56 protein-coding genes (2 of these 56 running past the window's edge) are annotated in these 56,086 nt (G+C 70.0%); 41 read left to right on the plus strand and 15 right to left on the minus strand.

What is annotated here, in order from left to right; translation table 11 throughout:
* The 5 genes in view from MTS1_RS09790 to MTS1_RS09810 are tightly spaced (each overlapping or abutting the next) and all read left to right on the plus strand, a layout consistent with a single transcriptional unit that may run on beyond the window.
* On the plus strand, window positions 1–844 hold the 3' portion of the coding sequence (locus MTS1_RS09790) for an ADP-ribosylglycohydrolase family protein (protein ID WP_023953490.1). 527 nt of this gene lie to the left of the window's left edge; only the last 844 of its 1,371 coding nucleotides appear in the window; its start codon lies off the left edge, out of view; its stop codon occupies window positions 842–844.
* A complete protein-coding gene (locus tag MTS1_RS09795; protein WP_023953492.1) occupies window positions 841–1,773 on the plus strand; it encodes a ribokinase in 933 nt (310 codons plus the stop codon). Before MTS1_RS09790 ends, MTS1_RS09795 begins: the two co-directional genes overlap by 4 nt.
* Window positions 1,770–3,734: an SUMF1/EgtB/PvdO family nonheme iron enzyme gene (locus tag MTS1_RS09800; RefSeq protein WP_023953494.1), complete on the plus strand. Its 1,965-nt coding sequence runs from the start codon at window positions 1,770–1,772 to the stop codon at window positions 3,732–3,734. The genes MTS1_RS09795 and MTS1_RS09800 overlap by 4 nt, the downstream gene beginning before the upstream one ends.
* Window positions 3,731–4,918: a CaiB/BaiF CoA-transferase family protein gene (locus tag MTS1_RS09805; RefSeq protein ID WP_023953496.1), complete on the plus strand. Its 1,188-nt coding sequence runs from the start codon at window positions 3,731–3,733 to the stop codon at window positions 4,916–4,918. The genes MTS1_RS09800 and MTS1_RS09805 overlap by 4 nt, the downstream gene beginning before the upstream one ends.
* Complete coding sequence (locus MTS1_RS09810; RefSeq protein WP_023953497.1) at window positions 4,915–5,757, plus strand: CoA ester lyase; 843 nt, start codon at window positions 4,915–4,917, stop codon at window positions 5,755–5,757. The genes MTS1_RS09805 and MTS1_RS09810 overlap by 4 nt, the downstream gene beginning before the upstream one ends.
* A 107-nt stretch (window positions 5,758–5,864) precedes the next feature.
* Here MTS1_RS09810 and MTS1_RS09815 read toward each other — a convergent pair whose 3' ends face one another.
* Window positions 5,865–6,857 carry a LacI family DNA-binding transcriptional regulator gene (locus MTS1_RS09815; protein WP_023953499.1) on the minus strand — a complete coding sequence of 331 codons (993 nt, stop codon included), beginning with the start codon at window positions 6,855–6,857 and terminating at the stop codon, window positions 5,865–5,867.
* A gap of 133 nt (window positions 6,858–6,990) precedes the next feature.
* Here MTS1_RS09815 and MTS1_RS09820 point away from each other — a divergent pair, with 133 nt between their 5' ends.
* The 13 genes from MTS1_RS09820 to MTS1_RS09880 all read left to right on the plus strand — a co-directional run bounded on the left by MTS1_RS09820 (window position 6,991) and on the right by MTS1_RS09880 (window position 20,150).
* Window positions 6,991–8,874, plus strand: a complete 1,884-nt coding sequence (locus MTS1_RS09820) for a glycoside hydrolase family 2 protein (protein WP_081731772.1) — start codon at window positions 6,991–6,993, stop codon at window positions 8,872–8,874.
* A 70-nt stretch (window positions 8,875–8,944) separates the two neighbouring features.
* Window positions 8,945–10,255: an ABC transporter substrate-binding protein gene (locus MTS1_RS09825; RefSeq protein WP_023953503.1), complete on the plus strand. Its 1,311-nt coding sequence runs from the start codon at window positions 8,945–8,947 to the stop codon at window positions 10,253–10,255.
* A gap of 61 nt (window positions 10,256–10,316) precedes the next feature.
* Window positions 10,317–11,255 (plus strand): carbohydrate ABC transporter permease, encoded by a 939-nt coding sequence (locus tag MTS1_RS09830; protein ID WP_023953505.1) that lies wholly within the window; start codon window positions 10,317–10,319, stop codon window positions 11,253–11,255.
* Entirely contained in the window at window positions 11,252–12,175 is a 924-nt protein-coding gene (locus tag MTS1_RS09835; protein WP_023953506.1) for a carbohydrate ABC transporter permease, read from the plus strand. Before MTS1_RS09830 ends, MTS1_RS09835 begins: the two co-directional genes overlap by 4 nt.
* Entirely contained in the window at window positions 12,172–12,795 is a 624-nt protein-coding gene (locus tag MTS1_RS09840; protein WP_023953507.1) for a hypothetical protein, read from the plus strand. Before MTS1_RS09835 ends, MTS1_RS09840 begins: the two co-directional genes overlap by 4 nt.
* Window positions 12,796–12,822: 27 nt before the next feature.
* A complete protein-coding gene (locus MTS1_RS09845) occupies window positions 12,823–13,617 on the plus strand; it encodes an SDR family NAD(P)-dependent oxidoreductase (RefSeq protein ID WP_023953508.1) in 795 nt (264 codons plus the stop codon).
* A complete protein-coding gene (locus tag MTS1_RS09850; RefSeq protein WP_023953509.1) occupies window positions 13,614–14,351 on the plus strand; it encodes an SDR family oxidoreductase in 738 nt (245 codons plus the stop codon). The genes MTS1_RS09845 and MTS1_RS09850 overlap by 4 nt, the downstream gene beginning before the upstream one ends.
* A gap of 192 nt (window positions 14,352–14,543) precedes the next feature.
* A complete protein-coding gene (locus tag MTS1_RS09855) occupies window positions 14,544–15,110 on the plus strand; it encodes a helix-turn-helix domain-containing protein (protein WP_023953510.1) in 567 nt (188 codons plus the stop codon).
* Window positions 15,111–15,271: 161 nt separating this feature from the next.
* A complete protein-coding gene (locus tag MTS1_RS09860) occupies window positions 15,272–16,363 on the plus strand; it encodes an ABC transporter substrate-binding protein (RefSeq protein WP_052007664.1) in 1,092 nt (363 codons plus the stop codon).
* Window positions 16,360–17,697: an amidohydrolase family protein gene (locus MTS1_RS09865; protein WP_023953513.1), complete on the plus strand. Its 1,338-nt coding sequence runs from the start codon at window positions 16,360–16,362 to the stop codon at window positions 17,695–17,697. Before MTS1_RS09860 ends, MTS1_RS09865 begins: the two co-directional genes overlap by 4 nt.
* The gene (locus tag MTS1_RS09870; protein WP_023953515.1) at window positions 17,694–18,452 is read left to right on the plus strand and encodes an ABC transporter ATP-binding protein; all 759 of its coding nucleotides are present in this window, start codon (window positions 17,694–17,696) and stop codon (window positions 18,450–18,452) included. Before MTS1_RS09865 ends, MTS1_RS09870 begins: the two co-directional genes overlap by 4 nt.
* Complete coding sequence (locus MTS1_RS09875; RefSeq protein ID WP_023953517.1) at window positions 18,449–19,270, plus strand: ABC transporter permease; 822 nt, start codon at window positions 18,449–18,451, stop codon at window positions 19,268–19,270. Before MTS1_RS09870 ends, MTS1_RS09875 begins: the two co-directional genes overlap by 4 nt.
* A 22-nt stretch (window positions 19,271–19,292) precedes the next feature.
* Window positions 19,293–20,150: a DUF1028 domain-containing protein gene (locus MTS1_RS09880; protein ID WP_023953519.1), complete on the plus strand. Its 858-nt coding sequence runs from the start codon at window positions 19,293–19,295 to the stop codon at window positions 20,148–20,150.
* Here MTS1_RS09880 and MTS1_RS09885 read toward each other — a convergent pair.
* The gene (locus tag MTS1_RS09885; RefSeq protein ID WP_023953521.1) at window positions 20,084–20,836 is read right to left on the minus strand and encodes an IclR family transcriptional regulator; all 753 of its coding nucleotides are present in this window, start codon (window positions 20,834–20,836) and stop codon (window positions 20,084–20,086) included. The two genes, MTS1_RS09880 and MTS1_RS09885, sit on opposite strands and share 67 nt — an antisense overlap.
* A gap of 244 nt (window positions 20,837–21,080) precedes the next feature.
* Between MTS1_RS09885 and MTS1_RS09890 the strand changes: the two genes are divergently transcribed.
* The 11 genes from MTS1_RS09890 to MTS1_RS09940 are packed head-to-tail and all read left to right on the plus strand — an operon-like array spanning window position 21,081 to window position 32,338.
* On the plus strand, window positions 21,081–22,331 hold the full coding sequence (locus tag MTS1_RS09890; RefSeq protein WP_023953523.1) for an ABC transporter substrate-binding protein: 1,251 nt from the start codon (window positions 21,081–21,083) through the stop codon (window positions 22,329–22,331).
* A gap of 18 nt (window positions 22,332–22,349) precedes the next feature.
* Window positions 22,350–23,360 carry a branched-chain amino acid ABC transporter permease gene (locus tag MTS1_RS09895; RefSeq protein WP_023953524.1) on the plus strand — a complete coding sequence of 337 codons (1,011 nt, stop codon included), beginning with the start codon at window positions 22,350–22,352 and terminating at the stop codon, window positions 23,358–23,360.
* On the plus strand, window positions 23,357–24,436 hold the full coding sequence (locus MTS1_RS09900; protein ID WP_023953526.1) for a branched-chain amino acid ABC transporter permease: 1,080 nt from the start codon (window positions 23,357–23,359) through the stop codon (window positions 24,434–24,436). The genes MTS1_RS09895 and MTS1_RS09900 overlap by 4 nt, the downstream gene beginning before the upstream one ends.
* A complete protein-coding gene (locus MTS1_RS09905) occupies window positions 24,433–25,167 on the plus strand; it encodes an ABC transporter ATP-binding protein (RefSeq protein WP_023953528.1) in 735 nt (244 codons plus the stop codon). The genes MTS1_RS09900 and MTS1_RS09905 overlap by 4 nt, the downstream gene beginning before the upstream one ends.
* Window positions 25,157–25,858, plus strand: coding sequence for an ABC transporter ATP-binding protein (locus tag MTS1_RS09910; protein WP_023953530.1), 702 nt, complete (start codon window positions 25,157–25,159; stop codon window positions 25,856–25,858). The genes MTS1_RS09905 and MTS1_RS09910 overlap by 11 nt, the downstream gene beginning before the upstream one ends.
* Before the next feature lie 2 nt (window positions 25,859–25,860).
* Window positions 25,861–27,231 carry an MmgE/PrpD family protein gene (locus tag MTS1_RS09915; protein ID WP_023953532.1) on the plus strand — a complete coding sequence of 457 codons (1,371 nt, stop codon included), beginning with the start codon at window positions 25,861–25,863 and terminating at the stop codon, window positions 27,229–27,231.
* Window positions 27,228–27,917 carry a cysteine hydrolase family protein gene (locus MTS1_RS09920; protein WP_023953534.1) on the plus strand — a complete coding sequence of 230 codons (690 nt, stop codon included), beginning with the start codon at window positions 27,228–27,230 and terminating at the stop codon, window positions 27,915–27,917. The genes MTS1_RS09915 and MTS1_RS09920 overlap by 4 nt, the downstream gene beginning before the upstream one ends.
* Window positions 27,914–28,867 carry a polysaccharide deacetylase family protein gene (locus MTS1_RS09925; RefSeq protein WP_023953536.1) on the plus strand — a complete coding sequence of 318 codons (954 nt, stop codon included), beginning with the start codon at window positions 27,914–27,916 and terminating at the stop codon, window positions 28,865–28,867. The genes MTS1_RS09920 and MTS1_RS09925 overlap by 4 nt, the downstream gene beginning before the upstream one ends.
* The gene (locus tag MTS1_RS16625; protein ID WP_023953537.1) at window positions 28,864–29,787 is read left to right on the plus strand and encodes a xylanase/chitin deacetylase; all 924 of its coding nucleotides are present in this window, start codon (window positions 28,864–28,866) and stop codon (window positions 29,785–29,787) included. The genes MTS1_RS09925 and MTS1_RS16625 overlap by 4 nt, the downstream gene beginning before the upstream one ends.
* Window positions 29,784–31,217 carry an MFS transporter gene (locus MTS1_RS09935; RefSeq protein WP_023953538.1) on the plus strand — a complete coding sequence of 478 codons (1,434 nt, stop codon included), beginning with the start codon at window positions 29,784–29,786 and terminating at the stop codon, window positions 31,215–31,217. Before MTS1_RS16625 ends, MTS1_RS09935 begins: the two co-directional genes overlap by 4 nt.
* Window positions 31,214–32,338: a putative NADH:flavin oxidoreductase gene (locus MTS1_RS09940; RefSeq protein WP_023953539.1), complete on the plus strand. Its 1,125-nt coding sequence runs from the start codon at window positions 31,214–31,216 to the stop codon at window positions 32,336–32,338. The genes MTS1_RS09935 and MTS1_RS09940 overlap by 4 nt, the downstream gene beginning before the upstream one ends.
* Before the next feature lie 119 nt (window positions 32,339–32,457).
* Here MTS1_RS09940 and MTS1_RS09945 read toward each other — a convergent pair whose 3' ends face one another.
* Both MTS1_RS09945 and MTS1_RS09950 read right to left on the minus strand, forming a co-directional pair.
* Window positions 32,458–33,681: a hypothetical protein gene (locus tag MTS1_RS09945; RefSeq protein WP_023953540.1), complete on the minus strand. Its 1,224-nt coding sequence runs from the start codon at window positions 33,679–33,681 to the stop codon at window positions 32,458–32,460.
* Window positions 33,678–34,664: a hypothetical protein gene (locus tag MTS1_RS09950; protein ID WP_023953541.1), complete on the minus strand. Its 987-nt coding sequence runs from the start codon at window positions 34,662–34,664 to the stop codon at window positions 33,678–33,680. Before MTS1_RS09950 ends, MTS1_RS09945 begins: the two co-directional genes overlap by 4 nt.
* A 175-nt stretch (window positions 34,665–34,839) precedes the next feature.
* On the opposite strand from MTS1_RS09950, the gene rpsF reads away from it, so the two are divergent.
* Genes rpsF through rplI form a run of 4 tightly spaced genes read left to right on the plus strand, consistent with a single transcriptional unit; the run spans window position 34,840 to window position 36,510 of the window.
* Entirely contained in the window at window positions 34,840–35,196 is a 357-nt protein-coding gene (rpsF, locus tag MTS1_RS09955; RefSeq protein WP_036305492.1) for a 30S ribosomal protein S6, read from the plus strand.
* Between the two features lie 5 nt (window positions 35,197–35,201).
* Window positions 35,202–35,732, plus strand: a complete 531-nt coding sequence (locus MTS1_RS09960) for a single-stranded DNA-binding protein (RefSeq protein WP_023953543.1) — start codon at window positions 35,202–35,204, stop codon at window positions 35,730–35,732.
* Window positions 35,733–35,791: 59 nt separating this feature from the next.
* A complete protein-coding gene (gene rpsR, locus MTS1_RS09965) occupies window positions 35,792–36,046 on the plus strand; it encodes a 30S ribosomal protein S18 (protein WP_023953545.1) in 255 nt (84 codons plus the stop codon).
* Between the two features lie 11 nt (window positions 36,047–36,057).
* Window positions 36,058–36,510, plus strand: a complete 453-nt coding sequence (rplI, locus tag MTS1_RS09970; protein WP_023953547.1) for a 50S ribosomal protein L9 — start codon at window positions 36,058–36,060, stop codon at window positions 36,508–36,510.
* A gap of 261 nt (window positions 36,511–36,771) precedes the next feature.
* Here rplI and MTS1_RS09975 read toward each other — a convergent pair whose 3' ends face one another.
* A complete protein-coding gene (locus MTS1_RS09975; protein WP_023953549.1) occupies window positions 36,772–38,538 on the minus strand; it encodes a chaplin family protein in 1,767 nt (588 codons plus the stop codon).
* 80 nt (window positions 38,539–38,618) lie between these two features.
* Window positions 38,619–39,737: a hypothetical protein gene (locus MTS1_RS09980; protein WP_023953551.1), complete on the minus strand. Its 1,119-nt coding sequence runs from the start codon at window positions 39,735–39,737 to the stop codon at window positions 38,619–38,621.
* Window positions 39,738–40,200: 463 nt separating this feature from the next.
* Here MTS1_RS09980 and dnaB point away from each other — a divergent pair, with 463 nt between their 5' ends.
* The 4 genes from dnaB to MTS1_RS10000 all read left to right on the plus strand — a co-directional run bounded on the left by dnaB (window position 40,201) and on the right by MTS1_RS10000 (window position 43,278).
* On the plus strand, window positions 40,201–41,571 hold the full coding sequence (dnaB, locus tag MTS1_RS09985; RefSeq protein WP_036304736.1) for a replicative DNA helicase: 1,371 nt from the start codon (window positions 40,201–40,203) through the stop codon (window positions 41,569–41,571).
* Between the two features lie 73 nt (window positions 41,572–41,644).
* Window positions 41,645–41,992 (plus strand): hypothetical protein, encoded by a 348-nt coding sequence (locus MTS1_RS09990; protein ID WP_023953553.1) that lies wholly within the window; start codon window positions 41,645–41,647, stop codon window positions 41,990–41,992.
* The gene (locus tag MTS1_RS09995; protein ID WP_233494917.1) at window positions 41,989–42,891 is read left to right on the plus strand and encodes an ATP-grasp fold amidoligase family protein; all 903 of its coding nucleotides are present in this window, start codon (window positions 41,989–41,991) and stop codon (window positions 42,889–42,891) included. Before MTS1_RS09990 ends, MTS1_RS09995 begins: the two co-directional genes overlap by 4 nt.
* A gap of 93 nt (window positions 42,892–42,984) precedes the next feature.
* Window positions 42,985–43,278, plus strand: a complete 294-nt coding sequence (locus tag MTS1_RS10000) for a hypothetical protein (protein ID WP_023953555.1) — start codon at window positions 42,985–42,987, stop codon at window positions 43,276–43,278.
* Between the two features lies 1 nt (window position 43,279).
* Here the strand turns inward: MTS1_RS10000 and MTS1_RS10005 are convergent, their stop codons facing one another.
* Complete coding sequence (locus MTS1_RS10005; protein ID WP_023953556.1) at window positions 43,280–44,383, minus strand: epoxide hydrolase family protein; 1,104 nt, start codon at window positions 44,381–44,383, stop codon at window positions 43,280–43,282.
* Between the two features lie 88 nt (window positions 44,384–44,471).
* Between MTS1_RS10005 and MTS1_RS10010 the strand changes: the two genes are divergently transcribed.
* Entirely contained in the window at window positions 44,472–45,806 is a 1,335-nt protein-coding gene (locus MTS1_RS10010) for an APC family permease (protein ID WP_036304737.1), read from the plus strand.
* Between the two features lie 82 nt (window positions 45,807–45,888).
* Window positions 45,889–46,080, plus strand: coding sequence for a hypothetical protein (locus MTS1_RS10015; protein WP_023953558.1), 192 nt, complete (start codon window positions 45,889–45,891; stop codon window positions 46,078–46,080).
* A 47-nt stretch (window positions 46,081–46,127) separates the two neighbouring features.
* On the opposite strand, the gene MTS1_RS10020 is transcribed toward MTS1_RS10015, so the two are convergent.
* The 7 genes from MTS1_RS10020 to MTS1_RS10050 all read right to left on the minus strand — a co-directional run bounded on the left by MTS1_RS10020 (window position 46,128) and on the right by MTS1_RS10050 (window position 54,079).
* A complete protein-coding gene (locus MTS1_RS10020; RefSeq protein ID WP_023953559.1) occupies window positions 46,128–46,838 on the minus strand; it encodes an ABC transporter ATP-binding protein in 711 nt (236 codons plus the stop codon).
* 35 nt (window positions 46,839–46,873) lie between these two features.
* The gene (locus MTS1_RS10025; RefSeq protein WP_023953560.1) at window positions 46,874–48,364 is read right to left on the minus strand and encodes an ABC transporter permease; all 1,491 of its coding nucleotides are present in this window, start codon (window positions 48,362–48,364) and stop codon (window positions 46,874–46,876) included.
* A gap of 129 nt (window positions 48,365–48,493) precedes the next feature.
* Window positions 48,494–49,906, minus strand: a complete 1,413-nt coding sequence (locus MTS1_RS10030) for an NAD(P)/FAD-dependent oxidoreductase (protein WP_023953561.1) — start codon at window positions 49,904–49,906, stop codon at window positions 48,494–48,496.
* Window positions 49,903–50,751 carry a UbiA family prenyltransferase gene (locus tag MTS1_RS10035; RefSeq protein WP_023953562.1) on the minus strand — a complete coding sequence of 283 codons (849 nt, stop codon included), beginning with the start codon at window positions 50,749–50,751 and terminating at the stop codon, window positions 49,903–49,905. Before MTS1_RS10035 ends, MTS1_RS10030 begins: the two co-directional genes overlap by 4 nt.
* 66 nt (window positions 50,752–50,817) lie before the next feature.
* On the minus strand, window positions 50,818–51,747 hold the full coding sequence (locus MTS1_RS10040; protein WP_023953563.1) for a hypothetical protein: 930 nt from the start codon (window positions 51,745–51,747) through the stop codon (window positions 50,818–50,820).
* A gap of 26 nt (window positions 51,748–51,773) precedes the next feature.
* Window positions 51,774–52,526: an SDR family NAD(P)-dependent oxidoreductase gene (locus MTS1_RS10045; RefSeq protein ID WP_023953564.1), complete on the minus strand. Its 753-nt coding sequence runs from the start codon at window positions 52,524–52,526 to the stop codon at window positions 51,774–51,776.
* Window positions 52,523–54,079 (minus strand): cryptochrome/photolyase family protein, encoded by a 1,557-nt coding sequence (locus MTS1_RS10050; RefSeq protein ID WP_023953565.1) that lies wholly within the window; start codon window positions 54,077–54,079, stop codon window positions 52,523–52,525. The genes MTS1_RS10045 and MTS1_RS10050 overlap by 4 nt, the downstream gene beginning before the upstream one ends.
* 171 nt (window positions 54,080–54,250) lie before the next feature.
* Between MTS1_RS10050 and MTS1_RS10055 the strand changes: the two genes are divergently transcribed.
* Entirely contained in the window at window positions 54,251–54,790 is a 540-nt protein-coding gene (locus tag MTS1_RS10055) for a hypothetical protein (RefSeq protein WP_052007666.1), read from the plus strand.
* Between the two features lie 64 nt (window positions 54,791–54,854).
* On the opposite strand, the gene MTS1_RS10060 is transcribed toward MTS1_RS10055, so the two are convergent.
* On the minus strand, window positions 54,855–55,811 hold the full coding sequence (locus tag MTS1_RS10060; RefSeq protein WP_023953568.1) for a RimK family alpha-L-glutamate ligase: 957 nt from the start codon (window positions 55,809–55,811) through the stop codon (window positions 54,855–54,857).
* A 140-nt stretch (window positions 55,812–55,951) separates the two neighbouring features.
* On the opposite strand from MTS1_RS10060, the gene MTS1_RS10065 reads away from it, so the two are divergent.
* Window positions 55,952–56,086: the beginning of an LLM class flavin-dependent oxidoreductase gene (locus MTS1_RS10065; RefSeq protein ID WP_023953569.1), read on the plus strand. Its footprint extends 894 nt past the window's final position; 135 of the gene's 1,029 nt are visible here — the first part of the coding sequence; it begins with the start codon at window positions 55,952–55,954; the stop codon falls past the right edge of the window.

Consider the following 56,086-nt stretch of genomic DNA (forward strand, 5'->3'; position numbering starts at 1 on the left):
CATCGCCGGGATGCCCGAGGACGATGACCTGAACTTCCCGCTCCTCGCCCTCGACCTGCTCGAGCGGCACGGCTCCGCGCTGACGACCGATGATGTCGCCGAGGCCTGGCTCGCGGCCCTGCCGGCGGGGCGGGTGTTCACCGCCGAACGCGCTGCGTACCGCAACATCCTCGACGCCCGGCCGGTGCCCGAGACCGCGACCCACCGCAACCCGTTCCGCGAGTGGATCGGCGCCCTCATCCGCGCCGACGTGCACGGGTGGGCGCACCCCGGCGATGTCCGGGCCGCGGCCCACTCGGCGTGGATCGATGCGCGGCTCAGCCACACCCGCAACGGCCTGTACGGCGCCATGTGGGCGGCCGCTCTCTGCGCGGCATCCCTCGTCGCCGACTCGACGGATGCCGTGCTGGATGCCGCCGACACCGTCGTGCCGCCCGCCTCCCGCCTGGCCGCGGCCGTGCGGTTCGGGCGCGAGACCGGCCGAGCGCTCGCCACGGGCGAGCTCACGACGGCGGGTGCGCTCGACGCCCTGCATGGCGAGTTCGCCGGGATGCACTGGGTGCACACGCTGAACAACGCCGCGCTCACCGCCTGTGCGCTGCAGGCCCACGATCGCGACTTCGGTGCCGCCGTCGCGCTCGCCGTCGCCGGCGGCTGGGACACCGACTCGGTCGGCGCCACGGTCGGCTCGGTAGTCGGCGGCCTCGTCGGTGCCGATGGCATCGGGCCCGCGTGGACGGCGCCCCTGAACGACAGCATCGCGACCTCGATGCCCGGCGGGCCGCAGCGATCGATCCGCGAGCTCGCCGAGCGGACGGTCGCGCTCGCGGAGGGAACCTCGTGAGCGTCGTCGTCGTCGGCAGCATCAACCAGGACGTCGTCGCCCGCGTCGCCCGCATCCCCGCTCCCGGCGAGACGCTGCTCGCTTCGTCGCTCGTCCGGACCGGCGGGGGGAAGGGGGCCAATCAGGCCGTCGCCGCCCGGCGCGCCGGGGGCGCGGAGGTCGCCTTCGTGGGGGCGGTGGGAACGGATGCCGTGGGCGAGGCGCTGCGCACAGCGCTCGAGGCCGACGGCATCGACGTCTCGGGAGTGGTGCAGGTCGACGAGGTGACCGGAACAGCGCTCATCTCGGTGGATGCGTCGGGTGAGAACGCGATCGTCGTCGCCGCCGGCGCCAACGCCGCACGCGATTCCCTGAGCGACGCGCAACGCGCCGTCGTCGCCTCGGCCTCGGTTCTGCTCACGCAGCTCGAGATTCCGGTGGCTCTGGTACGCGACGCCGCAGCGACCCGGGGCGAGGGAGCCTGGCACGTGCTGAACGCGGCGCCGTCCGCACCCTTCGCCGCCCGCCGCGACGAACTGCTCGCGGCGACCGACGTGCTGGTCGTGAACGAGCACGAGGCCCTCGAGGCGGCGGGCGTCGGAGACCTCGACGTGGCCATCGCCGACCTCGCCCGCACGGTGCGCGGACTCGTCGTCACGCTCGGTTCTCGCGGCTGCCTGGTCGTCTGCGGTGACGAGCGCACCGAGGTGCCGGCCCATGTCGTGACGCCGGTCGACACGACGGGCGCCGGGGACACCTTCTGCGGTGTGCTGGCCGCCGCGCTCGCCGCCTGCGGACGCCGCCCCGACACCGTCGATCTCGGTCTGCTCGCGGATGCCGCGCGCGCCGGTGCTGCGGCATCCGCCCTTGCCGTCACGCGCCCCGGTGCGCAGGACGCGGTGCCCACAGCCGACGAGGTCGCCGCCTTCCGGAAGGAGAACCGACCGTGAGCGGCGGATTCGATCCCCTGGTCCCGCGCGAGATCGACCGCCCGACGCCGGTGCCGCTCGATGCCGACGTGCGCTCGGGCGACGCCGCGGTCGTGCTCGACGACGCGAAGATCTTCGTCGCGCCGACGGATCCGGCCGACCTCGGTGCATGGCGTGCCCAGCTGACGACGTGGCGCGAAGGCGCTCGCGAACGGCACGGCGTGCCGACCCGCTACGAACAGCCCGAGTCCGCGTGGGCGAGCCGGTGCTTCACGGTCGCCCAGGTCTGGCTCTGGGACGAGCTGTTCTTCGACTTCGACGAGCAGCGCTTCACGCCGGAACGCTTCATCGCCGACGCGCAGCGCCGGTTCGGCGGTCTCGACGGGATCGTGCTGTGGCACGCCTACCCCGTCATCGGCATCGACGACCGCAACCAGTGGGACTTCTACGCCGTGCCGGGGCTCGTCGAAGCCGCCGAGGCGCTGCGCGCCGCCGGTGTGGCCGTGTTCGTCGACTACAACCCGTGGGACGTCGGCACGCGGCGCTCGGGAGGCGACGCCGCGGAGCTCGCCGCGACGGTGCGGCGCCTCGGCGCAGACGGCGTCTTCCTCGACACGCTGCGGAAGGCCGACCCCGATCTCGTCGCGGCCCTGGATGCTGCGCGCCCGGGCATCGGCTTGGAGGGCGAGTCGAAGCTCGCGACCGAGCGCATCGCCGACCACACCCTGTCGTGGGCGCAGTGGTTCGCCGACTCGGAGGTGCCCGGCGTGCTGCGCGCCCGGTGGTTCGAGCGCCGACACATGCAGCACCACATCCGCCGGTGGCACCGCGACCACGCAGAAGAGCTGCGCTCGGCATGGCTCAACGGCGTCGGCGTGATGGTGTGGGAGGTCGTCTTCGGCGTCTGGGTCGGCTGGAACGACCGCGACGCCGCGACCCTTCGGCGGATGCTGCCCGTGCAGCGCGGCATGCACCGCTGGCTGGTCGAGGGGGAGTGGACGCCTCTTGCCGTGCACGACGCGCCGGTATTCGGGTCGGCGTTCGAGCTCGACGGGGTGACGCTGCTGTGCCTCGTCAACACGTCGGGCGCCGACGTCGAGTTCGAGCTCGAGTCGGGGGGCCGGTGGGTGCCGCTGCACGAGCCCGGCGATCGGGTCTCATCGGTGACGGTGCCGGCCGGTGGCGTCGCCGCCGCGGTGCGATTGGCTGAGGATGCCGCGGACACGGCGGACGCCGACGTGCCGCCGGTCGTCGCGGAGGTGAAGGCCGCGCTGCACGATGAGCCGCCGGTGGCGGACGGGTCGTTCCCGCACCGCCGAGCTCGGCGCCTCACCGCTCCGGCGTGGGCCGGGCCGGTGCGCGACACCGGCGCGCGGGATGAGGTCCAGACGGTGACCGTGACGCCCGGAACGCACCTGCTCACGGTGCGGTTCCGTGCGCGCGAGACCGGGATGTACGAGGGCGCACCCTACGTCGACGAGTGGAAGCCGCTGCCGCCCCGCCTGCACGATCAGCGGACGCTCGAACGCTTCGTCGAGGTGCGGCATCCCGTGCGCGTCGGGGCGGCTGAGGTGACCGAGGCCGAGTACGCGCGGTTCCTCGACGCGATCGGCGAAGACGCGGATGCCCGTGACCCCGAGCGTCCGGCGACGCGGGTGACCTTCGCGCGGGCCCGGGAGTACGCCGCATGGGTCGGCGGACGTCTCCCCACCGAGGACGAGTGGCAGCTCGCGGCATCCGATCCGTCGTTCCGGCGGCGCACGCCGGAGGTGTGGAACTGGACGGAGTCGGAGCACTCCGACGGCCGCACCCGCTTCGTCATGCTCAAGGGCGGCAGCGCCCACCGCAGCGAGGGCTCGGACTGGTACTTCGACGGCGGCGTGCAGACGCCGGAGTTCTCGGCCAAGCTTCTCCTGCCGGGACTCGGCCAGGACGCGTCGCCCTCGATCGGATTCCGCGTCTGCTGGGAGGACCGCTCGTGACCCCGCTCAACGGACTGCGCGTCATCGACGCCTCGACCCTCTTCGCCGGCCCGATGGCGGCGATGCACCTCGGCGACATGGGAGCCGAGGTCGTCAAGGTCGAGCATCCGACCAAGCCCGACCCGGCACGTGGTCACGGTCCGAGCAAGGACGGCCAGAACCTGTGGTGGAAGACGCTCGGCCGCAACAAACGGACCGTCGCGATCGACCTGCACACCGCCGACGGGCGCGAGGCGTTCCTGCGCCTGGCCCGCACCGCGGACGTCGTGGTCGAGAACTTCCGCCCCGGAACCCTCGAACGCTGGGGACTCGGGTACAACGAGCTGTCTGCCGAGAACCCCGGCCTCGTACTCGCCCGCGTCACCGGATTCGGGCAGATCGGGCCGTACCGCAGTCGCCCCGGATTCGGCACGCTCGCCGAGGCGATGAGCGGGTTCGCCGCCGCAACGGGCGAGCCTGACGGGCCGCCTACCCTTCCTCCGTTCGGCCTCGCCGACGGCATCGCTTCACTCGCGACCGCCTACGCGATCATGACCGCGCTGCACGCCCGCGACCGCGACGGCCGCGGGCAGGAGGTGGATGTCGCGATCATCGAGCCGATCCTCGCGATGCTCGGCCCGCAGATCACGCGCTGGGATCAGCTCGCGACCGTGCAGCCCCGCACCGGCAATCGATCGGCGAACAACGCGCCGCGCAACACGTATCGCACGGCCGACGGTTCGTGGGTCGCCGTGTCGACGAGCGCGCAGTCGATCGCCGAGCGGGTCATGACCCTCGTCGGCCGCCCCGACCTCGCCGCCGAGCCGTGGTTCGCGAGCGGGTCGAGCCGGGCGCAGCACGCCGACGAGCTCGACGAGGCCGTCGGCAGCTGGATCGCCCAGCGCACGCGCGACGAGGTGATCGAGGCGTTCGAAGCGGCGCAGGCCGCGGTCGCCCCGGTCTACGAGCCGTCCGACATCGTCTCCGATCCGCAGTTCCAGGCGCTCGGCACGGTGCACCGCATCCACGACCCCGATCTCGGTGAGATGGCCATGCAGGGGCCGCTGTTCCGCTTGTCGCGCGACGAGTCGACGATCGCGTTCACCGGTCGGGCTCACGGCGCCGACACCGCCGAGGTGCTCGCCTCGCTCGGCTACACCGACGACGACATCGCCCGCATGCGTGCCGAGGGATCGGTCGCATGACCCGCCCGATCGTGGTCGCGCTGTATGCGCCCGCCGACCGCCCCGAGCGCTTCGAGAAGGCGCTGGATGCGGGAGCGGATGCCGTCATCGTCGACCTCGAGGACGCCGTCGCGCCCTCGCGCAAGGTGCGGGCGCGGGCGTCGCTCGCCGAGTTCGCCGAGGCGTGGGCGTCGCTCGGGGCTGCCGCGCCGGCGGTGCAGGTCAGGGTGAACGCTCGGGGCGCACGGACGCACGACGAGGACGTCGCTGCTGTCGCGGATCTGCCCGCGGCGTTCGGCATCCGCCTTCCGAAGACGCAGTCGGCGGATGACGTCGCGGCGGTCCGAGCCGCCGCACCCGGGCGCGAGATCCATGCCCTGCTCGAGTCGGCGCTCGCGATCGAGCGGGCGTTCGAGATCGCGCAGGCCGGGGTCGCGTCGGTCGCGGTGGGCGAGGCCGACCTGCGCGCGGAGATCGGCGTGCCCGCCGGGCGTGAGGGGGAGCCCGGGCTCGCGTGGTCGCGCGCGCGGGTCGTGAACGCCGTGGCGGCGGCCGGTCTGCCGCTGCCGCTCATGGCGGTGTGGGCGGACGTCGCCGACCTCGAGGGCCTGGAGGCGAGCTGCCGGGTCGGTCGTGCGCTCGGCTACGCGGGGCGGACGGCCATCCATCCGCGGCACATCGAGGTGATCCGGCGGGTCTTCACCCCCGACGCCGACGAGGTGGAGCGCGCGCGGCGCATCGTCGAGCGGGTGCGCACGGCGGCCGCCGACGGGACGGGCGCGTTCGTGCTCGACGACGGCACCTTCATCGACATCGCGATGGTCAAGGCTGCGCAACGCATCCTCGCCGCCGCGCCCTGACCCTCGCTGCATCCGCCGGGCCCCCTGCATCCTTCGCATGCGAGGTCCCGGTTGGGCCGGTTACCGAGCCGGGATTCCCGGCCGAAGTGGGACCTCGGAGGGCGGGGTCAGCGGGTGATCACGCGGTACGGCACTTGATGGTGCACGCCGGCCTGCGTGGTCGCGTCGCTCAGGATGTCGAGGATCGACGCCGCCGCCTGCTCGACACCGTGGTCGACGGTCGAGAACGCGGGGATGTGGAAGCGCCCCTCTTCGATGTCGTCGAAGCCCATGACCTGCACGCGGTCCGGCACGGAGACGCCGTGGGTGCCGAGGGTGTACAGCGCGCCGAGGGCGAGGCTGTCGCTGAAGCAGAACAACGCATCGACATCGGTTCCGCTCGCGAGAAGGCGTGCGACTGCCGTCGACCCTTCGGCGCGGTTGAACTGATCGACCGAGGCGTACAGCGCCGGGTCGTCGGCGATGCCCGCTGCGGCCAGCGCTCGCCGGTACCCCTCGAATCGGAGTCGAGAGGTGGCAGTGGGCCCGGCTTCCTGCACGCCTACCGCGGCGATGCGACGTCGCCCCTGCTCGATGAGCTGCGTGGTGGCTGCTGCCGCCGCCGAGACGTTGTCGATGCCGACGTGATGCACCGAAGGGTTCACGAGCTCTTCGGCCTGCTCTCCGATCAGCACGAGCGGAGGAACGCTCGGCCGGTCGCGCACATCGTCGGCGGTCAGGGCGAGCGGACTCATCACGATCCCGTCGAGCGCGGGGAAGCCCTCGCCGGCCATCATCGCCAGCTCCGCGGCACGGGCGCCGCCCGTCTGCGCGATGAGAACCGTCAATGACCGGGTCTGCGCGGTGGTGACGAACTGCGACGCGAACTCGGCGAAGTAGGGCTCTCGCAGATCGGGGAGGACGAGCGCGATCAGTCCGCTGCGCCCGTTCCGCAGTTGCCGTGCGGCGAGGTTCGGTCGGTATCCGAGCTCGTCGATCGCAGCGAGGATGCGCCGTCGCATCTCGTCGCCGACCCATCCCGTTCCGTTCACGACGTTGGAGACGGACTTCGCGCTCACGCCGACACGAGCGGCGACGTCGGCGAGTGTGACGCGGGTCATGCAGGCTCCTGTCGAGCAGTTCCGAGGGTCGCTGTTGACTCTAGTTCAGCGTGGAACTATCGTGTAGTTCAACGTGGAACGGAAAGCGGTTTCCATCCCGTCTGCGGGCGGGTCAGCGACAACGCCGGCATCGATGCCGGCAGAGGGAGTCAATGCAGTGGAGCAGGATGCCGGTCGAGAGCCCGACACGGTGCGTGCGAGCACGCTCGAACCGGCGCGGCCGCGTCCGCAGCTCGTGCGCGACTCGTTCCTCCTGCTCGACGGGGAGTGGGGGTTCGCTCACGACGATGACGACCGAGGCGTCGCCGAGCGGTGGTTCGACGGCCGTGACCTGGCCGGCAGCATCCTCGTGCCTTTCCCGCCCGAGTCGCCGGCCTCGGGCGTCGGCGAGACGGGGTTCCATCCGATCGTCTGGTACCGCCGGACGCTGACCGACGCCGACCTCGCCGCCGCCGGACACCGGTCGGAGCAGCGTGCGATCGTGCGCTTCGGTGCCGTCGACTATCGGGCCACCGTCTGGGTGGACGGGCAGATGGTCGGCAGCCACGAGGGCGGCCACACCCCCTTCGCCGTCGACATCACCGACGCGCTCGACGGTGACGCTCGCGAGCATGTCATCGTCGTGCGCGCCGAGGACGACCCGCACGACCTCGCGCAGCCTCGAGGGAAGCAGGACTGGGAGGAACAGCCCCACTCGATCTGGTACCACCGCACGACGGGGATCTGGCAGTCGGTGTGGCTCGAGTCCGTCGCGCCGCAGCACATCACCGCGCTCAACTGGACCAACGACCTCACCGACGGCACGGTGACCCTCGAGCTCCGACTGAGCCGGCCTGCCTGTGCGAGCGCGAGCGTCCGCATCGCGCACGAAGGTCGGGAGCTCGCCGCCGCGACCATGCGGACGAGCGGCACGAGGGCGACGTTGACGATCGCCCTGGACGGACAGCGAAACGGTCAGAACTACGAACGCCTGCTCTGGAGCCCAGACCGGCCCACCCTGCTCGACGCCTGGATCGAACTGACGGATGACGGTGGCCGAACGGATGCCGTCGCGAGCTACCTCGGTCTGCGCAGCGTCTCCTGGAGCGACGGCGCGCTGCTGCTCAACGACCGCCCGGTGACGCTGCGGTCGGTTCTCAGTCAGGGGTACTGGCCCGAGTCTCACCTCGCGGCCCCCTCGCCCGACGCACTGCGACGCGAGGCCGAGTTGATCGCCGAGCTCGGCTTCAACTCGGTGCGCGTGCACCAGAAGGTCGAGGACGATCGTTTCCTGTACTGGGCGGACCGGCTCGGACTCCTGGTGTGGGGCGAGATGGCCGCGACGTACACGTTCGACGAGCGAGCCGTGCAGCGGACGACCGCGGAGTGGACGGAAGCCGTGCTCCGCGACCGGGCGCACCCCAGCATCATCACGTGGGTGCCGCTCAACGAGAGCTGGGGCGTGCAGCACATCGCCTCGCGCTCGGATCAGCGGGCTTTCGCCGAAGCGCTGTTCCACCTGACGAAGGCGCTCGACCCCACCAGGCCCGTCATCTCCAACGACGGGTGGGAGCTCGGTACCTCCGACCTGTGGACCCTGCACGACTACGAGGCGGACGGCGGCATCCTCGCCCGCCGCTACGACGTCGACGCGGTCGAGCTGCGCAAGCTCGTCTCGGGCATCGGCCCGGCCGGTCGCCGCGTGCGTCTGCCCGGAACGGCCGACAGCGGACAGCCGGTCATGCTGACCGAGTTCGGCGGGGTGAAGTGGGCGGCTGATGCGAGCCCGGATGATTCCTGGGGCTACTCCGAAGCGCGCGGCGCCGAGGAGTACGGCCGGATGGTCGCGGCGATCCTCCGCGCGGTGCAGTCGGGCACGCGAGGCTTCACCGGCCGACCCGACGGGCTCGCCGGCTGGTGCTGGACGCAGCTCACCGACACCATGCAGGAGCGGAACGGCCTGCTCACCGAAGCCCGGAAACCCAAGCTGCCCGTCGAGACGATCCGCTCACTCGTCCAGGGAACCGACACCGACTGACCTCGGCCGGCTCTCGACCGGCCACCGCCATCGACACCCCGGGCCCATGCCCGCTCAATGAGGAGGAACCATGATCAAGAGACTGCCCGCATCGCTCGCCTTCGTCGGAGCCGCAGCACTTCTGCTCGCCGGCTGCGGCACGGGAAGCGGCTCGAACGCCGCCCCCGAGGAGATCACCTTCGACGACCAGACCGCAGCGAAGATCAGCTTCTCGTGGTGGGGGAACGAAGACCGTGCCGCCCGTTTCGAAGAGGTCGTGGCGCTCTTCAACGAGCAGTACCCGAACGTCGAGGTGGTGCGCAACTTCAACGCCTGGGGCGACTACTGGACTGCGCGCAACACCGAGGCGGCGGGAAAGTCGCTTCCCGACGTGGTGATGATGGATGCCGGCTACCTCGGCGAATACGCCAGCAAGGGTCTGCTCGCCGATCTCTCGCCCTACCGCGACTCACTGCTCCCGCTCGACGGCGTCAACGATCAGGTGCTGGGATCGGGAACGGTCGACGACGAACTCGTCGGCGTCCCGCTGGGCACGAACGCCTGGTCGATGATGTACAACAAGGACATCCTCGACTCGTTCGGCATCGACTATCCGACCGACGACATGACCTGGGACGAGTTCAACGACTTCGTCCTCGAGGTCAACGCGGCGGGAGCGTCATCCGAACCCCGGATCTACGGGGCGGAGGACTACACGGGCGGCCTCCCGAACTTCATCTACCACCTCATGCAGGACGGCAACCCGGTCTTCGAGGAGAACGGTGCGCCCGCGTTCGACGAGAACGATGTGATCGAGTACCTCGACTCTGCCGCCGACCTCCGCGACGACGGCGACTTCTACCCCGTCGAGCGCAGCGTCGCCCTCTCGCCCAGCGGGGGCTTCCTCGCCGGTGAGACGGCGATCTGGTTCAACTTCTCGACGACGGTGCTGCAGGGCATGACGGATGCCGGCACCGAGAACATCGGCATGGTGCAGCCGCCGCTCGAGAAGGGCCAGGACGAGCATGTGCTCGCGCCCAAGCCGAGCATGCTGCTGAGCGTGGCGAAGAACTCCGACCAGCAGCAGGCCGCTGCTGCCTTCGTGAACTTCCTCACCACCTCGCCCGAGGTCGCGACGATCTTCGGTACGTCGCTCGGCACACCGCCCACGGAGGCTGGACGTGATGCGATCGATCAGACCGCAGCCGACACCGTCAACCTCGACTACCTCGCATCCATCGACGATGAGCTGACGGCGAGCTACCCGATCCTCCCCGCGGGCTACGGCACCATCGAGGCCAAGTGGGGAGAGCTGCACGAGCAGCTGAGGTACGGCGACCTGACCACGAAGCAGTTCGCGCAGGAGCTGTTCTCGGAGATCTCGTTGGTGCTCGGCTCCTGACCGCTCCGCACGACCCTGCCGTACGGCCGAGACGCCGGTTCGCAGGAGAAAGGAACAAGCCATGACTGCTGCAGCCGTCGTCCCGGTTCGTGCGGGCTCGACCGTGCGGGCTCGACGCGAGACGCGTGCCGGCTATCTCTTCCTGAGCCCGTGGCTCATCGGGTTCTTCGCCCTGACCGCGGGGCCGATGGTCGCCTCGCTCGTGCTGTCGTTCACCGACTACAACCTGTTCAACGATCCCGAGTTCATCGGCGTGGACAACTACACGCGCATGTTCTCCGACCCGAACTTCCTGCAGGCGGTCAAGGTCACCGGGATCTACGTGCTGGTCGGTACGCCGCTGAAGCTCGTTGCCGCGCTCGGTGTGGCGCTGCTGCTGAACGCACCACGCCGGGGCCAGGGGTTCTACCGGTCGGCGTTCTACCTGCCCTCGCTGATCGGCGGCAGCGTCTCGATCGCGATCGTGTGGAAGGCGATGTTCATCGACGACGGCATCGTCGCGCAGATCGGCTCGTTCTTCGGCGGGCCACCCGCCTCGGAGGGCGGATGGGTGGGCGACCCGGCGCGCACGCTGCCGCTGCTCATCCTGCTGACGGTGTGGCAGTTCGGCGCGCCGATGGTGATCTTCCTCGCGGGGTTGAAGCAGGTGCCGCCCGAGCTGTACGAGGCGGCCTCCGTCGACGGCGCCGGACCGGTGCGCCGGTTCCTCTCGATCACGATCCCGATGCTGTCGCCCGTGCTCTTCTTCAATCTGCTCCTCGAGACGATCCACGCCTTCCAGGTGTTCAACTCGGCCTACATCATCTCCAACGGCAGCGGTGGGCCGGCCGGATCGACGCTCTTCTACACGCTCTACCTCTACCTGCGGGGATTCCGAGATTTCCAGATGGGCTACGCCTCGGCGATGGCCTGGGTGCTCGTGATCGCCGTCGGGCTGGTCACGCTCATGCTGTTCCGCACATCGCGGGCGTGGGTTCACTATGCGGGGGACGAACGATGACGAACACGATCACCCAGACCGAGCTCATCACGACCGACTCGTCGTCGCGGCGACGCGGCCGCGAGCACGCGGGAGGGCGGGGTTGGCGCACGCGGGGGAGCGCAGCGGTCTTCCACGTGCTCGCGATCGCCGTGCTCGTCGTCATCCTCTATCCGGCGGCGTGGATGGTGATGTCGTCGTTCAAGCCGGGCAACGAGATCATCGGCTCGGTGAGTCTCGTGCCGGAGAGCTTCTCCCTCGAGAACTACGCGACCGCCTTCGCCGGCATCGGGGGAGTCTCGTTCTGGACGTTCGTCGTGAACTCCCTCATCCTCGCGGTCGCCTCGGTCGTCGGGGTCGTGCTCTCGTGCTCGGTCACGGCGTACGCGTTCGCCCGCATCCGTTTCCGCGGCAGCAAGGTCTTCTTCCTGTGCATGATCGCGACGATGCTCCTGCCGTTCCACGTCGTGATCATTCCGCAGTACATCGTGTTCAATCAGCTCGACATGATCAACACCTACTGGCCGCTGCTGCTGGGGAAGTTCCTCGCGGCCGACGCCTTCTTCGTGTTCCTCATGATCCAGTTCATCCGGGGTCTGCCGCGCGATCTCGACGAGGCCGCGCGCATCGACGGCGCCGGCCATGCGCGCACCTTCACCGCCGTCATCCTGCCCCTCATGCGACCCGCGCTCGTCACGAGCTCGATCTTCGCGTTCATCTGGTCGTGGAACGACTTCTTCGGGCCGCTCCTGTACCTCAAGGATCCGGGCATGTACACGATGCCGCTGGCTCTGCGCCTTTACGTCGACCAGACCTCGACCAGCGACTACGGCGCACAGATGGCTATGGCGATCCTCGCCCTGGTGCCCGTGGTGCTGTTCTTCCTCGCCTTCCAGCGGTACCTGGTGGCGGGCGTCGCGACGGAGGGGCTCAAGGGATGACCTCCGCGCGCAAGACAGACGGATCGCCCGAGAGCCGCGCGGTCTTCGGCTGCTCGGGCGTCGCCGGGTTCGGCGAGATGTTCGTGGTCGGCATCGGGGTGACGCTCCTGTCGCTGCCGCTCGTGACCCTGGCTCCGGCCTTCGGCGCAGGGGTGCAGCACTTCCGCGCACACCTCGACGACGAGCCCGACTCGATCCGACTCTTCGCTCTGCGCGGCCTCCAGGCAGTGCGTTCGGGCTGGTGGTTCGGTGCGGCCTGCGCCGTGGTCATCGCGCTCCTCGCCCTGAACGCGGTCGGGGCGGCACAGGGGGCGCTTCCCGGCGGGACGGTCTTCGCGATCATCAGCGGCGGACTGGCGGTCGTGGTCGCCGTCGCGATGCTGCGAACCGCGGCGCTCTGGACGCCGGGCGCGCGGTGGATCGACCTCTGGCGGGAGGGGCGCGGCATCGTCGTCGACGACCCGATCGGAACATCGCTGGTGCTGGTGGGCCTCGGGGTGAGCGCGACCGTCGTATGGATGCTGCCGCCCCTCATCGTGATCGCGCCCGGGCTCGTCGTCGTGTCGCTCGTCGGTGCCGAACGCCGCCGCGCTGCGACATCATCGAGGAGAGCCGCGTAGGCGCGGCCCCGATCGGAGGAGAGCACGATGCAGTGGGATCTCGACGGCAAGGTCGTCGTCGTCACCGGAGCGGGTCGCGGCATCGGCCGCGCCATCGCCGAGACATTCATGCGTGAGCGCGCCGTCGTCGTCGCGACGGACATCGCCGAAGATGCGGTGGCCTGGGCCGACGACGCACGCCGCGACGCGGAACTCGACGGTGCCTCGCTGGCGTGCGACGTGCGGTCGTCCGCTTCGGTGCGGCAGGCCGTGGATGCTGCGCTGAGCCGGTTCGGACGCGTCGACGTGCTGGTGAACAACGCCGGCATCCTGGGTGACGGGCTCATCGAGGACGCCGATGCCGAGACCTGGAACCGCGTCTTCGACGTCAACGTCACCGGCACGTTCCGCACCTGCCATGCGGTCATCCCCGCGATGAAGCGGCAGGGCGGGGGCCGCATCGTCAACGCGGCCTCGTTCGCGGCCATCATCCCCAGTGTCGGCGGTGCGGCCTATGCGGCATCTAAGGCCGCTGTCGTCCAGTTCACCAGAACACTCGCGGGAGAACTGGGCCCCTGGGGGATCACTGCCAACGCGTACGCTCCGGGCATGATCCCCACCGACATGAACGGCTTCGCCGACAAGCCGCACGACGAGCAGCGTCGCCTGCTCGACACGCTCACGCTGCGGCGCTGGGGTGACCCGCGCGAGGTGGCGGACGCCGTCTGCTTCCTCGCGAGCGATGCCTCGCGCTACGTCACGGGCACGCTGCTCGATGTGAGCGGCGGCAAGTTCGCGACCCAGTTCCCCCAGCGCGCGTACGAGATGGCGGCCCGGGCATGACCTCCACCATCGCCTCCCAGCGACGCGTCGCATGGATCACCGGAGCCGGCAGCGGGATGGGCCGCGCCGCCGCGCTGGCCCTGGCCCCCGACCGGCGCCTCGCGCTCAGCGGACGGCGCCACGACATGCTCGCCCAGACGGCGCGCGAGGTCGCGGATGCGGGCAGCGAGGCGATCGTGCTGCCGTTCGACGCCCGGGACACGGGCGCGGTGAGTGCGGCGCGTGACGAGATCCGTCATCGGTGGGGCCGCATCGACGAGCTCGTCCTCGCCGCCGGCCTCAACTCGCCGCGGCGGACGTGGGAGAACCAGTCGGTCAGCGAGGTCGAACAGGTCATCGACACGAACCTCCACGGCGTCATCCACGTGATCGACGCAGCGCTCCCGGACCTCCGGGCATCCGGTTCGGCCGTCGTCGTCGTGGTGTCGTCGATCGCAGCCTGGCGTTTTTCGCCCGTCGCGGGTGTCGCCTACAGCGCCAGCAAGCGCGCGCTCGCCGCTGTCTGCGAGACCTTGAACGCGCAGGAGGCTGCCGCCGGCATCCGCGCGTGCCACCTGTGCCCGGGCGACGTCGACACGGAGTTCCTGAGCCTGCGCCCCGAAGTGCCGGATGCCGACGCCCGCGAGCGGATGTTGACTCCCGACGACATCGGGCGAACGGTGCGCTTCATCATCGATGCGCCCCCGCACGTGCGTATCGACGAGTTGGTGATCAGCCCGGTCGCGCGGCCCTGAAGGCGCGAGGGTGCACGTCTGCACGGTGTCGGGGGCTCTGGACTGTGCGGATGCGCACCCTCACTGCTGTATGTGGCGTCCCGGAACTCGGTTACACACACGAAACACATCAGCAATTTCCGACGCGCTCGCCCGGTATACGCTCTGCTTACTGACACCGATCAGTGTGATTACCGAAACCCAGGGAGAGCGATGGACGACGCGAACCTCGGCCCCCGCGTTCGAGAACTGCGCACCCTGCGCAAGATGTCGACGCGCGAGCTCGCACGACGCGCATCGATCAGCGCCGGCTACGTGAGCCAGATCGAGAACGGCCAGGCCAACACGAGCCTGGACGTCGTCCGCCGGATCGCCGGGGCGTTCAGCATCCCGTGGACCGAGCTCTTCAGCGCTCAGCCCACCCTCGGCACGATGCTCCGCAAGGAGGAGCGTCCCATGCTGGCCGCGGGCAACGACGTGCGGCACTTCCGCATCACGCAGCCCCCGCTCGGCAACGTCGAGGTGCTCGTGTCGGAGTACGAGCCCGGCCACGGTGAGGGAAGCGACAGCTACACGCACGGCGATTCGCAGGAGGTGTGCGTCATCCTCCGCGGCGACTTCCGGTTCCGGCTCGGCGATCAGGAGTTCGAGCTCACCGCCGGCGACAGCATCGACTACCGCACCTCCACGCCGCACAGCATCGTCAACATCGGCGATGCGGTGGGCGAGGCCCTCTGGGTCGTGACGCCACCCTCGGAGAATCCGCCCCGGACGGACTGACCCCGTCCCTCAGCTCCCGGTGCCGTCCTGCTCCCGACGGACGGCACCGGTGTTCGGCCATGCCGAAAACGCCTGCGCGCAGGCATCGCACCACTGTCCCTGAGCTCCACCCACATCGCCGGATCGACCCGATCCGCGAACCACCCGCGCTAGGAGACACCATGAAGTTCACCCGTACCGCTGCGGTCACCGTGACCGCCGCCCTCGCTCTCACCATCGCCGGCTGCGCCGGTGAAGACGCCGGATCCGCCGACGGCACGACCACCGTCGAGTTCGGCATCCCCACGAACATGGGCGCGAACAACTCGCCGATGGCCGTCGCCCAGGCGATGGGGTATTTCGAGGACGAGGGGCTGAAGGTCGACATCGTCGTGACGGGCGATTCCACCTCGATCGTCCAGGGCATCGACTCCGGCTCGCTCGACATCGGGAGCACCCCGCCCGAGCCGATCTGGCAGGCGATGACGAAGGGCAGCCAGCTGCAGCTGGTCTACAACTACATCCGCAAGCAGACCGGATCGCTCGCCGTCCTCGACGACAGCCCCATCACCTCGCTCGGCGACTTCGAGGGTGCCGTCATCGGCCAGAGCAGCCTGGGCACGTCGAACATGCTGCTGTCCGAGGGCATCCTCGCGTCGGCCGACCTCACGCCCGACGCTGACTACAGCCACCTCGCGGTCGGAACCGGCGCCGCCGCGCTGCAGGCGCTCACGACCGGTCAGGTCGATGCGCTGTCGCTGTGGGACACCGAGTACGCCGCGTTCGAGGCTCAAGGAACGCCGCTGCGCTACTTCACCACCGACAAAGCCGCATCGCTCTTCTCGACGACCTATTTCACGAGCAGCGACTACGCGGCCGACAACGCCGAGACGATCGAGGCCTTCGGCCGGGCGATGGCGAAGGCCACCCTCTTCACCGCGACGAACCCCGAGGCCGCCCTGCGGATCATGTACGAGGAGTACCCCGACACGCTCGTCGCCGGCAACTCGATCGACGACCAGTTGGCGATCGACCTCGTCGCGCTCAACCGCCGCCTCGAGCTGCTCACCGCCGACGACCCGCAGGACACCGCGTCGTGGGGTGCGTACAGCGAGTCGGCTCTCGCCGCGTGGGGCACCTTCGCGCTCGACTCGGGAATCATCGACTCCGAGGTCGACACGGTCGCGGCCGCCCCGAACACCTTCGTCGAGGCGTACAACGACTTCGACGCGGATGCCGTCGTCGCCGAGGCTCAGAACTGGAGCGCCGAATGAGCTCCCTCACCTACACCGACGGCGTCCCGGCGATCGACCACCACTCCCACGCCGGCTACGTCCGGCCCGGCGAGGAGCTCGAAGGCATCGATGCGCTCGAACGCGAGAACGCGGCCGGCCATGTCGAGGCCAACCTCCCCGTGGGCGTGTTCGACGAGTTCGTCGCCGCCCGTGGACGAGGCGACCGCGACGAGCTCGCCCGGCTCGACGCGGCCCACGGCATCGAGAAGCTCTTCGACGAGAGCATCCGGTTCCAGTCGACGAGCGTGCACGGCGTATCACTCGTCGAGGGCAGTCGCGCGCTCTACGGCGACCTGGGTCACGACGAGATCGTGCGGATGAGCCGCGACCGCAGACGTGCCGACTTCGCGGGTCTGTACGGCGAGGCGCTCGACATCTCCGGCACGGCGGCGGTGCTGACCGACCTGCCGTGGATCGACGCGGACGCCTGGACGCCCGAGCGCTACAAGCCGATCGGCCGCATCGACCCCTACCTCTACCCGTTCGGTCACCCCGCCTTCCGCCGCCGCGGCTCCGACACGCCCCGCTTCCGGCGCGTGTTCGCCACGGTGCTCGAGGGTCTGCTGAAGACCGCCGGCCTCGACGCCCCGCCGGCGACGCTGGGCGAGTACGTCGCGTTCGTACGGGACTCGATCATCCGCCGTCAGGAGTCGGGCTTCGTCGGCCTCAAGATCGCGTCGGCCTACGTGCGCGCGCTCGACTTCCGGCGACGCTCGCGCGACGAGGCCGAGGCGGCCTACGCCGCACTCCGGTCCGACCCGGCGTCGCTGGAGACCCCCGCGTACACCGCGCTCGCCGATCACCTCGTGTTCGCGATCGCCGAGCTCGCGGTGGAGCGCGAGCTGCCGGTGCAGATCCACACCGGCATGGGCCACGCCGAGCCCGGCCTGCTGCTCAGCGGCGCCGATCCGCGCAACCTCGAGCCCCTGCTGTCGGATCCGGCGCTGAACCGGCTGCGCATCATCCTCATCCACGGCGGCTACCCGTACACGTCGCTGCTCCCGGCGCTCAGTCAGGCGCACGGCAACGTCTTCCTCGACTACTCGTGGATGCCGTACCTCCACCACCACGCCCTCGAACGGATGCTGCAGGAGTGGCTCGAGCTGCTTCCCGCCGACCGCGTGATGTTCGGCACCGACACGGGGCAGCCCGAGTTCCACGTCGCCTCGACGGCCCGCGGCCGGCTCGCGCTCGACCGCGCGCTCACTGCCGGGGTCGCCGACCGCCTGTGGACGACATCTCAGGCCGAGTGGCTCGCCGCGCGCGTGCTCAACGAGAACCTCTGCCGCGTCTACGGACTGGAGAAGCCATGAGCCTGATCGAGATCTCCGACCTCTCGAAGACCTATCAGACCCGCACGGGCGACGTCACGGCGCTCTCGCACGTCGACCTCGGGATCGCGGAGGGCGAGTTCGTCTCGGTTCTGGGGCCGAGCGGATGCGGCAAGACGACCCTGCTGCGCATCCTCGCGGGTCTCGAGGGTCACACCGCCGGCACGGCCACGATCGCCGATGTGCCGATCGGCGCCCCGCGGGGCGAGGCCGGCATGGTGTTCCAGAAGGCGACCCTGCTGCCGTGGCTGAACATCCTCGACAACGTCCTGCTGCCCCTCAGCCTGCGCCGGCGGGTGACCGGCGCCGATCGCGCCCACGCGCGGACGCTGCTGACGATGGTGGGTCTCGAGGACTTCACCACCAAGCACCCGCACGAGCTGTCGGGCGGGATGCAGCAGCGCGCGGCGATCTGCCGGGCGCTGGTGCACGATCCCGCCGTGCTGCTGATGGACGAGCCCTTCGGGGCGTTGGACGCGATGACCCGCGACGCCCTGAACGTCGAGGTCAACCGCATCTGGCGCGAGACCGGCACCACCGCCGTCCTCATCACGCACAGCATCAGCGAAGCAGTCTTCCTCGCCGAGCGCGTGGTCGTCATGACCCCGCGCCCCGGACGCATCGCCGAGATCATCGACATCCCGTTCGGAAAGACGCGCACCCCCGAGCTCCTCGGCGATCCCGAGTTCGCGGCCCTCACCGCCCACATCCGTCGTCACTTCGAGGTGAACGCATGAGCACTTCCGTCCGGACCCGCCCCGTCACGACCCGGCTCGTCACGCGACGCGTCGTGAACACGCCCGCCAAGCGGGTCATCGCCTCACTGGCTCTGCTGGGCCTGCTGCTGCTGGGCTGGCAGTTCGTCCCCGGCTGGACGAACACCCCCGTCTACGTCGTGCCGCCGCTCAGCGATGTGCTGAAGGCGCTGTTCGACCCGAACGCGTTCCCGCGCTACCTCGAGAACACGGCATCCACCATGTCGATCGTGCTCACGGGCCTCGGCATCGGAGTCGTCGCGGGCCTCGTGCTCGCGATCGTGCTCGCGCAGTTCCCGACCGTCTACGCCGTGGTGTTTCCCTACATCGTCGCGATCGAGTCGATCCCGAAGGTGGCTGTCGCGCCGCTGTTCATCATCTGGTTCGGGTTCGGGATGCCCTCGAAGGTCGTCGTGGTCGTGCTGCTGGCCTTCTTCCCGATGCTCGTCAACGCGCTGCACGGGTTCCGCGGCGTCGACCGCGACCAAGTCGACCTGTTCCGGGTCAACGGCGCGAAGCCGCTGCAGATCCAGACGCGCCTGATGCTGCCCGCGGCGCTCCCGCAGATCTTCTCCGGGCTCGAGCTCGCCGTCGCCAATTCGATGATCGGCGCGATCGTCGCGGAGTTCGTCGGGGCGCAGAAGGGCCTCGGCGTGCTGATCCTGCAGGCGCAGGGCCGGATGGAGACGGCGGCGGTCTTCGCGCTGCTCATCATCCTCTCGGTGCTCGGCATCGTCCTCAACCTCGTCGTGCGGGTCCTCCGCCGCGTGGTCATCCGCTGGGAAATGACGGCGCGCTGAGCGCGCCCGGAAGGAGAACACGATGACGTTCAGCATCATCGCCACCGATCCGAGCACGGGTGCGGTCGGGGTCTGCCAGGGCACGGGGTCGATCGCGCTCGCCTCGCGGTGCCCCCATGTTGCGGGAGGGGTCGCGGTGACGAGCCAGTGGCACTCCGACTGGCGGCTCGGCCAGCGCGCCCTCGACCTCGGGACGACGGGTCTGGCGCCCGAGACGATCATCGCGGCGCTCGCCGCGACCGACGAGTCGTTCCGGTACCGGCAGCTGGGCATCGTGCTCGACGACGGTCGCGTCGCCGCCCACACCGGCGACGTCGTGATCGAGTCGCAGTACGCCGGTCACCTCGTCGGCGACGGCTTCGCCGTGCTCGGGAACACGCTCATCGGTGCGGGCGTGCTCGAGGCGATGGCCGCGTCGTACGAGAACGACACCGCCGGGCTCTTCGAGGAGCGTCTCATGCGGGCGCTCGAGGCCGGCCTCGCCGCCGGAGGTGAGGGGCGCCGGCACCTGTCGTCGTCGATCATCACGACGGCACGCGGTCAACGGCGCGCGCACGTCGACCTGCGCGTCGACATCGCTCCCGAGGGGCTCGACGCGATTTCGGAGCTGCGCCGCATCCTCGACGAGTACCTGCCCTTCGCCGACTACTACGGCGACCACTGGCTCGATCACCTGAGACGAGCATGGACGACTGGCTCGCCCGCCAGCCCGCCGTCTCGCCCTCTCGCTGACGCCGAGAACGCGCATCTGCACGGTGCGGGCCGCCCCGGACCGTGCAGATGCGCACCCTCGCCGCCGCGAACAGGCGGGGGTTACTGGAGTCTGGCGGTCGCGTCGCGGGCGGCGGCCAGCACGAGCTGCGCGAGGTCGTGGTGCTGAGTGTCGCCGAGTCGGTCGACGAGGTAGGCGACCGAGAGAGAACCGGCCGGGCTGCCATCACGGTCGAAGATCGGGGCGGCGACGCTGCTCGACATCCGCACGCGCTCGCCCGCGGTATGCGCCCACCCGCGCTCGCGGGTCTCGGCCAGACGGTCTCGGATCATCGTCTCGTCGATGACGGTCGCCTCGGTGTACGCGTGCCGCTCCTGGCTCAGGACGTAGTCGATGTCGACCGGGTCCATGAACGCCAGGATGCTGATGCCGCTCGCTCCCGACCACAGCGGAACATGGTCTCTCATGCGCACGCTGATGCGGATCGGGTTGATGCTCTCCACGAGGCCGATGTAGTGCCGTCCATGTCCGTGGCGGGCCGTCAGCGTCGTGGTCTCGCCGGTCTGATTGGCCAGGTGCGAGATCGCCGGCATCCCCGCGGAGTACAGCCGGCTGCCCGCGGCTGCCGTCTGACCCAGGGCGACCGCCGCTGGGCCGAGGCAGTAGCGGCGAGTGTCGGGCAGGTAGTCGACGAGTCCCGATGCGACGAGGGACTGCAGGATGCGGTGAACCACCGCCTTGCTCAGGTCGCACGACCTCGCGATCTGCGAGACGCCCAGCGGCGCGGTCGCGTCGGTGAACGACATCAGCACCTCGGCGACCCGGGATGTCGTCGACGGGGCAGTATCGGCCATGGCGCACTCTCCTCGCGTGGATGAGCGTCCGGCACGCTCTGCGCAGAAGCGTACGGCCACGTTTCACTGAACGGAACGCCAGATGCCCGATTCGGGCGAGACGAAACATTCCGGATACACGCGGGCAACTGGCGCCGCATATCCGAGGCATACCGTCGCATACATCCCAGTCAGGGACTAACCCGAACGTTCCGGTCACCGAAACAGCTCCATCAGACGGAACACCACCCTCCAAGGAGTCGAGTTGAAAACCACGAGTCGCTTCACGCTCGCCGTGACCGCTCTCGCCGTCGGCAGCGTCACGCTCGCGGCCTGTGCCGGATCCGCCGTCGGAGCAAGCCAGGCAGCATCCTCGGGCGAGGCACCCGAGGAGATCGTCATCGGAGCCCTCCACCCGCTCAGCGGTTCGAACGCGGTCGACGGCCAGCAGATGAGCAACGCCGCACAGATGGCCGTCGACGCGATCAACGACGCCGGCGGCATCGAATCCCTCGGCGGCGCGAAGCTCGTTCTCGAGGCGGCCGACACCCGCGGCGAGCCGGAGACCGGGCAGAGCGAGGCGACGCGTCTCATCCAGGAGGGCGCCGCGGCGCTCGTCGGTTCGTACCAGAGCGCGACGAGCGCGAACATCGCCTCGGTCGCCGAGCGCAACGGCGTGCCGTTCGTCATGGACGTGTCGGCACTCGACTCGATCCTGGAGCAGGGTTACACCAACTCGTTCCGCATCCAGCCGTCGGCGAGCATGATGGGCGAGCAGAGCGCGACCTATCTGTCCGAGATCGCCGAGGCCGCGGGCACCCCGGTGACCAAGGTCGGCTACCTCTACGAGCAGGGGAACTTCGGCGCCTCGGCTTACGAGGCGTTCGCTGCGAAGGCCCAGGAGTACGGCATCACGGTCGAACCGGCGATCAGCTACGACCCCTCGTCGAGCGACCTGTCGACCCAGGTGCAACAGGTGGCAGCCGCCGGCGCCGACGTGCTCGCCGTCTCGGGCTACTACAACGACAGCCTCGCGATCGCTCGCGCTGTCAGCTCCATCGCCCCCGATCTCGACGCCGTGTTCGGTGTCGCCAACGGCGGATACGACCAGGTGCAGTTCACCGCCGACGCCCCCAACGGGGGTGAGAACTACTTCGACGCGAACTACCGGTGGGATGCCACCAACGATGAGGCGGTCGCGGTCGCCGCGGCGTTCGAAGCCGAGTTCGGCGAGCCGATGCGGACGAGCGCGATGCTCACCTACGACGCCGTGACGCTCATCGCCGAAGCGATCGACGCCGCCGGGAGCGCCGACCCCGCCGACATCCGTGATGCGATCGCCGCGACGACGTACGAGCCGCATGTCGTCAACGACGGTCCCGTCTCGTTCGATGAGACGGGACAGAACGTCAACGCCTCGGTCGTCACGATGCAGGTGCTCGGCGGCGCAGTCACCCAGGTCTACCCGGCGGCCCTGGCTCAGCAGCCGCTCGTCTACCCGGCCCCCGTCCGCTGACAGCGAGGAGTGAGTCTCATGACGATCCAGGCGTCCCCGCCCACCGCCCCGGCCGGCGAGAAGCGCGTCCGCAACCGCCGCTACAACGGCCCCTCGCCGCGCGCTCTGGTCGTGACCCTCGGGGTGCTCGCCCTCGCGGCCGTGGTGGCCGGGTTCATCTCGGGCAGCCCGACCGTGCTGGCGCAGGCACTCGTGACGGGACTGCTGACCGGAGGCATCTACAGCCTGGTCGCCATGGGACTCACCCTCGTCTACGGGGTGCTCCACATCATCAACTTCGCCAACGGGGCCATGGTCGCTCTGGCGATGTACCTCACGTACGTGCTGGTGAACCTCACCGGGATGCACCCCTACGCGACGCTGCTGATCACCGTTCCGACGATGTTCCTGCTCGGCGCGGTGACGCAGGCGGGTCTGCTGAACCCGATCATGCGCGCCCCCATCCACACCCAGCTGCTCATCACGATCGGCTTGGCGCTGGCGATCGAGAACATCCTGTTGCTCGTGTTCGGCCCCAACCCGCTCTCGGTCCAGCTGCCCGGCAACACCGGTGTTCCGATCCTCGGCGCGACGGTCGACCTGAGCCGCATCTACGCCTTCGTCGGTGCGCTGGTCCTCGTCGCGGCCCTGTGGCTCATCCTGCAGCGCACCCCGGTCGGCACGGCGGTCCGATCGGTCGCCGCGAACCCCGAGGGCGCCCGCCTGGTGGGCATCGACATCAAGGGGATCTACATCCTCACCTTCGCGCTCGGCGCCGCCGCAGCCGGAGCCGCCGGCACGCTGGTTGCTCCCTTCACCACGATCGAACCGACAGCCGGGTCGGTGTTCAACCTGACGGCGTTCGTCGTCGTGGTCCTCGGCGGCATGGGCAACGTCCCCGGTGCGCTCGTCGGCGGGCTGATCGTCGGCCTCACCGAGCAGCTGGGCGGGCTGATCCTGCCCGGCCAGTCACCGCTGCTGGCCGTGTTCGTCGTCTTCCTCATCGTGCTCTTCGCCAAGCCCCGCGGAATCTTCGGGAGGACCGCATGACCATCGCCACCCCCGCGCGCCCGACGGCGCCCGACTTCACCACGGGTGCTCACCTGCTCGCACCGCGTATCCCTCTGCACCGTCGCACGACCTTCCGTCACTACGTCGCCCTCGGGGTGCTGGCGGTCGTCGGGGTCGCCCTGCCCTTCGTCCTTCCCGCTGCGGAGCTCGCCGTCGCCATGCGCGTGCTGATCTTCGCCCTCATGGGGATCGGCTGGAACATGATGAGCGGCTTCGGCGGAATGTTCAGCTTCGGTCACGCCGCCTACTTCGGCATCGGCTCGTACGTCACGGCCGTGCTGCTCGTCGACTTCGGTGTGAGTCCGTGGATCGGCCTGATCGCCGGGATGGCCCTGGCAGCAGCGGCAGCCGTGGGCATCAGCTTCCTCGCCCTGCGCTACAAGCTGACCGGTGCCTATTACGCGCTGTCGACGTTCGCCTTCGCCGAGATGCTGCGACTGTTCGTCGTCGGCAACGACGCGCTCAACCGCACGGTCGGCTTCACCGTCCCCGTGCTGCGCGGCGACGACTGGGCGATGTTCCAGTTCCCCGTCGGCTCGCCGAACTACTGGTGGATCGGCGTGGGCATGGTCGTGCTGGCACTCGTCGTCGTCATCGAGTTCCTGCGTCGCCGCACGGGTCGTTTCACCCTGGCATCGCGCGACGACGACCTGGCGGCGGCGGCCATCGGCGTCAACGTGCTGCGGTACAAGCTGACCACCGTCGCTCTCTCCGCCGCCATCACGGCCGCGGCGGGCACGCTCTACCTGCAGTACTACATGTTCATCGATCCCGAGCTCGCGTTCGGCGCCCACGTCTCGAATAACGCGATCATCACGGCCGTCGTGGGCGGGGTCGCGACCGTCTGGGGTCCCGTCATCGGAGCCGTCGTCATGGCGCCGCTCTCGGATGCCGTCGCCGCTTTCCTCCGTCACCCTCCCGAGGCGCTGTCGTTCCTCCAGGGCCACGGCGGTCTCGACATCCTCATCTACGCCGTCATCCTCATCGCCTGCGTCCTGCTTCTCCCCAAGGGCGTCTACGGCACCGTCAAGAACTGGGTGGTGAAGAAGAAGTGACCCTTCTCGAGATTCAGGGCATCAACAAGTCGTTCCGCGGCCTGCACGCGCTGCGCGACGTCGACATCTCCGTCGACGAGGGCGAGATCGTCGGGATCATCGGCGCGAACGGCGCCGGCAAGACGACGCTGTTCAACTGCGTGACGGGCGCCTTCCCGCCCGACTCGGGGCGGGTCACGCTCGACGGGCGCGACATCACCGGCGCGAAGATGCACGTGCTCGCACGCTCGGGACTCGTGCGGACGTTCCAGCTGATGCGGCCCTTCCACACGATGACCACCCTCGAGAACGTCACGATCGCGGTGCAGAGCCGCGGGGTGCGGCCCGAGCGCGCGGCGCGTGACGAGGCGGCGACGCTCCTCGATCGCACCGGCCTGTGGTCGTGGGCGGATGCCGAGTCGGGCTCGCTCCCGACGGCGGTCCAGAAGCGTCTCGAGCTCACCCGCGCCCTCGCGATGCGTCCGCGAGTGCTGCTGCTCGACGAGGTGCTGGCTGGTCTGGTGCCGTCCGAGCGCACTCCCGTGCTCGACCTGCTCGACGAGCTGCGGCGCGAGGAGGGCGTGACGATGCTCTTCATCGAGCACATCATGACCGCCGTCCGCCGACTCAGCGACCGCGTCGTGATGATGGACCAGGGAGCCGTCATCGCGCGGGGCTCGGTCGACGACGTTCTGCACGATCCCCGAGTCATCGAGGCCTACCTCGGGAAGGAGTACGGCGATGCTGCTTGAGATCGACGACCTGCGTGCGGGTTACCACGGACTGGAGATCCTCCACGGGATCTCGCTCTCGGTCGACGCCGGAGAGGTCGTCGCGATCGTCGGGGCGAACGGCGCCGGCAAGTCGACGACGCTGAAGACCATCGCCGGCGAGGTGAAGCAGCAGGGCGGCTCGGTCCGCTTCGACGGCGGCGCCGTCGGCTACGGACGCAGCCACCTGGTCGCGCAGCGCGGCCTGATGCTCGTGCCCGAGCACCGCGCGCTCTTCGGCTCGCTCACCGTCGAGGACAACCTGCGCATGGGCGCTTGGGGCAAGAAGGGGCGCACGGGGTTCTCGGAGGACGAGATCCTCGACCTGTTCCCGATCCTGCGCGAGCGACGCCAGCAGCTCGCCGAGACGATGTCGGGCGGTCAGCAGCAGATGCTCGCCATCGCCCGCGCTCTCATGGGAGCGCCACGTCTGCTCATGCTCGACGAACCCTCGACCGGGCTCTCGCCGAAGCTCACCTGGGACGTCTTCCACGCCGTCAACGCCATCCGCGATCGCGGTGTGGGCGTGCTGATCGTCGAGCAGAACGCCCACCAGGTGCTGCAGCTCGCCGACCGCGCCTACGTTCTCGAATCGGGCAGCGTCGCGCTCGACGGCACCGCCTCGGCGCTCGCCTCGGACGAGCGCGTCCAGGCCGCCTACCTGGGCCACTGAGCATGACGACTCACCGCGAAGCGTCTCGGATTCTCGGCGAGTGGGCCGCGTCGGCGCCGTTCGCAACGGCCTCGGATGATGCGAAGCGTTCGCTCGTCCGCGCCGTCGAGAACCTGCTCGCGGTCACCGTCGGAGCCGCCGCGATGCCCGAGATGCAGCGGCTGCGGCGTGCCTGGACGCCGAGCCCCGGGCCCGCGACCCTCGTCGGATCCCCGCGCCGCGTCGCCGTCGAATCAGCTGTGTGGCTTAACGGAGTGGCCGGGGTCTCGACCGAGCGCGACGAAGGCAACCGGTACAGCAAGGGGCACCCCGCGGCGCAGACCGTGCCGGCCGTGCTCGCGCTCGCGGAGGCGCAGGACATCGCGGGCGAGCGGCTGTGGGACGCCCTCTACGTCGGTTACGAGGTCGCCGCGCGCGTCGGGCGGGCGACGACCTTCCGGCCCGACGTGCACACCCACGGACCCCTCGGCGCCGTCGGTGCGGCGGCGGCGTGCGCGGTGCTCCTGGGTGCGGATGCCGACGGCGTCGCGCGCGCCGTCGGCACCGGCGCCGCGATGGCTCCCGCGACGTCGTGGCAGCCCGTGCTGCGCGGTTCGGCGGCGCGCGATCAGTGGGTCGGCCAGGGGGCCCTGGCCGGACTCGCGGCGGCGCGCTTCTCAGCCGCCGGGCTCGCCGCCGACCCCGACGGGCTCGCCGCCGATCTCGGCGGTCTCGGGACGATCGACCCGGATGCCGTGATCCGCGGCCTCGGTGACGAGAGCCTCGTCACCACCAGCTACCTCAAGCAGCACTCCGCATGCGCCTACACGCACGGTCCCGCCGACGCGGCGCTCCTCGTTCGCGCTCGCATGGTCGCGGCGGGCGTCGACCTCGCCGACATCGTCTCGGTGCGCGTCGAGGGGGTGGCCTCGGCGGCATCCTTGCCCGCCACATCGTGGGGTTCGCGGCACGGCGCGTACTTCTCCGTCCCGTTCGCCGTCGCCAGCGCACTGTGGTTCGGTGACGTGTCGGCCGAGCGGGCCGATGTGCCTCCGCACCCGCAACTGGCGCGCATCGCCGCCGTGGTGGCGGTAACGGATGCCACGGCCGACCTGCGGCCCGATACCGCGACCTCGCGTCCCGCGCGGGTCACCGTGCACCTCGCCGACGGCACCGCCCACACGGCATCCGTCAGGCACCCGCAGGGCGACGCCGTCGATACTCCTTTCTCGGATGCGCGGATCGACGCGCTGCTCACCGAGGCGCTGCGCCCGACGGGCTTGGGCGCCCCCGACATCCATCGCGCCGTCCACGACTTCCACGACCCCGACCCCGGAGCGCTCACTCGCGCTCTCGGCCGACTCGCCCCACCCTCCGAAGGAGACCTCGCATGAACGACACGATCGACTGGAACGTCGAGATCGACACGATCCGAGACCTGCGCGCCCGGCGCACGAAGGTCGGACCGGGAACGTCACCCGCCGTGATCGTCATCGACTTCCAGCGCGCGTTCACCGAGCACGAGAAGATCGGCCCCGGGACGGCGGTGGCGCTCGCGCACACGAACGAGCTGCTCGAGGCGGCGCGGGCCGCGGGCGTTCCCGTCATCTACGCGGTGATGATCCTCGACTCGCTCGACGACCGGATGCTGGCACAGCGGGTGCGCTCGAGCCTGACCGAGCGCTGCGAACGCGGCAACCCGTGGACCGAGATCAGCGCTGCCGTTCCGCCGGCTCCGACCGACCACATCGTCGAGAAGACCGTCGCGTCGGCGTTCTACCGCACCCGCCTCGACGACCTGCTCGCCGAGCTCGGCGTCGACGAGCTGATCTTCACGGGCACCTCCACCAGCGGATGCGTCCGGGCGAGCGTCGTGGATGCCGCCTACCGCAGCTTCCACATCAGCATCGTCGAGGAGTGCTGCGACGACTTCCGCACGGTGTCGGGCGAGGTGTCGCTGTGGGACATGCAGGACCGCTTCGGCGACGTCGTGACCAAGCAGTGGGTCCTCGACCGATTCGAGGCGATGCAGGGTGCCGATGCCGAGGCGCTGGCCGAGGCCACCGCGGAGCTCGCATGACGATCCGCAACAACGAGCGCCTCTGGTACGCCCCGATGGCGACCCGGCCACGCGTGGAGTGGCCGGGCGGCAAGCTGCTCGCGTTCTGGCACGCGCCGAACGTCGAGCACTACGACTGGATCGCGCCCGGGGGCGGCTCACCGCAGGGCCGGATCGCCTTCCCCGACGCGCAGCACTACATGCACCGCGACAGCGGCAACCGTGTCGGCCTGTGGCGGATGCTGCGCATCGTCGATGAGTTCGAGATGCCGTCGACCGTGTCGCTCAGCCTGTCGCTGCTCGAGGAGCAGCCCGAGGTTCGCGACGCCATGTTCGAGCGGGGGTGGGAGATCATGAGCCACGGCATCTCGAACCTGCGGCCGATCTACGACATGCCCTACGACGAAGAGGACGCGTTCTACGCGCTCTCGCAACGGCTGAGCGAGACCTATTACGGCGGCCGGCGCATCAAGGGGATGCTGGGCCCGAAGATCTCGGGAACCGACAACACCGTCGACCTCATGGCCGCGCACGGCATGCAGTACTTCGCCGACTTCATCCACGACGAGCAGCCCCGCCCGCTGCGAACGGTCGGTGACGCCCCGATCGTGTCGATGCCGTACAGCTTCATGCTCAACGACGTCCCCATGGTGCACGTGCGGAGCCTCTCCGCATCCGACTTCATCGCCCTGGCGAAAGCGCAGATCGACCGCTCGCTGGCCGACAGCGAACGCGACGGGCAGGGGCGGGTGGTCTGCCTCGCGACGCACCCCTTCCTCGCCGGGCAGCCGTGGTTCGCCGGGGCTCTCCGAGAGCTGTTCGCGCACGTTCGCGCCGACGAGCGCATCTGGGCCACGACGGCCGGCGCGATCAGCGACCACTACCTCGCCCACCACTACGACGCGCAGGTCGACTTCGCTCGCACGCTCGCCGACGAACACGCGGCTCTTCTGACGGAGGTCGGCGCATGAGCCTCATCTCCCACCCCGCGGACGCGACCGTGTTCGCCCCCGACCTGCCGCGCGCCTACGACGCGCACCGTCCGGCGTGGGCGCTGCCGGGCGCGAAGAAGCTCGTGGTCTCGGTGCTGCTGCACGCTCCCTCGTACCAGGACGACCTTCCCGCGGGAGCGTTCTCGCCGACGTCGATGCAGGGCGGTGTGGGCCGCGACACCTCCGAGCCCCGGCACGGACAGGTCGCCCGACTGTCGCAGTGGGACTTCGGCCTGACGACCGGCATCTGGCGGCTGCTCGACATCGCCGACCGGGCGGGCGTTCCCGTCGCCGTCGCGCTCGACGAGTTCGGTGCCCGTACTGTGCCGGGGCTCGCCCGCGGCGTCGCGGCACGAGCCGATGAGATCGTCGTGCGAGGTGCCGGCGCGAACGTCATCCTGTCTCCTGAGATGGATGCCGCCACCGAGCGCTCGTACATCGAGAGCGCACGCGACACCGTCCAGCGTCTGACCGGGCGCGAGGCCACCGGATGGTTCGGCCCCGAACGCGCCGGCACCTCGCGGACCACCGCCCTGCTGCGCGAGGCGGGGTTCGGCTGGTTCGGGGACTGGCCGATCGACGAGCGCCCCGTGACGCTGGTCGGCGCCTCAGACGGCCTCGTCGCCGTGCCGCATCCGCTGGAGACGGAGGACATGTTCGAGCTCTACGCCCGGGGGATCGTCGCCGCCGACTACGAGGAGCTGCTCACCGCGACGGTCGACCAGCTGATCGCCGACGCGGACATCGTCGGCGCCCGCCACCTCGGACTCAGCCTCTTCGGCTGGGTCTCGGGTCAGGCGTGCTTCGCCGACGTCGTCGAGCGCACCTTCCGGATGCTCGCCGCCCACCCCGATGTGCTCCTCGCGACACCGGGCGGGGTGGCGGAGCTCGCCGAGTGACGCCGGAACCCGCGGCTGCGGGCGGCCCGGACGGCCGCCGCTCGCTGCCGCTGCGGCTGCCGTGGTCGCTCGGCAGCGGCACGATCCTCCTCGGGCTGAACTCGTCGATCATCGCCGTCGCGCTCGTTCCGATGGTGGCGTCGTTCGGGGGAGAGGTGGCCGTCGCCACGAGCGCGACCGCATGGATCATCAGCGCGCTCTACATCGCTGCTGCGGTCGGGTCGCCCACGGCAGGACGCCTCGCCGACCTGTACGGACCGCGACGCGTCTACCTCGTGGGCTTGGTGCTCATCCTGGTGGCCTCGGTCGCCGGTCCCTTCATCACCGACAGCGCCTGGATGATCGTCGACCGGGTCGTGCTCGGGCTGGGAGCCGCCGCGCAGTTCCCCGCGGCGATGGCGATCATCCGCCGCCAGGCCGACCTCGCGCGCGCGGCGCCCACCGGCGCGATCGGCATCATCGCGCTGTGCGGGCAGACGACGGCAGCTCTCGGCCCCACCGTCGGCGGTCTCGTCGTGGTGGTGTGGGGGTGGCCGGGCATCTTCTGGATCAATATCCCGATGGTGATCCTCTGCGCGACGCTCGTGCTGGCCTTCGTCCCCGCCGACGCCCGTGGCGCTCGGGCGAGCGCGGCTCAGACCTGGCGCGTGCTCGACCCCGCCGGCATGGTCCTCATGATCGGCGCGCTCGTCGCGCTCATGGTGGCGCTGCTCAGCATCGACTCGGCGCCGACGGTCGCGGTGGTTTCCGCTGCGGTGACCGCGCCTCTGGCCGCCGGGTTCGTCTGGCGAGAGCTGCGCGCGGAACGGCCTTTCGTCGACGTGCGCCTGCTGGGCCGGTACCCGCAGTTCGGCCTCACCTGCCTGCGGGCGATCGCGACGTTCATCTCTTTCTACGTCATCTTCTACGGACTCCCGCAGTGGATGCAGGCGACCCGCGACCTCGGACCGGCGCTGACCGGACTCCTCATGCTGCCGGTCTTCGGGATCGGGGCGCTCTCCACCGTCCTCGCCACCCGCCTCGGGCGCACTTGGCACCCGCGTGCCCTGCTCGCCGTCGGCACCTCGGCGATGGTCCTGGCCGGCACGCTCCTCGCACTCACCGGTGCGGCCGACATGCCGCTCTGGGTGCTCGCGATCGTCTGCGCCCTGCTCGGCGTGCCCAACGGCTTCAACAACCTGGGCAACCAGCTCCTGCTCCATCACGCGGTGCCCGCCGGGGCTGCCGGTGCCTCCACCGGGATCTACCGCACCGCGCAGTATGTCGGCGCCGCGCTCGCCGCCGTCGTCGTGGCGCACCTGCTCGACGCGGGCGCCGTCGCCGGCGGCATCCGCGACGTCGGGCTGACGATCGCCGGGCTGGGGCTCGCCCTGCTGCTCGCGACCGTCGTCGCCGTCATCCGTCTCCGCCGAAAGGAAGCAGGAGCATGACCCTGATCTCTTCTCGTCCTGCCGGGAAAGGAGCCGCCGACGAGGCGGACCGCCCGGCGCTGCTCCGACCGATACGGCTGCGCGACCTGACCCTGCGCAACCGCATCGGGGTCTCGCCGATGTGCATGTATGCCGCTCCAATACCCGACGGCGTCGTCGACGACTGGCACGTCGTCCACTACGGACAGTTCGCCCTCGGCGGCGCGGGGCTCATCATCACCGAGGCGACCGCGGTGTCACCGCTCGGCCGGGTGACCCCCGACGACTCTGGCATGTGGGACGACCGGCACATCGCCGCCTGGCGACGGGTCACCGATGCCGTGCACCGCACCGGCGGCCGCATCGCGGTACAGCTCGCGCACGCCGGACGCAAGGGCAGCAAGTACGCCGGGCTACCGGGTGATCCGCCGGAGCACCGCGGATCGGTTCCCCCAAGCGCCGGCGGATGGCAGACCCTCGGCGCTTCTGGCGAGCCCTTCGGGCGCTTCGCCGATCCCGCGCGTATGGACGCCGACCAGGTGGATGCCGTCGTCGCAGAGTTCGCCGCAGCCGCGCGCCGCTCGGTCGCCGCCGGCTTCGACGCGATCGAGCTCCATGGCGCGCACGGGTACCTGCTGCACGAGTTCCTCTCACCGGTGACGAACCGCCGCGACGACCGGTGGGGCGCCGACCGGGCGGCCCTCCTGCTCGCGACGGTCGCCGCGGTGCGGGCGGAGATGCCCGAGGGGATGCCGCTCATCGTGCGGCTGTCGGTCGACGACGTCGCTCCGGGCGGGTCGCAGGCCGCCGACAGTGCTGAGCTCGCGCGGCGCCTGCACACAGCCGGGGTCGATCTCGTCGACTGCTCGTCGGGGGGACTCGTCGCCGGTGCAGAGTACTCCCCGTCGCCCGGCTATCAGGTGCCGGGATCAGCCGTGGTTCGAGCCGCCGGGGTCCCGACCGCCGCCGTCGGTCTCATCACCGACCCGCGGCATGCCGACCGGATCGTCGCCGACGGCGACGCCGACCTCGTCCTCCTCGGCCGCGAGATGCTCCGCGACCCCCACTGGGCCCGCCGTGCCGAGCTCGCTCTCACGGGCGCGGCGTCGCTCGAGCCTCGCTACCACCGCGCCTACCTCTGACACGGATTCGCCCGGCGGTGCTCGGCGAGGTCCCAGTCCGGCCGGGTATCGGGGGGTGATTCCCGGCCCAGATGGGACCTCGCCGACCGAACGCGCGACACGGGTGCCGCGCCGACGGGTCAGCGCACGGCGGCGAAGATTCCGCCGATGAAGGCGATGACTGGGCCGATGGCACCGACCGTGACGATGAGCAGCACCACGACCACTGCCATCCACGGCACGCTCTTCTTCAGCCGCTGGCCGGGTGCGGCGACGCCGGGCGGCGGCCGCAGCAGTCCCGGCGGCGGCGTGACGGGCAGCGCAGGTGCGGAGCCGGCAGCCGCACCCGGTCCCGCCGCAGCCGGCCCAGCGGTCGCGGCCTCCGCGGCACCGCCCGGCGCCGCCCCCGCACCGGATGCCGCCGGCGCCGCCAGCCGGTCGTCGCGCCAGCGCTCCCACTGTGCGAACTTGTCGATCATCGCGCCGACGGCGCCGAACAGCCACGACCAGGTGGCCGGGTCGAGTGTCGAGAAGTCGCGCTTTCCGTAGAAGAAGAGCCAGTCGTCGACGATCTCGACATCCAGTGCGGCGGCGTTGTCGACGAACCGCGCCATGATGTCGGGCGTGAAGAGGTACAGCGCGTCGCGTTCGTATCCGCGCGGGCAGTAGAGGCGGAAGTACCGGTCGAAGTCGCCCTCGAGGCTCAGGTGCTGGTCGCGGTCGAACGCGACGGGGAGGTTCGAGCCGAACAGCCCGTTGTTGCCGAGCGCGTCGAGCACGATGTGCGGCAGGGGAGTCGACAGGTGCACCGCGACGTAGCCCCACGTGTGCGTCTGCTGGTTCTTGCCCGACCCGGTCGTGTAGCGGTAGTTCGCGAACTCGACGAAACGCGGCTGGTCGCAGCGGACGAGATTGGATGCCATCCGCCCCGACCCCTGCGAGAAGATCATGCCCGGCAGCGGGGGCTGGGGCCGCTGCGGCTCGAAGCTCATGCCGTTGGCCCGCGCGAACCCGTCGAGCCGGTACCAGACCGCGGCTTGCGCAGCGCGCTGTCGGCGGACGAAGAACGGGATGAGCGCCGCGAGCGCGATCAGGATGACGAGGGGGATGACGGGCGCCAGCGAGACCACCGCGCCGGAACCCGACTGCGTCCCGATGGCGAACACCAGGCCGCCGACCATGGCCGACAGGACGCCGCCGAACACCAGCACCACGAAGACGATGACGACGATCGCGATGATCACGCCGGCGGTGCCCGACCCGCCGGGAAGCCGGCCGCTGTCGGCCAGATGCTTCCGGAACGCACGTGCGGTGGCGGGCGACACCGGCTCGAGCAGGGGCCGGGGGTCGAACGGGACGCTCATCGATTCACCTCGTCTGCTCCCCACGACAGGGATGCGTCGGCCGGCAGGGGCAGGGCTTCGAGCTCGGGGGAGCGGCAGATCGCGTCGACGAGCTCCCTCGAGCCGCCGACGATCGTCGAGTCGAAGTCGACTTCCGAGACCATGACCCAGGCGCGGTCCGCGGGCCAGAGCAGGCTCGGGCTCTGCGACGTCGGCACGGCTCCCATCGCCTCGGCGGCGAGGTCGCGCCACGGCATCCGCAGCTCCCAGTCGTCGTCGGCGAACTCGTCGACAGCGCCGCGGAACAGGACGAACGCCCGCTCCGGCAGCCTCAGCCGTGGTCCTTCCGAGATCTCGCGCGAGAGGATGCCCTCCTGCCAGGTGGGTTTGCGGAAGACGCTGTTGAAGCGGTCGCCGATCGACGACCCGAGCATGCGGTTGTGGCGGGCGAGGGTCGCGTCGTCGGGGTCGCCGGGCTGGAAGACCGTGCGCGACGGCGCGCGTCCGAGGTGCCCGAGCAGGCCGCCCCGGCCTTCCCAGAGGCCCGCGGTCACGTCATCCGGTGTCGACGTGTGCCCGATCAGCTCGCGGGCGAGAACCGCCATGTGGTGCGGGTCGAGATCGCCCATCCCGGGTGCGGCGAACCACCGGCCGTCGGGCGCGCTGCGCTGGTTCGTGCCGAACTCGGGCGAGCGCACGATCGAGTCCCACTGCGCCAGCGGATGCAGCGTCGTCCCGAACGCGGCGGCGGTCTCGGCCCATGTGGCGGGATCGGTGACGAGGTCTGCCGCCACCTGCTGCGACTGCTGCCACGGCATCTCGACCCACGCGTCGAACGGGGGGAGTGGCGCGCCGTCCGCACGCGACTGAACGGATGCCGGATGCAGGATGCGCGCGTACGCCTCGAAGCCCCGCGGCACCACGTCGTGGACCGTCCCTCGCCACGGATCGTCGATGCGCTCGCGCAGCCAGTCGCCGGTCGAGACGTCAGCGATCCACTCCATGCGCCCACGCTACCGGTGACCGGTCGGCGGCATCACGCGCGATCAGGTAAGCTGTTGTGGTTGTCCGACCTCGGTCGGGCACGTGCTACACACCCTCCTGCTTCCGGGAAACGCCCGGGAGCCGTTCTAGTCCGAAGGAGGTGGGTCAGTGACGCACACGTACCAGTACGAGCTCATGGTGATTCTCCAGCCCGAGATCGATGAGCGTCAGGTTGCTCCCAACCTTGACAAGTTCCTCAAGGTCATCACGAATGACGGCGGAACCATCGAGAACATCGACATCTGGGGCCGTCGCCGCCTGGCATACGAGATCCAGAAGAAGAACGAGGGCATCTACGCCGTCGTCAACTTCACCGCGACGAGCGAGACCACGCAGGAGCTCGACCGCCAGCTGAAGCTGAGCGAGTCGATCATGCGCACCAAGGTCCTGCGCGCCGAGGAGGCCATCGCACAGGTCGCCGCCGAGAAGGCGCGCTCCGAGGCGAAGGCCGCTCGCAAGGCTGCCGCCCCCGCTAAGGCTGCGAAGGCGTAAGGCTCATGGCCGGCGAGACCGTCATCACCGTCGTGGGCAACCTCACGGCAGACCCCGAGCTGCGTTACACGCAGAACGGACTGCCGGTGGCGAACTTCACGATCGCCTCGACTCCTCGCACCTTCGACCGTCAGGCGAACGAGTGGAAGGACGGCGAAGCGCTGTTCCTCCGCGCGTCCGTGTGGCGTGACTTCGCCGAGCACGTGGCGGGTTCGCTGACCAAGGGCATGCGGGTCGTCGCGACCGGCCGCCTGCGTCAGCGCTCCTACCAGGACCGTGAGGGTCAGAACCGCACCGCGATCGAGCTGGAGGTCGACGAGATCGGCCCCTCGCTGCGCTACGCGACCGCACAGGTCACGCGCGCCGCATCCGGCTCCGGTGGTGGTGGCGGCGGAAGCTTCGGCGGCGGTCAGCAGTCGCGCCCGCAGCAGCAGGTGCAGGAGGAGCCGTGGGCGACCCCGGGTTCTTCGGCTCCCGACGCGTGGAGCGCACCGGGTACCAGCGGCGCCTCCTACGGCGACGACACCCCGTTCTGAATCGGATTCCGGATGCTGCGCGCAGCGGCATCCGATCATCACTCTCGTAAGGAAAAACAATGGCTGGAAAGGCAACCGGCGACCGCCGCAAGCCGCGGAAGGGCGCGAAGAACGCGGCCCCCGCGAAGGCGATCCGCGTCGGCGTCATCGACTACAAGGACGTTTCGACGCTCCGCAAGTTCATCTCGGAGCGTGGGAAGATCCGCGCCCGTCGTATCACCGGTGTCTCGGTGCAGGAGCAGCGTCTGATCGCCAAGGCGATCAAGAACGCGCGCGAAATGGCGCTCCTGCCTTACGCCGGCGCTGGCCGGTAAGGAGCACCGACATGGCAAAGCTGATTCTCACGAACGAGGTCGCCGGGCTCGGAAGCGCCGGTGACGTCATCGAGGTCAAGAACGGGTACGCCCGCAACTACCTCATCCCCCAGGGCTTCGCTGTGGCCTGGACCCGCGGTGGCGAGAAGCAGGTGGCGTCCATCCGCGCCGCTCGCGACGCCCGCGCGATCCACGACCACGAAGAGGCCGTGGCCCTCAAGAACAACCTCGAGTCGAACAAGGTCAAGCTGTCGGTCAAGGCCGGCGCCGAAGGCCGTCTGTTCGGTGCAGTCAAGCCCGCCGACGTGGCTGACGCCGTCAAGACCGCTGGTCTGGGCGACCTCGACAAGCGCAAGATCCACATCACCTCGCCGATCAAGGCCGTGGGCGAGCACGAGGCGACCATTCGCCTGCGTGACGACCTCACCGCTGTGATCACCCTGCAGGTGGTCGCCGCCAAGTAATCCCTGGCGCGCCGTACGGATGCCGCGGACCTTCGGGTTCGCGGCATCCGTCGTTTCCGGGGTGTGCCGCGGGCCGGGATGCAAGATTTCTGGGCCGACACCCCGCGAGCGGATGCCGAGCCCCGGGGTGTCGGTTCAGATCCCTTGCATCCCGGTGCGGTGGCGTGCGCGTCGGTAAGGCGCCCAGCGGGCAGGCCGGAGCGGATGCCGCAGGCCGAGGCCCGCGGCATCCGCTGTATCCGAGACTGACTCCTGTCGGGATCAGACCGTCGCGCGGCGGCGCAGAGCGACGAGGACGAGCCCCACCAGCGTCAGCGCCAGGGCGCCGATGCCGAGACCCATCGGAGCCTCACCGCCGGTCTTGGCGAGCATCAGCGGGCGAGCCGACGCTGCCGAGGCCGTCGTGCCGACCACAGCGGTGTCCGTCGTGCTCGACGCGGTCGGAACCGCGGGAGCTCCGCCGTTGCCATCCGTGCTGGGCGTGGTTCCGGGGTCGGTGCCCGGGTCGGTTCCGGGGTCGGTTCCGGGGTCGGTGCCCGGGTCGGTTCCGGGGTCGGTTCCGGGGTTGGTGCCCGGGTCGGTGCCGGGGTCGGTGCCAGGGTCCGTGCCGGGGTCGGTGCCCGGGACCGCCGGGGTGACGACCTCCGTGGTCGAGTCGCCGACAACGGAGATCGCGGTTCCGTTCAGCGAGATCGGAGCAGTGATCGGGAGCACCAGCTGGGTGCCGCCGAGGATGCTGTCCGAGCCGCTGGTCGACGCGCCGGGCGTGTTGCCCGTCGTGCCGCCGTTGCCACCGGTGGTGGTGTTGCTGGTGGCGTCGCCGATGACCGAGACGGCGGTTCCGGTGAGGTCGATCGGTGCGGTGACCGGGGCGACGACCTGGGTGCCGCCGAGGATGCCGTCGGTGCCGTCGGTCGACGCGTCAGCCGCGGAGCCGCCGTTGCCAGCGGTGTTGCTGCCGCCGGTGGTGTCGGTGGTGGCGTCTCCGATGACCGAAACGGCGGTGCCGGTCAGGTCGATCGGTGCCGTCACGGGTGCGACGACCTGGGTGCCGCCGAGGACGCTGTCCGAGCCGCCGGTCGACGCGTCAGCCGCGGAGCCGCCGTTGCCAGCGGTGTTGCTGCCGCCGGTGGCGTCGCTGGTGGCGTCTCCGATGACCGAGACGGCGGTGCCGGTCAGGTCGATCGGTGCCGTCACGGGTGCGAGCACCTGGGTGCCGCCGAGGATGCCGTCGGTGCCGTCGGTGGTTGCCTCGGGCGTGGTGCCCGTGGTGCCGCCGCCGTTGCCGGCCGTGTTGCTGCCGGTGGTGGTATCGGTGGTGGCGTCCCCGATGACGGAGACGGCGGTGCCGGTGAGGTCGATCGGTGCGGTGACCGGTGCGACGACCTGGGTGCCGCCGAGGATGCCGTCGGTGCCGTCGGTGGTTGCCTCGGGCGCGGTGCCCGTCGTGCCGCCGTTGCCAGCGACGTTGTCACCGGTGGTGGTGTCGCTGGTGGCGTCTCCGATGACCGAGACGGCGGTGCCGCTGACCTCGATCGGCGCCGTCACCGGAGCGACGACCTGGGTGCCCGAGGCGACGCCATCCGCGCCGTTCGTTTCGGCAGCCGGTGCCGGAGCGGGCTGCGCCGGAGCGGGTGCCGGCTCGACGGGCGCGCTGCCGCCGTCCGTCGACGACGTGCTGTCGCCGACGACGGCGACGGAGGTGCCCTCGACGGTCACGGGCACGGAGACGCTGATGAGCGCTTGCGACCCCGAGCCGACGCCATCCGAGCCGCTCGTCGAGCCGCTGGGCGCCGGTGCCGACTCCGGTGCGCTCGAGCCTGACGTCGAGCTGTCCGCGTCGCCGAGGACGGCGACGGACGTCCCGCTGACCGTGATCGGAGCGTCGACGGAGATGATGCCTTGGGTGCCCGAGAGCAACCCGTCCTCTCCCGTGGTGTCGGCCGCGTGGGCGACCGATGCGCCGAGGATCGTGATCCCCCCGGCGACGAGCGTGCCCCAGATGGCACGCGAGACGATGGTGTTCATGAGTGTTCTCTCCTTGAGAATGACGAATGGATGGCGCTGCGCGCCGATGGTCGTGCCGCTCGAGCGCGGCCGGCCGTTCGTTAGTCAGGAGAGACGTCGGTGGGGTAGATGGGCGAGATCGGGCCCGTCGAGTTCGTGAGGCGTCCGCGGCGTCCGGGGAGCAGGAACGCTGCTCCGGCGAATGCGAACAGGGCTGCGGCGATACCGCCTCCGGCAGCGGCGGCGCCGGCCGAGGCCGCGCCCGGAGCGCTGACGGCGAGGCCACCCGAGGCCGGTGCGCCCAGAGCGAGCGCATGACCCGCGACGGCGGGTGCCTCGCTGGCCGCCGCGGCGAACAGTTCGGATGAGGGCGCGAGAACCTCGGCCGACGTCGCCAGGACGCCGAAAATGCCGAATGGGCCGTCGGTCGACGTGGACGTAGCCAGGTCACGTGCCAGGCCGAGGGCGACGGTGGAGAGCGCGTCCAGCGGCGAGCTGGTGGCGATTCCGGGCTCCGGCGTCTCGCCGGGAAGCAGGGGGACGAGCGGCTGCGAGCCGCCGGGTACAACGGCATCCGTGATCGGGACGATGACGGGAGTGAGTGCGTCCGTGACGGGCGCGAGGGCATCGGTCACCGGAGCGAGCACCGCCACGACGGGTGCCAGGGCGCCGTCGAGGATGCCGAGCACGGGAATCACGGGGGCGACGACGGCATCGGTCACCGGAGACAGTGAGCCGACGATCGGTGCGACGACAGGCGCGAGGTTCTCCGCGACGGGCGCCGCGACATCCGAAACGGGCTCGATGACGGGAGCCACGGTGTCGGCGACCGGCTCGACCACGCCTGCAGCCGGCTGCACGGCCGGGGCGACGACGTTCTGCGCGATGGGCTCGACCGCCTCGCGAACGACCGGGTCGACGACCGGAACGACGGCGGGAGGAGCGGACTGGACCACAGGGGCGACAGCCTGGACGACGGGCTCTGCGACGCGGGCCACGGGCTGGACCACGGACTCGAGCACGGGCGCGACGACGTCTTCGACGGCACGGTCGACCGGATCGGTGACGGCGGAGACGATGCCCTGCAGAGACCCAGTCTCTTCGTCGGCCGCGTAGCTCGCGGGCGCGAGTGCGAGGGAGAGCGCCGTCCAGGCGAAGGCGAGACCGACGCCGGTGCCGAGGATCGGCACCCAGCGAGGCGCACGGCGGTGCTGGGCCATGACGAGCGATCACCTCCCCCGAGAGCGTCGACATCGTTCGCACGGGAGACCCCATGCCGTCGGGTACTGCTTGGCGAAGAAAGATACTCCTGTCTCGGGCAACTGTCTAGGGTTCCACTGAGTTCGTCATGAGCCCGTCCTGAGGATGCCGCGCCGGGGGCGCCGAGTCGACTTGACAAGGCGGGCGTTTTACACAAGTGAGTCCCCAGATGAACAACCTTCAAGTGAGACTTCAACCACGATCTTCATCCACAGGTTGGGGAAACTTAAACCCCTGATCAATGCCTACTTACTCGTGGACTTTCCACGTATCCCCGGGCGTTTTCCACAGGACTTCTTCACAACCGTCGCGGCGTTTCCCGCATCGTCTCCACAGAGTTATCCACAGGCCGGTTTGCGGGTGTCGGACGCCATCCATACCGTGTACTCCGGCTCGGTCACAGGCCAGGATGCGGGGGTGCGGATGTCGATCGCGGACATCTCTGACGACAGGCTCGGCGGACGGCGCGAACCCGATCGCACCCCGCCGCACGACATGCTCGCCGAGCAGAGCACGCTCGGCGGCATGCTGCTGTCGAAGGATGCCGTCGCCGACGTCATCGAGACGCTCCGGGGCACCGACTTCTACGTGCCCAAGCACGAGCTCATCTACGAGGCGCTGCTCTCGCTGTACTCCCACGGTGAGCCGACCGATGTCGTGGCCGTCACCGACGAGCTCATCAAGAACGGCGAGCTGCAGCGCGCCGGCGGCGCCGACTACCTGCACACGCTCACCTCGATCGTGCCGACCGCGGCGAACGCGGGTTACTACGCGACGATCGTCAACGAGCGCGCCCTGCTGCGCCGCCTCGTCGAGGCCGGAACCCGCATCGTGCAGATGGGGTACAACGGCCAGGGCGACGCGGTCGACCTCGTCAACAACGCGCAGGCCGAGATCTACTCGGTCACCGGCGCCGAGAAGGCCGAAGACTACGTGCCCCTCGAGGTCGCGGTCACCGCGGCCATCGACGACATCGAGGCCGCCCGTGGTCGCGACGGCCAGATGACCGGCATCCCGACCGGCTTCTCGGGGCTCGATCAGCTGACGAACGGTCTCCACCCCGGCCAGATGATCGTCGTCGCGGCGCGTCCCGCCATGGGTAAGTCGACCCTCGCGCTCGACTTCGCCCGCGCTGCCGCGATCAAGAACAACTCGCCCACGATCTTCTTCTCTCTCGAGATGGGGCGCAGCGAGATCGCGATGCGCCTGATGAGCGCCGAAGGCGCCGTGCCGCTGCAGTCGATGCGCAAGGGAACGCTCGACTCGCGCGACTGGACGACCGTCGCCGCGACGCGCGGCCGTATCAACGACGCGCCCCTCTACATCGACGACAGCCCGAACATGACGCTCGTCGAGATCCGGGCGAAGTGCCGACGGCTCAAGCAGCGTGTGGGCCTCAAGATGGTCGTGATCGACTACCTGCAGCTGATGACGAGCGGTAAGCGCGTCGAGTCGCGCCAGCAGGAGGTCTCGGAGTTCTCCCGTGCCCTGAAGCTGCTCGCCAAGGAGCTGCAGGTTCCCGTCATCGCGCTGTCGCAGCTGAACCGTGGTGCCGAGCAGCGTGCCGACAAGAAGCCGGCGATCAGCGACCTTCGTGAGTCGGGCTCGATCGAGCAGGACGCCGACATCGTCATCCTGCTGCACCGCGAGGCCGCCTACGAGAAGGACAGCCCGCGCGCCGGCGAGGCCGACCTGATCGTCGCCAAGCACCGTAACGGTCCGACCGACACGGTGACCGTGGCGTTCCAGGGTCACTTCTCGCGCTTCACGGATATGGCCGTGGGGATGGACTGAACGGTCAGCCGACGACCGTTATAGTCCAGTGCGCGCGATCACGCGCATCCGCCCTCGGCCCGTTGGGAGCCTGATGCCGTTCCGCAGTAAGGAGACGCTCGAGCTCTGGCTCGGCGAGTTCCACGAGCAGCGGGGAGCGGGTGAGCTCATCCGCGTCCTCGTGCAGGACGGTTCGGAGGGATCGGACACGGGGCTCGTCGTCGTGCCCCTCGCGAACTCTTCCGTGTCGGTGTTCATGGAGCCCATCGAGATCGGTGATGCCCGCTGGCGGATCACCATCGAACCGCAGCCCGACTTCACCATTCTCAGCAGCTTCCAGATGCACTCGCTCGCCGCAGAATTCAACGTCGCCGCCGAGCTCTGCGCGTTCCTCGAGGCGAAGTCGATTGGTCACGAGGAAGACGACCTCGACGAGTCGTGACACCTCGCCATCATGGCGTCCGCTGGCGCGAGCGCAGTCGGCTGGTCCGGATGCTGCGCCTGTGGCGCACACGCAATCCGACGACGTTCCGTGAGAAGGTGCGGTACAAGATGCTGCGCGACCGCCGCAGCCTCATCGTCACCTTCGCCGACAAGGCCGCCGTGCGCGACCACGTCGCCGCGGTCATCGGCGAGCAGTACCTGCCTCGCGCGTACGCGATCGTCGAAGATCCGCAGAGCCTGCTGGACCTCGACTGGCCCGATGCCTACGTCGTGAAGCCGACGCACGGGAGCGGCGCTGCGATCGTCATGTCGGCCGCCGCCTCCGCGGATGCCCGGCTTCCGGAAGCGCGCTGGGGGTGGGTCTATCGGCACGTGCGCCCGGAGTTCGCGAACCCGCACGACCTCGCGGCGATCGCCGCGGGCTGGCTCACCAAGCTCTACGGTCAGGGCCCGAATCGCGAGTGGGTCTACGGGCAGGTGCCGCGCCGAGTCATCGTCGAGGAGTTCCTGGTCGGTGCCGATGGCGGCATACCGGACGACTATAAATTCTTCGTCTTTCATGGGCGATGCCACTTCATCCAGGTCGACGGCGGACGCTTCGGCGGTCGCACGCAGGACTTCTTCCGACCCGACTGGAGCCGCATCCCTATGAGCGGCGGCCCGCCCTGGGCTGATCCCGAGCGCTCGCGGCCGGCGCATCTCGACGAGATGATCAGCATCGCCGAGCGGCTCGGAGAGGGCACCGACTTCGTGCGCGTCGATCTGTACGACGTCGACGGTCGCGTCGTCTTCGGCGAGCTCACGAGCTTTCCCGCCGGCGGCGACAGCCCGTTCGATCCGGAGTCGTACAACACCGAGTTCGGCCGCCCCTGGACGGTGCCGCGGCGCTACCGCTGACGCCGTGCCTCACCCGTGCGCCGGATGCCGGCGCGTCCGAATTCCTTCGCACGGCGGAGGCGCGACGAACCGCGCCTGCATAGCGTCGTATCCATGAGCACCGCCACCGCGAACCAGCCCACCGACCGTGCGACGCGAGAGGCGTCTTGCCTGCAGATGGCGAGGACCTGGCTGCCGGTCGGATCGGCCATCGCCCTGCTGGCCCTCATCGTTTGGGCGATCGTCGCGGGCGTGAGCGGATCGCCTGCGGGCGTCATCGCGGCGACCTCGGGAGCGGCGGCGGTCGCCGTGGCCGGGAGTACGGGCCTCGTCGGCATCACCGCGCGGTTGCGTCAGCTCGGCGTGGTGCGGGCCCGCCACCCCCGCACTCGTCGGCTCCGTAGCTGACTCAGTCGAGCGCGGCCGCGATGGCGCGGTCGAGGTCGCGGACGTATGCCTCGGGTTGCTCCCACGAGGGAAAATGACCGCCCACCGGGTGCTCCTCGAAGGCCTCGAGGTCGAAGAGGCGCTCGGCGAAGTCGCGCGGGGCGTTGACGAGGTCGTCCGGGAAGATCGAGAGCACGACCGGGATGCGGCCGGGTATCTTCGTGTTCGGCGGCGCGGTCCGCAGTGCATAGGGGCCGAACGACGAGCCGATCGCGCTGGTGAACCAGTATGCCGATACCCAGGTGAGAACCTCGTCGTGCGAGAAGACGCTGGTGATGTCATCGCCGTGGTCGGTCCAGGTCCAGAGCTTCTCTCCGATCCAGGCGAGCAGTCCGGTGGGGGAGTCGGTGAGCGCGGCGGCGATGGTGGCGGGTTTCGTCGCGTGTTCGAGGCTGTATGCGGCCTCGGTGGTCTGCCACCGGTTCCAGCGGTCGACGTAGTCGCGCTCCGTTGGACTGAGGTCATCGGGGATGCCGCCGGCGAGGTGTCTCTGCGACACGTCGGTCAGGTGTGCCGCCGCGACCATCGAGGGGTGATTGCGCATCAGCGCCTCGGCGACGTTGCATCCGATGTCGCCGCCGCTGACCACGAAACGTGTGTACCCGAGTCGGTGCATGCCGGCGGCGACGACGTCGGCCATCTCGTTCGCCGACATCCCCTCGGCCGGGGCGTCGACGCTGAACGGATAGCCGGGCAGCGCGGGCGCGACCACCGTGACATGCCGGAGCAGTGGCAGCACCTTCTCGAACCGCAGCACCGAATCGGGCCATCCATGGAGGAGGAGAACCACGGGGGCGTCCGGTTCCGCCTTCTGGTGGATCACGCGAAGCGGGTGTGGCGCGTCGACGAGCTCCCACGGCAGGGCGAGGATCCGGTCCTCCTGCGTGCGCCAGTCGAACCCGTCCGTCCATCGCGCGACGAGCGTGTCGAGCCAATCCAGATCGACACCGGCCGGGGGTTGCCCGCCGAGGAGCGCGGCGAACCGACGCCGACGGCTGAGACGCGCATGCAGGTCGGCGATCGCCTCGTCGCTGACACGATCGGGGGCGTGGTGCTCGTTGGTCATGCCCCGAGTATCCCGCTCGCGTCGCCGCACCGCAGAAGCTTGTCAAGCCGCTACGGGTTTCGGGATGCCGCGACCTAGCGTTCGCGGAATGAGCAAGACCGATACCCCGGCACCTACCCGCCTCCGGCGAGGAATGGGCGGACCGCTGCTGTTCGCCTTCATCCTCGGTGACGTTCTGGGCGCGGGTGTCTACGCGCTCATGGGGGTGCTGGCCGAGCGCGTGGGCGGGATGCTGTGGGCGCCCTTGCTCGCCGCCCTCGTGCTGGCGCTGCTCACCGCCGGGTCGTACGCGGAGCTCGTGACGAAGTACCCCCGGGCCGGCGGTGCGGCCGTCTTCGCCGAGCGCGCGTTCAAGAACAAGCTCGTGTCGTTCCTCGTCGGCTTCTGCATGCTTGCCGCGGGCGTCGTGAGCGCAGCGGGGCTGTCGATCGCCTTCGCCGGTCAGTACCTGCAGACGTTCGTCGAGGTTCCCGTGGTGCCGGTAGCGATCGTGTTCCTGGCCGTGCTCGCGGCGCTCAATGCCCGCGGCATCCGGGAATCGATGGGTGCGAACTTCGTCATGACCGCCATCGAGGTCTCGGGGCTGGTGATCGTCGTGGTCGTGGTCGGTTTCCTCCTCGCCGGCGGAGGCGGGGATGTCTCACGCGTCACGCAGGTTCCCGAGGGCACCGGTGTCGCGTCGGCCGTGCTCGCCGGAGCGATCATCGCGTACTACTCCTTCGTGGGCTTCGAGACGTCGGCGAACATGATCGAGGAGGTCAAGGAACCCTCGAAGATGTACCCGCGCGCGCTGTTCGCCGCTCTCGGTGCAGCCGGGCTGGTCTACGTGCTGGTCGGCCTCGCGAGCAGCATCGCGCTGCCGCCCGAAGAGCTGTCGAGCTCGAGCGGACCGCTCCTCGCGGTGGTCGAGGCGAGCGGTGTCGCCATCCCCTCGTGGCTATTCAGCCTCATCGCGCTCGTCGCCGTCGCCAACGGCGCGCTGCTGACGATGATCATGGCGAGCCGCCTCACGTACGGCATGGCAGAGCAGGGGCTGCTGCCGCGTGCTCTGTCGCGGGTGCTGCCCGGGCGCCAGACGCCGTGGGTGGCGATCCTCGCCACCACGCTCGTCGCGATGCTGTTGACGCTCGTCGGTGACCTGGCGCTGCTCGCCGAGACGGTCGTCCTGCTGCTGCTCTTCGTCTTCCTGAGCGCGAACATCTCGGTGCTCGTGCTGCGCCGCGACCGCGTCGATCACGATCACTTCCGCGTGTGGACGTTCGTTCCCGTGCTCGGCGTCGCGTCGTGCCTGCTCCTGCTCAGCCAGCAGACCCTGCGGGTGTGGATCTTCGGCGCCATCCTCATCGTGGTCGGCGTGGGGCTCTACTTCGTGGCCCGTTGGGCGCGTGGTCGCGGGGAGCGGGAGCAGGCAGCATCTCGATGATGCGGTAGCCACCGCCGTCCGAGATGCTTCGTGGGCATATCGTTAGTAGCCTAACGATATCCACGAGAAGGAGGGCGTCAGCGTGTTCGTGCTGTTCTTGGTTCTGTTCCTCGGTGGCATCTACCTGATGAGTGCCGCTTTCAACGTCGCGGAGTTCCCCGGCCTCGTCTTCACCGGAGGGCTGCTGGTCACGTCGGCGGCCGTCGGCATCCCGTTCCTCATCGCCGCGGTCGAGCACCGTGGTGAGGAGCGCAGCGACGGCAGCACGCGCTGAGACATTCGCGGCGCGTGCTGCCGGTGGCTGTCTGCGGCTGCCGGTGGCTACCGGTGCGACTCGCTGACGACGCCGGCCGCGAGCCGTAGCCGTCGGCCGGCGCGCGCGGCGACGGCGGAATCGTGGGTGACGACGATCAGGGTGAGGCCCTCGGCGTGCAGCGAGTCGAGCACTCGAAGGATGTCGTCGCGCATCGATTCGTCGAGGTTGCCGGTGGGCTCGTCGGCCAGCAGGACGCGCGGACGCTTCGCGATGGCTCGCGCGATCGCCACCCGTTGCTGCTGACCGCCGGAGAGCTCGCCGGGCAGGTGGTCGGCGCGTTCCGCGAGGCCGACGCGCGCGAGCGCTTCAGCCACCCGCGTCCGGCGCTCCTCGCGCGGCAGGCCGAGCGGCTCGAGTCCCATGTCGACGTTCTCCGATGCGGTCAACGTCGGTATGAGGTTGAAGCCCTGGAAGACGAAGCCGATGTCACGAGCACGGATGGCGCCGAGAGCGCGGTCGGATGCCGATGCGAGGTCAGCGTCACCGAGCTGGACGGTGCCGCTCGTCGGGCGATCGAGTGCCCCCAGCAGTTGCAGGAGCGTCGACTTGCCTCCGCCCGTCGGGCCCTGGATCGTCACGAAATCGCCTGCTTCGATCTCCAGGTTCACGCCGGCGAGAGCGCGAACAGAGCGCCCGCCGCGGGAATACTCCTTCGTCACGTTCTCGATCCGGTAGCCGGCGGTCCGTGTCGGCGTCGTGATGGGGGTGTCGGTCATGGTCTCTCCTTCGGGTGAACGCGGGTCGTCGATGCTCATGCGACAGCTCGCAGGGCCTCGGCGGGCCGGAGTCGCGCGGCACGCCAGCCGCCGAGGATCCCGGCGACGAGGCCGCCAGCCAGGGCCAGCGCGAGCGCGAGCAGCACGATTGACGGAGCGATCGGCGCCGTCAGCACGATGTCTCCCGCGACCGTCGCCTGCTCCGACATCGACCCGGGGCCGCCCATTCCGCCCGGAAAGCCCGCCGACCCTGCGGGGCCCGATTCGGCGGCGGCGCCGACGGTGGGTGCGACCGCGGTGATGATGAACGCGCCCACCAGGCCGACTACGGTGCCGATGACACCGCCGATCGCACCCTGGACGATCGACTCGCCGGCGACCTGGCCGACGACGCGACGGTTGGACCATCCGATCGCCTTCAGCGTCCCGATTTCCCTCGTGCGACGCGAGACTCCGGAGATCGTGAAGAGGACCGCGAGGGCGACGGCGACGACGAGCAGGATGACCGAGAGCCAGGTGCCGAGCCCGGAGATGAGGGCGCTGGCGCTCGACAGCGAGGACGACACGCTCGAAGCCAGGTCCGACTGCGAGTTGACGGTCGCGTCCGGCAGTTCCGCCTCCAATGCGGTCTTCACCGCCTCGATCGAGTCCGCGGACTCCGCTTGGACGTAGACCGTCGAAACGACATCCCCCGCACCGGAGATCTCCTGTGCCGTCGCCAGAGGCAGGTACACGTCGGCCGCGGTGTCGGCATCAGCGGTGGCCGACGCGACGATGCCCACGATCTCGACATCCGTGCCGCCGACGTCGATCGTGTCTCCGACCGCCAGGTTCTCGCTGGTGGCGTAGGTGGCATCGACGATGGCCCGCGTCTGGCCGTCATCGGATGCTGCCAGGGCTCGGCCGTCGGCGACCTCGACAGCCGAGAGGGGGCCGACGCCGGACGCGTCGGTGGAGACGCCGAGAACGGTGAACGAATCGATGTCGAACGAGCCGCCGCCGAAGCCTCCACCCGGACCGCCCTGGCCCTCGCCGGGAACGCGCTGCTGCGCCGAGGCCTCGCCGTCGCCTTGAACGTCGTCCGCAACGCCGTCGCTCGGAACCTGCGGCAGCTCCCCGTCGAAGTTCGTGTTGGTGAGACTCAGTGCGCCGACGGCCGCTGCGACGCCCTCGGTTCCCGCAACGGCGTCGACCGTGCTGCCGTCGAGGGTGCCGCGCCGGAAGTCGGTCATCAGTCTCGACTGACTCAGGTTGGTGGCCCCGTCCTCGCCGGTCTGCGCGTCACCGCCGCCGAACTCGAAGCTCGGTCCGCCCCCCTGCCCCGGTTCCGACTCGGCGCCGGACACGGTCAGGTCTGTGCCGACGCCGTACACGGCTGCGAGGGCCGACGACTGAGCGTCCTTCACGCCTGCCGCGAGGGCGTTGACGATGATGACCAGCGCGATCGCGATCGCGAGGCCGGCTGCGACGATGGCGGTCTGCTTCTTTCGGCCGGACAACTCCCGGCGCAGATAAGTCAGGTACATGGGCTCTCCTTCGGGGCGCACAGAGCGCCGACGAACGAGAAACTAAGCGGCCCGCCGATGACGAGCGTTGGCTTTTCTTATCTACGACTTATGTAACCGGGGCCGTGCGGCGTCGGACCGCGAACGCGCTCAGGCCGGATGCCGCTTGAGCAGCTTCGCTGCCACGATCATCGCGCCGCCGAGCACGGCGGGGATGCCGCCGCCCGGGTGAACCGAGGCGCCGACCCGCCAGAGCCAGGGTGCGCGGAGGTCGTGCTGCGCGGGCTGGTGCAGCGGGCCGCTCATCCACAGCGGTCGCGACGCCCCGTAGAGGGCGCCGTGGGGTTCGCCGAACGATCCGAAATAGCGGGGGTCGAGCACGGTCGTCTCGGTCATCCCGTCGGTGAGGAGTCCATCGAGGCCCATGACGCCCGAGATGCGCTCGATCTCGCGCCTCACGAACGGGTGGTCGAGCGAGTAGCCCTGGCCGTCGGCGGGGCTCGTCAGCAGGACGGCGAGCGTGCCGCGGTCGTTCGGGTAGATCTCGCCGGCCCGGTAGTGGTTGACGAACGCCATCGTGTCGGCGGGCTCATCGCCGGCGGCGAGACTGCGGTGCAGGGCGTCGGGCTTCGTGGGCAGGATGACGCTGTGCGCGGCGATCCGCTCGGGGAGGGGCGTCTCGAGCACGCCGTAGATCGCGACCGCCGAGCACGACAGCTGCGGCGAGCCGGGAACCACGCGGCGCCGCCCCAGCAGTCCGTCGAGCCGTGACGCGTCGAGACCGCTCACGACGACATCCGCGTCGTGCACACCGCGCTCGGTCGTGACGCGTCCGCGCTCGATGCGCGTGACGCGCTCGCCGGTGCGGATCTCGACGCCCGCGGCATCCGCCAGCCGCTGCAGCGCGATGACGATCTCGAACACCCCGCCTCGGGGCACCCACACCCCGTCGGCGGCCATGACGGCGGGCATGCTCGCGTAGAGCGCGGGAGTGCGGGAGGGGGAGACGCCGGCGTTGAGGGTGTGGATCGCGATGATCTCGCGCAGGCCCTCGGGCATCCAGGTCAGGCTGTCGAGGTAGGCCCGGGTGCTGAGGCGCCGTCCGTATACGGCGAGCAGCCGACGCAGTGCGGGCAGCGACGCGCGATCGAGCGGGTCGGCGACGAGCAACGCGGCGACGTCGTCCGCGAGGGATGCGTGCTCGTCGCTGAAACGCTTCCACGCGGAGTGCCAGGGGTGCCCTTCGGGCACGGGCAGCGAGACCTCTTCGCCCCGGTAGTAGTAGCGGCCCACCTCATCCAGACGCACGAGGTCGAGCCCACCGGCATCCGTGCCCGTTCGCGACCCCGCGCCCAACCGGCGCAGCAGCTCGTCCCAGACGGACGGGAACGTGACCAGCGATGGGCCCGTGTCGATGCGCTCGCCGTCGAGTTCGATGCGTCGGCTCTTGCCGCCGACGGTCTCGGCCGCTTCGAGCAGGGTCACGCGGTGACCGGCGTGGGCGAGCAGGGCGGATGCTGCGAGCCCGCCGAGGCCCGCCCCGACGACGACGATGCGGCTCATGAATAGACCCCCAGGAACATGGCTGCGAGCAGCAGCCCGCTGGCGACCGAGCCCGCGATGTACGGGAACGCGATCGACAGCGGGTAGAGCCTGCGACCGGTGGCGGGCGTGGGGCGCAGCAGCATCCAGACGACGAGGGTACCGGCAAGGGCGAGGTTGACGAGGGCGACGGGCAGGCTGACGAGCGCGAACAGCACCGTCGAGACCAGCCACCACGCCCCGCTCCACAGGGCCGTCCCACGCGGGCCGAGCAGGACGGCGGTCGTGGTGATGCCGGCCTCGCGGTCTTCGTCGATGTCCTGCACGGCGTCGTAGGCGTGCTTCGCGACGCTCCAGGCCAGCAGTCCGACGACGGCGGGCCAGACCGGCGGCGCCTCGAGAGCGACCGGCATGATCAGCAACGGCAGGCCGTATGCGGCGTTGCTCAGCGAGTCGAGGAACGGTCGCGCCTTGAACCGCAGCGGCGGAGCAGAGTAGAAGACGAACACGCCCGCGTAGAGCAGAATCAGACCGACCGCCGCGATGGGCAGCGCGATGACGAAGTAGACGAGGAACGGGACGTTGGTGATGGCCACTGCCCATGCGATCAGCTTCACCTCGCGGGGCTCGATTCGCGCACCCTCGATCGACCCCTTGCGCGGGTTCAGCGCATCCGTGTCCTGATCGAAGATGTCGTTCACGCCATAGATCAGCAGGTTGAACGGCAGCGTCAGCCAGATCAGCAGCGGAATCGCGGCGACGTCGATGAGCTGACCGGTCAGCCACATGCCGAGCGCGCCCGTGCCGATCGTGTTGATCCACAGAACGGGCCGCGAGATGTGGACGAGGCGCGCGATCGGGGTCATCCGAGGTCCGTCCGATCCAGACGCGGCATGTCATCGTTCACGCGGATGCTCACGCCTCACGGTACCTCAGCGACGAAGGGGCGCAGCTCCGCTGTTCTCGACGCGGGTTCGGCGACGAAGAGCGGTTGAGATCAGCGCGCCGGCTGCGCCGATGCACGCCGCCACGATCAGCGGCGGCACGGCGAGATCGACGGCGGTCAGCGCCATCACGAAGACCCCGATGCCATAGTCGGCCATCTCCGCCGGGTAGGGCGCCAGCACGCGCGTCCCCGCGGCGGACGAGACGGCGGTGAAGAAGGCCGGTCCGACCCACAACGCGGCCAGGCTGACGACGACGGCCGCGACCCGCCCGGCCGTGCGGAACCCGCACCATGCGATGACGGCGCCGACGAGAACGGCAGGAAGCCACCGCAGCAGCAACAGAACAGCCGAGGTGGCCGGGTCGTTCGTGAGCGAGAGATAGCTCTGCAACGGCAGTCCGATCCACCCGGGGACGGTGATCGCCGTGAGCGACAGAGCGATCGCGGCGCCGGGGACGGGGCCTCGCGCGGTGAGAAGCAGCACGAGCATGCTCATCAGCAGCGAGACGACCATGACCGCGATCACTGCCGCCGCATAGAGGACGCGGCGGCTCGAGTCCTCGAGCATCGATACCGTCACGACCGACGACTGCACGACCGCGATGACCTGGATCACGGCTACCCCGAGCACGAGCAGGCCTGTCGCGTGGCGGGGGCGGCGGTGGCGCAGCGTGCGTGCCGAGAGGCCCGCGACGGCGCCCCCGACGACGAGCAGTGAGACGATCGTCGTGAGGAAGTACTGGCTGAACGGCAGCAGGGAGAACGGCGTCGTCAGGTCGGTCTGATCTGCGGCGAGATTCTGCAGGGGGAGCCGCGCGCCGGTGATCAGCCAGGGCAGCAGACCCGCGACCGCGCTCCCGGCCCCGACGAGGACCCAGACGGCGCCGGACAGAGGGGGGCGGTGGATGCTGCTCACCCGCGCAGACTATCGACACCGGACGGCTACTTCACCGATGGCCGGATGGTCGTGAATCCGCCGTCGACCGGGATCACCTGGCCGGTGATGCGGGAGGCGTCGGGGGAGAGCAGCCAGTCCATGACCACGGCGACCTCGTCGGCGGACTGCACACCGCCGAGCGGATACTGCTTCTCGGCACTCTCGCGCAGCATGGGTGCGGCGAGCATGCCCGCGGTCAGAGGTGTGTCGGTCATGCCGGGAGCGACCGCGTTCACCCGGATGCCGCGCGCGGCGTAGGTCGCGGCGGCGCTGCGCACGAGAGCCTCGACACCGCCCTTCGCCGCGGCGATCACCTCGTGGTTCGCGACGCCGATACGGGCGACGACCGAGCTCGCGAAGACCGCGGCGCCCGGCGCCTTGCCCGTCGCGTCGAGCCAGGCGTGCAGGATCCAGAGGCTGCTCTCGAGGTTGACGCGCAGCACGTCGCGAGCCTCGTCGGTCTTCGTGCGGTGCAGTGGCGTGATGAGCGTGCTGCCCACCGCGTGAGCGAGCAGCGCGGGCGGGCCGCCGAGCGCGGTGCGGCACTCCGCGAACGCGGTCGCTGCGCCGTCGGGCGTCGTGACGTCGGTTTCGATGTGCGCGTCGGCGTCGACGTCCGCGAGCGATGCGGCGTCCCGGCCGACGGCGGCGACACGCACGCCGCGAGCGCGCAGGCGTGCGACGAGCTCTCGGCCCACCCCGCCCCGGGCGCCGGTGACGAGCGCGATGTCGTTCTGTGCGGCGTTGCCGTCGGTCATCGGGCTCCTTCCGGTGCGGTCACGTCGCCGCGCCGGATGGCGTCGGCGCGGCCCCGGATCGCGGCGATCTCGTCATCGTCGAGGCGGTCGAGGTTCTTCACCTGCAGCGCCATGCGGTGGTTCTCGGCGAGGGGCTGCTCGTGCCGGATGAGGTAGTCCCAGTACAGGGTCGTGAAGGGGCAAGCGTCCTCGCCGACCCGCTTCGCCGGGTCGAACGGGCACGTCTTGCAGTACGGGCTCATCCGGTCGATGTACTTGCCCGTCGCTGCGTAGGGCTTGCTTCCCATGAGCCCGCCGTCGGCGTACTGACTCATGCCGAGGGTGTTCGGCAGCTCGGCCCACTCGACCGCGTCGACGTACACGGCGAGGTACCAGGCGTGCACCTCGCGCGGGTCGACGCCGAGCAGCATCGCGTAGAGACCCGTGACCATGAGGCGCTGGATGTGGTGCGCGTACCCGTTCTCGAGCGTCGTGCCGACGGCATCCTTCAGGCACGCCATCGGGGTGTCGCCCGTCCAGTACCAGTCGGGCAGCGGCTCGAACGCCTCGAAAGCGTTCCGCTGGACGTAGCCGGGCATCTGCGTCCAGTAGATCCCGCGCACGTACTCGCGCCAGCCGAGGATCTGCCGGATGAATCCCTCGACTGCCGACAGGGGCGCGCGCTTCGAGCGGTACGCCTCCTCGGCGGCGGCCACGACCTCACGCGGATGCAGCAGCTTGAGGTTCATCGACGACGACAGGTGCGCGTGCCACAGCCAGGGTTCGCCCGGCCACATCGCATCCTGAGCGTCGCCGAAGCCGGGCAGTCGTTCGTCGATGAAGAGGTCGAGCGCCTCGAGCGCTTGCGCACGGGTGACCGGCCAGGCGAACGAGTCGAGCGAACCGGGGTGCTCGCCGAACTCCTTCTCGACGAGCTCGATCACCTCACGCGTGATCTCATCGGGCGGAAAGGTCGCCCGTGGCGGGACGAGCCCGGGTCCCTGCTTGGGGAACGGCTTGCGGTTGTCGGCGTCGTAGTTCCACTGGCCGCCGACGGGCTGTCCTCGGGTGGTCATGAGGATGCTGTGCCGCTTGCGCATCTCACGGTAGAAGTACTCCATTCGAAGCGACGCCCGGCCTTCGGCGTGCTCGGCGAACTCGGCGACGGTCGAGAAGAAGTGCCGGTCGACGCGGATGTCGAGAGGGATGCCGGCGGCATCCGCGGTCTGCTGCAGCGCTTCGCGCACGCGCCACTCGCCGGGCTCGGTCATCACGAGCGCCTCGGGCTTCAGCTTCTCCAGGTCGGCGGCGAGCTGGTCGGCGAGAGTGCCCTTGTTCCCCCGCGCATCGAGCTCCGTGTAATGCAGGGTGTGTCCGGCGTCGCGCTGATCGGCGGCGAAGTGGCGCATCGCCGCGAGGAACACCGCGGTGCGCGGCTTCGAGCTCCAGACGTGGGTGGACTCTTCGGCGACCTCGGCCATCCAGACGGCATCCTGCGCCGGGTCGAACTCGTCGAAGGCGCTCGCGTCGGGGTCGAGCTGGTCGCCCAGGACGATCACGAGGTTTCGGAGCACGGTGTCAGCGTAGGAACGGCCCCGGGTGCGTCCTATCGCTTGTGCGTGAGCCCGGGCTGCGCTAGTCGCGTGCGTCGACGCGACGCCGAAGCCGTGAGGATCCATCCGTCCGTCGTATGGATGGCGTGAGGGGACATCGCCGGGAGGGTGCGTCGAGCGTAGACCTGAGCCATGACTCTCACCTCCATCCTCCCGACCCTGCGTCGCAGCATCCCGTCGCCCCACTCGCGGGATGTGTGGCCAGCGCGCACCGTCGTCACGTGTGACGACATCGTCGTCGGCGGTATCTCCGTGAACCGCTTCGTCGAGCTCTGCGGGCTGCCGGCGGTCATGACGGCACCGGCGGTCATTCCGGTGTCGGGCGGGATGTCGTCATCGACAGCCACGACGACCGTGCTGCTTCTGCGCGTGATGGCGGCTGGAGGCGTCGACGGCGGGACGGCGCTCGCCGTCGACGCCGACCTCGTTGCGGCGGCGTACGCGGTGTGGAGCGAGGCCCGGCTGCTTGCCCGCGTCTCGAGCGCCCACGATCACCGGTTCGCCGTCTGCGGGGCCGACGGCGAACGGCTGCCGGGGGTCGCGGTCGTCCTGCCCGCCGATACGGGCTGCGGTGATGTCATCGCCGTGCCCTGTCCTGGTGCCCTGTCGGTCGGCGACGTGCGCCCCCATCCGACTCTCGCAAAGGGTCTGAACGCCGGGGGCGTGGAGTGATGGTCTACGCGACCGTCTTGTGGGCGAGCCGATGCGCGCGCTACGACGCGATGATCGCGGCGGCTCAGGCCGCGGAGGAGGACGACGAGAGCAGTCCGCCGAGGAACCGGGCGATCTCACCGGGTCCGGACGCGTGAGCCGAGGCCTCGACGTCGGGGTTGTAGTTCGTGTTCGTGTTGAGGTCGTAGGTGACGAGTCGCCCGTCGATCGTCTCGACGAACTCGATCCCGGCGATGCGGATGTCGACGGTGCGCAGGAAGTCGCGGTGCTGCACGACCAGGGGATGATCGGCGGTGATCTCGTCGCGCAGCGCGAAGGGCGGATAGGCGGGGGTGGCACCCGTGCCCGCCGCGGGGTCGACGACGCACGCATCGGCGGGGCAGAGCTCGAAGCTGCCCGCGCTCGTGTCGACGCGGACGGCGTAGACGAACTCGCCGCCGACGTATTCGGCGCGCGTGACGAACGGTTCGCGTGCGAACAGGAACTCCTGGATGAGCGTGATGCCATCGGGGGATGCCTCGAAGTCGGGCCCGTCGACCCAGGCGTCGAACTCGTCGTGGGAGTCCCAGCGGCGGACGCCGAGACCCTTGCCGCCCTGGTTGTGCTTGCTGATGAACGGCACCGGGAACTCGCGTGCGCGCTCCTTCAGGTCACCGGTGCCGAAGACGGCGACGGTGTGCGGGACATCGATGCCGCTCGCCCGCAGGGCGGCGTGCTGGGCGACCTTGCTGACCTCGAACTCGAGGACGTGGCTGCCGCCGATCACCGTGCGGCCCCACGACTCGAGCCACCGCAGTACCGCCCGGCCGTACTCCTTCGACTGCGCGTGGTCGCGCGTGTGCGCCGATGCCGACAGGCGCGACCAGAAGACCCCCTGCGGCGGCTCGGCCGACAGATCGATGGATCCGTCGGTGAGCAGCCACTGCTCGGCGGGCACGTTCTCGGCGGCGAACGCGGCGGCGAAGGGCGCCCACCACTCAGGGTTCTCGTGGATCACGTACACCTGCGGAGAAGTCGACATCCCGTCAGGCTAAGCCGATCGAGCCGGGTCGCGGGCCGCGTGACGGAGCATGACGCGACGCGGACTCCCGCGCGTCCCGACGTCACCGCGCGTGTGAGGATCGACGGGACCGACGGATGTTCCGCCGGAGAGGGAGCACCATGAGGTTCGGATACTGGACCCCCACTTACGGCGGCTGGCTGCGCAACGTCGCCGACGAGCACACGCCCGCGACTTTCGAGCACATCGCGCGCATCGCCCGGGCCGCGGAGGACGGCGGCTTCGACGTGACCCTC

This window comes from Microbacterium sp. TS-1 (genome assembly GCF_000509385.1).
Lineage (GTDB): Bacteria > Actinomycetota > Actinomycetes > Actinomycetales > Microbacteriaceae > Microbacterium > Microbacterium arborescens.

Coding starts and splice junctions, on each gene's coding strand:
- MTS1_RS09810 (WP_023953497.1), top strand. CDS start 4,915: ATGACCCGCCCGATCGTGGTCGCGCTGTATGCGCCCGCCGACCGCCCC.
- MTS1_RS09815 (WP_023953499.1), bottom strand. CDS start 6,857: ATGACCCGCGTCACACTCGCCGACGTCGCCGCTCGTGTCGGCGTGAGC.
- MTS1_RS09820 (WP_081731772.1), top strand. CDS start 6,991: ATGCCGGCAGAGGGAGTCAATGCAGTGGAGCAGGATGCCGGTCGAGAG.
- MTS1_RS09825 (WP_023953503.1), top strand. CDS start 8,945: ATGATCAAGAGACTGCCCGCATCGCTCGCCTTCGTCGGAGCCGCAGCA.
- MTS1_RS09830 (WP_023953505.1), top strand. CDS start 10,317: ATGACTGCTGCAGCCGTCGTCCCGGTTCGTGCGGGCTCGACCGTGCGG.
- MTS1_RS09835 (WP_023953506.1), top strand. CDS start 11,252: ATGACGAACACGATCACCCAGACCGAGCTCATCACGACCGACTCGTCG.
- MTS1_RS09840 (WP_023953507.1), top strand. CDS start 12,172: ATGACCTCCGCGCGCAAGACAGACGGATCGCCCGAGAGCCGCGCGGTC.
- MTS1_RS09845 (WP_023953508.1), top strand. CDS start 12,823: ATGCAGTGGGATCTCGACGGCAAGGTCGTCGTCGTCACCGGAGCGGGT.
- MTS1_RS09850 (WP_023953509.1), top strand. CDS start 13,614: ATGACCTCCACCATCGCCTCCCAGCGACGCGTCGCATGGATCACCGGA.
- MTS1_RS09855 (WP_023953510.1), top strand. CDS start 14,544: ATGGACGACGCGAACCTCGGCCCCCGCGTTCGAGAACTGCGCACCCTG.
- MTS1_RS09860 (WP_052007664.1), top strand. CDS start 15,272: ATGAAGTTCACCCGTACCGCTGCGGTCACCGTGACCGCCGCCCTCGCT.
- MTS1_RS09865 (WP_023953513.1), top strand. CDS start 16,360: ATGAGCTCCCTCACCTACACCGACGGCGTCCCGGCGATCGACCACCAC.
- MTS1_RS09870 (WP_023953515.1), top strand. CDS start 17,694: ATGAGCCTGATCGAGATCTCCGACCTCTCGAAGACCTATCAGACCCGC.
- MTS1_RS09875 (WP_023953517.1), top strand. CDS start 18,449: ATGAGCACTTCCGTCCGGACCCGCCCCGTCACGACCCGGCTCGTCACG.
- MTS1_RS09880 (WP_023953519.1), top strand. CDS start 19,293: ATGACGTTCAGCATCATCGCCACCGATCCGAGCACGGGTGCGGTCGGG.
- MTS1_RS09885 (WP_023953521.1), bottom strand. CDS start 20,836: ATGGCCGATACTGCCCCGTCGACGACATCCCGGGTCGCCGAGGTGCTG.
- MTS1_RS09895 (WP_023953524.1), top strand. CDS start 22,350: ATGACGATCCAGGCGTCCCCGCCCACCGCCCCGGCCGGCGAGAAGCGC.
- MTS1_RS09900 (WP_023953526.1), top strand. CDS start 23,357: ATGACCATCGCCACCCCCGCGCGCCCGACGGCGCCCGACTTCACCACG.
- MTS1_RS09910 (WP_023953530.1), top strand. CDS start 25,157: ATGCTGCTTGAGATCGACGACCTGCGTGCGGGTTACCACGGACTGGAG.
- MTS1_RS09915 (WP_023953532.1), top strand. CDS start 25,861: ATGACGACTCACCGCGAAGCGTCTCGGATTCTCGGCGAGTGGGCCGCG.
- MTS1_RS09920 (WP_023953534.1), top strand. CDS start 27,228: ATGAACGACACGATCGACTGGAACGTCGAGATCGACACGATCCGAGAC.
- MTS1_RS09925 (WP_023953536.1), top strand. CDS start 27,914: ATGACGATCCGCAACAACGAGCGCCTCTGGTACGCCCCGATGGCGACC.
- MTS1_RS16625 (WP_023953537.1), top strand. CDS start 28,864: ATGAGCCTCATCTCCCACCCCGCGGACGCGACCGTGTTCGCCCCCGAC.
- MTS1_RS09940 (WP_023953539.1), top strand. CDS start 31,214: ATGACCCTGATCTCTTCTCGTCCTGCCGGGAAAGGAGCCGCCGACGAG.
- MTS1_RS09945 (WP_023953540.1), bottom strand. CDS start 33,681: ATGAGCGTCCCGTTCGACCCCCGGCCCCTGCTCGAGCCGGTGTCGCCC.
- MTS1_RS09950 (WP_023953541.1), bottom strand. CDS start 34,664: ATGGAGTGGATCGCTGACGTCTCGACCGGCGACTGGCTGCGCGAGCGC.
- rpsF (WP_036305492.1), top strand. CDS start 34,840: ATGGTGATTCTCCAGCCCGAGATCGATGAGCGTCAGGTTGCTCCCAAC.
- MTS1_RS09960 (WP_023953543.1), top strand. CDS start 35,202: ATGGCCGGCGAGACCGTCATCACCGTCGTGGGCAACCTCACGGCAGAC.
- rpsR (WP_023953545.1), top strand. CDS start 35,792: ATGGCTGGAAAGGCAACCGGCGACCGCCGCAAGCCGCGGAAGGGCGCG.
- rplI (WP_023953547.1), top strand. CDS start 36,058: ATGGCAAAGCTGATTCTCACGAACGAGGTCGCCGGGCTCGGAAGCGCC.
- MTS1_RS09975 (WP_023953549.1), bottom strand. CDS start 38,538: ATGAACACCATCGTCTCGCGTGCCATCTGGGGCACGCTCGTCGCCGGG.
- MTS1_RS09980 (WP_023953551.1), bottom strand. CDS start 39,737: ATGGCCCAGCACCGCCGTGCGCCTCGCTGGGTGCCGATCCTCGGCACC.
- dnaB (WP_036304736.1), top strand. CDS start 40,201: ATGTCGATCGCGGACATCTCTGACGACAGGCTCGGCGGACGGCGCGAA.
- MTS1_RS09990 (WP_023953553.1), top strand. CDS start 41,645: ATGCCGTTCCGCAGTAAGGAGACGCTCGAGCTCTGGCTCGGCGAGTTC.
- MTS1_RS10000 (WP_023953555.1), top strand. CDS start 42,985: ATGAGCACCGCCACCGCGAACCAGCCCACCGACCGTGCGACGCGAGAG.
- MTS1_RS10005 (WP_023953556.1), bottom strand. CDS start 44,383: ATGACCAACGAGCACCACGCCCCCGATCGTGTCAGCGACGAGGCGATC.
- MTS1_RS10010 (WP_036304737.1), top strand. CDS start 44,472: ATGAGCAAGACCGATACCCCGGCACCTACCCGCCTCCGGCGAGGAATG.
- MTS1_RS10020 (WP_023953559.1), bottom strand. CDS start 46,838: ATGACCGACACCCCCATCACGACGCCGACACGGACCGCCGGCTACCGG.
- MTS1_RS10025 (WP_023953560.1), bottom strand. CDS start 48,364: ATGTACCTGACTTATCTGCGCCGGGAGTTGTCCGGCCGAAAGAAGCAG.
- MTS1_RS10030 (WP_023953561.1), bottom strand. CDS start 49,906: ATGAGCCGCATCGTCGTCGTCGGGGCGGGCCTCGGCGGGCTCGCAGCA.
- MTS1_RS10035 (WP_023953562.1), bottom strand. CDS start 50,751: ATGACCCCGATCGCGCGCCTCGTCCACATCTCGCGGCCCGTTCTGTGG.
- MTS1_RS10045 (WP_023953564.1), bottom strand. CDS start 52,526: ATGACCGACGGCAACGCCGCACAGAACGACATCGCGCTCGTCACCGGC.
- MTS1_RS10055 (WP_052007666.1), top strand. CDS start 54,251: ATGACTCTCACCTCCATCCTCCCGACCCTGCGTCGCAGCATCCCGTCG.
- MTS1_RS10060 (WP_023953568.1), bottom strand. CDS start 55,811: ATGTCGACTTCTCCGCAGGTGTACGTGATCCACGAGAACCCTGAGTGG.